The sequence below is a fragment of the Enterobacter cloacae complex sp. P13B genome, from assembly GCF_014895915.1.
GTDB lineage: Bacteria > Pseudomonadota > Gammaproteobacteria > Enterobacterales > Enterobacteriaceae > Enterobacter > Enterobacter bugandensis.
Genome location: NZ_JADBQN010000039.1, coordinates 57672 through 112953, shown reverse-complemented (window position 1 = coordinate 112953; position 55282 = coordinate 57672). Strand labels below are relative to the sequence as shown.

Here is a 55282-nt window from a genome sequence, read left to right as displayed (position 1 = left end):
CGGTCAGCAATGCGATATGTATTTCGCGGTACTCCGCCGGTTCACTGTTCACCGGAATGCCCAGCTCTTTCACCACCTGGCGCAGCTGGGTGTAGATATCCTGCCATTCACGCACGCGCAGGTAGTTAAGGAAATCCACGCGGCACTGGCGGCGGAACTGGTTCGAGGAGAGCGCTTTCTGCTGCTCGCCGAGGTAGTTCCACAGGTTCACAAAGGCGAGGAAATCGGACTCTTTGTCGTGGAAGCGACGGTGCTTTTCGTCCGACGCCTGCTGTTTGTCCATCGGACGCTCGCGCGGGTCCTGAATGGAGAGCGCCGAGGTGATGATCATCGCCTCGCGCACGCAACCGTGCTTTTGCGCTTCCAGCACCATGCGCGCCAGGCGCGGGTCGACCGGCAGCTGGCTGAGCTGGCGGCCCAGCGGCGTCAGCTTATAGATGCTCGCCTGCTCGTCGGTGGTAATCGCTCCGAGCTCTTCCAGCAGACGCACGCCGTCCTGAATGTTGCGCTTGTCCGGCGCTTCCACAAACGGAAACGCCGCGATGTCGCCCAGCCCCAGCGCGGTCATCTGCAGGATAACGGACGCCAGGTTGGTGCGCAGAATTTCCGGGTCGGTAAACTCCGGGCGCGACAGGAAATCGTCTTCGGAATAAAGACGAATACAGATCCCTTCCGACACGCGGCCGCATCGGCCCTTACGCTGGTTAGCAGACGCCTGGGAGACCGGCTCAATCGGCAGGCGCTGAACCTTGGTGCGGTAGCTGTAGCGGCTGATGCGCGCCGTGCCCGGGTCGATCACGTATTTAATCCCCGGTACGGTCAGCGAGGTCTCCGCCACGTTGGTCGCCAGCACGATGCGGCGTCCGCCGTGCGGCTGGAAGACGCGGTTCTGTTCGCTGTTGGACAGGCGGGCATACAGCGGCAGGATCTCGGTGTGGCGCAGGTCGCGCTTGCTGAGCGCATCGGCGGTATCGCGAATTTCGCGCTCGCCGCTCATGAAGATCAGGATGTCACCCGCGCTCTCGTTGCCCAGCTCGTCAACGGCGTCGAAGATGGCCTGCAGCTGATCGCGCTCGGTATCGTCCGCCTCTTCCACAATCGGGCGATAGCGCACTTCCACCGGATAGGTGCGGCCCGACACTTCAATAATCGGCGCATTGTTGAAGTGTTTTGAGAAGCGCTCCGGGTCGATGGTCGCGGAGGTGATGATGATTTTCAGATCAGGGCGACGCGGCAGCAGCTCTTTAAGATAGCCAAGCAGGAAGTCGATGTTCAGGCTGCGCTCGTGCGCTTCGTCAATGATGATGGTGTCGTACTGCATCAGCAGGCGGTCCTGCTGTATTTCCGCCAGCAGGATACCGTCCGTCATCAGCTTGACCATGGTGTTGTCGCTGACGTGGTCGCTGAATCGCACCTTGTAGCCGATGCAGCCGCCCGGCTCCGACTGCAGCTCTTCGGCAATACGATTCGCCACGGTGCGCGCCGCCAGACGACGCGGCTGGGTGTGGCCAATCAGCCCCTTCACCCCGCGGCCCAGCTCCATGCAGATTTTCGGCAACTGGGTGGTTTTGCCTGAACCGGTTTCCCCCGCGACAATCACCACCTGGTGATCGCGGACGGCCTCAAGGATGTCCTGTTTCTTCTGACTGACGGGCAGGTTTTCCGGGTAGGTGATCGCCGGACGCGCGGCTTCGCGCAGCACAACCTTCCCTGCCGCCTGTTCAATCTCTTTGGCCATCTCCTGGTAAATGGCCTGTTGTGCATCAGGATTTTTAACCTTCTTCACGCCGTGCAGCCGGCGGGAAAACCGCTGTTTATCGCGCAGCATCAGGGAATCAAGCTGTTGCAGGAGCATCGGGAAGGTGATTTTGGGTTGTTCTGTCATAGCGTTAACGGGCAGTGCTCTGCCGGATAAAATCTCTTTTTAATGATTGCTATAGAGTACCACATTGACGCTTTTAGCGCCTTATTCAAAAAATTCGAACATAGGCTTCGATATATTGCGCTATCTCTGTGGCAGGATTGTGAATAAAGTGTCAACAAGCAACGGGGCACCCCCCTTCAATCAAATGCAACAACAGGAATCACCCATGAGCAAAGTATTAGTTTTGAAATCCAGTATTCTGGCAGGGTACTCTCAGTCTGGTCAGCTGTCTGATTACTTCGTTGAACAGTGGCGTGAACAGCATTCTGCAGACGAAATCACCGTGCGTGACCTGGCAGCAAACCCAATTCCTGTGCTGGACGGCGAGCTGGTTGGCGCGCTGCGCCCAAGCGATGCGCCACTGTCCCCGCGTCAGCAGGAAGCCCTGGCCCTGTCCGACGAGCTGATTGCTGAGCTGCAGGCGCACGACGTTATCGTCATCAACGCCCCAATGTACAACTTCAACATTCCTACCCAGCTGAAGAACTACTTCGACCTGGTGGCGCGCGCTGGCGTAACCTTCCGCTACACCGAGAACGGCCCGGAAGGTCTGGTAAAAGGCAAGCGTGCGATCGTCCTGACCAGCCGTGGCGGTATCCATAAAGATACCCCAACTGACCTGGTTGCGCCGTACCTGAGCCTGTTCCTGGGCTTCATCGGCATCACTGACGTGAACTTCGTGTTCGCGGAAGGCATCGCTTACGGTCCGGAAGTGGCGACCAAAGCGCAGACCGACGCGAAAGCCGCCATCGACAGCCTGGTAGCCGCGTAAGATTTCCCCCTCTCACCGCCCGGTGGGAGGGTTTTTCTTTTCCCCGCATTTCGCTATCATCCGCTTCCACTCTCCAGCCGGGCGGCCTGATGTCTGCGATTATCGATTCTTTTATTGCTCCACCGTGTCACGGCGACATTGAGATCCTCTGGCAGGATGAACATCTGCTGCTGATTAATAAGCCTTCTGGCCTGCTCAGCCTCTCGGGCAAAAACCCGCAAAACCTCGATTCTGTCCATTATCGTCTGGTCCAGACGTTCCCCGGCTGCACGCTGGTGCATCGTCTGGATTTCGGCACGTCCGGGCTGATGGTGGTAGCGCGCAATAAGGCCATCAACGCGGCGCTTTGCCAGCAGTTCAGCCAGCGCAGCGTGGAGAAAGTCTACAGCGCCCTGCTTTATGGGCATCTGGAAAACGACGAGGGAATAATAGACGCGCCCATTGCCAAAGACCCGGCGCTGTTCCCGCTGATGTCGATCTGCGCCATCAACGGTAAACCCGCCCGTTCCCGCTATCGGGTGGTGGAACGTTTTTTTCGGGGGACAGGAGTGCCGTTAACGCGGGTGGAACTGACGCCGGAAACCGGGCGAACCCACCAGCTGCGCATCCACTGCCAACAGCTCGGGCACCCTATTCTGGGCTGCGATCTGTATGGCGGTCTTGACGCGCCGGGGGCTAAGGAAACGCCCCGGCTGATGCTGCATGCCAGCGAGCTGAATTTTATTCATCCCGTGAGCGGAGAGCCGGTTAACGCCCGCCACGCCGCCCCGTTTTGAACGCGGTTTACCACATCAAATCGTCAGGAATTTTGAAGTCCGCGTACGGATCGTCTTCGTCCTGCTCTTCCTGACTGAGCGCGCTGTTTAACACGATGCTGTCGGCATCGCGCTGGGCAATTTTATCAGCCACCACCGCCGGAATGATCGCGTATTCACAATCGCCGTTTGCATTGAGCACCAGGCGCGCAATGGCCAGACGGCCGTTGATCAGCTGGGTTTGCGTCTGCTTGTCGACCTCAATTTTTTTGATCAGATTACCGTCGGTGAAGTTAAAGGTGATGTTGCCCTTCGCCACGGTGATGCGGTTCATCTCGATCAGCTGCTTCACCTGCGCTTTAAACTCTTTCGCGAGTACGGCCTGCTTCTGCTGCTCGCTCAGCAGCTTGTCACGCTCGATCTGCGCCTTCTTATTCTCTTCTACCGCTTCCCGAGCCTCACGTGCCTGAACGCGTGATTTCTTTGCCGTGCGCTGCACTTTCGCCGCTTTCTTGCTGCTGACCAGGCCCGCTTTCAGCATCTGCTCTTGTAAGGTGAGTTTTGTCATGATCGTTTCTAAACCGGTTGGAAATTTTGGGGATTATAGCGGGAATTGAGGAAAGAGTGCGACATTAGGAGAATCGTAGGGCGTGTAAGCGCAGCGCCACCCGGCAAGAAAGACAGCAACACCGCGAGCATTACACTTCATGAACTTCCCTCATGTTGCATTGAAATTAAGTCACTTCCCCTGCGCCGCGGGCTCAGGCATAAATTATGCATTAGTAACTTCTTAGCAACATGAACTTAGGATGCATAACCACAATGAGCAAAGCTTTCACATATACCCTTAAGCGCAGTTGCTTCGATGAGAATTACAATCCGTCAGAAAATACGCGTACGACCACCAACTTTGCCAACCTGGCGCGTGGGGAAAAACGTCAGGAAAACCTGCGCAATACGCTGGTGATGATCAACAACCGCTTTAACGCCCTGGCGCGCTGGGATAACCCGACCGCCGATCGCTACGCGGTTGAGCTTGAAATCATCTCTGTCGATTTGAACATTGGCGCGGAAAAGCCGTTCCCGGCCATCGAGATTTTGCAGACGTATATTGTCGACAAGAAAAATAACCAGCGTATCGCAGGCATTGTCGGGAATAACTTCTCTTCTTACGTGCGGGATTATGATTTCAGCGTCCTGCTGCTGGAGCACAATAAGAACCAGCAGCACTTCAGTATTCCGGAAAAGTTTGGCGAACTGCACGGCAATATTTTCCGCCATTTTGTGAACTCGCCGGAATACAAAGAGAACTTCAGAAAGGGCCCGGTGATCTGCCTGAGCGTCTCGAGCAAAGACACCTATCGCCGCACCGGTAACCAGCACCCTGTTCTGGGTATTGAGTACGCGCCGGATGGCGAATCGTTAACGGAACTGTACTTCGCCAAAATGGGCCTGAAGGTCCGCTACTTCATGCCTGAGAACAGCGTGGCGCCTTTCGCGTTCTTCTTTACCGGAGACTTGCTGAGCGATTACACCGATCTGGAACTGATCGGCACCATCAGCACGATGGAGACGTTCCAGAAAATCTATCGCCCGGAAATTTATAACGCGAACTCGGCGGCGGGACTGTTTTATCGCCCGGACCTGAACCAGCAGGATCATTCATTAACCAAAATTGTTTATGACCGCGAAGAGCGAAGCCGGCTGGCGATTGAACAGGGTCGATTTACCGAAGAGTATTTCATTAAGCCTTATAAACACATTCTCGAGCAGTGGTCTGATAACTACACGCTTTAATTCATCAAAAAAGGTCTTTTATTATGAAAACATTGCTCCCGACGTCTACGGCTGGCAGCCTGCCTAAGCCGACCTGGCTTGCGCAACCTGAAACGCTCTGGTCTCCTTGGAAACTGCAGGATCAGGAATTACTGGCGGGTAAACAGGATGCACTGCGCCTGTCCCTTGACGAGCAGATCCGTGCGGGAATCGATATCGTCAGCGACGGGGAACAGACCCGTCAGCACTTCGTCACCACCTTTATTGAACACCTGAGCGGCGTCGATTTTGAAAATCGCCAAACCGTGCGCATTCGTAACCGCTACGACGCCAGCGTGCCGACCGTGGTTTCTGCCGTTGCGCGTCAGAAGCCGGTATTCGTGGACGATGCAAAGTACCTGCGCCAGCTCACGGACAGGCCGATCAAATGGGCCCTGCCTGGGCCAATGACCATGATCGACACCCTTTACGACGCGCATTATAAAAGCCGCGAAAAGCTGGCCTGGGAATTCGCCAAAATCCTCAACCAGGAAGCGCGCGAATTAGAAGCCGCGGGCGTGGATATTATCCAGTTCGACGAGCCGGCGTTTAACGTCTTTTTTGATGAGGTCAACGACTGGGGTATCGCCGCGCTCGAGCGCGCCATTGAGGGTCTGAAATGCGAAACCGCGGTACACATCTGCTACGGCTACGGCATCAAGGCCAATACTGACTGGAAAAAGACGCTCGGCTCAGAATGGCGCCAGTATGAAGAGGCCTTCCCTAAGCTGCAAACCTCTAACATCGACATCATCTCCCTGGAGTGCCACAACTCCCGCGTACCGATGGATCTGCTGGAGCTGATTCGCGGTAAAAAGGTGATGGTTGGGGCGATTGACGTGGCAACCAACACCGTCGAAACGCCAGAAGAGGTCGCCGACACCCTGCGTAAAGCGCTGCAGTTCGTCGACGCCGACAAGCTTTACCCCTCAACCAACTGCGGCATGGCTCCCCTCTCCCGTCAGGTGGCTAACGGTAAGCTGAAAGCGCTCAGCGCCGGCGCAGAAATTATCCGCAAGGAGCTCGGCGCGTAATTGCCTTACGTTTGCCAGTACGGCGGCGAGCCGAAAAACGCCACGTAATAATCAATCACCGCCCTGACGTTCAGGGGCGGATGACGTGCGTGAGGATAGATCGCCGCAATATTCAGCGGCTCCGTATTGATAGCGCACGCCATTTCCGGCATAAGAGCGACCAGCTCCCCCCGCTGCAGCCTGTCGCCAATCAGCCAGTCCGGAAACAGGACGATCCCCATTCCACCCAGCGCGGCAATGAGCAGCGACTCCGCATTATTGGACGTCATCAGCGGCGCCACGGGATAGTGCACCCAATTCTCCCCCTTGCGTCGCACAAGCCAGCGATTAGGGCCAGACGAACCGCGATACACCAGGCATTTATGCTGGCTCAGCTCGGCCGGGTCGGCCGGTACGCCGTGTTGACGCAGATACGCGGGCGACGCGGCAAGATGGTAGCGCTGCTGCCCGAAGATGCGGGCGTGGAACGTCGAGTCCGTCAGCGTGCCGATGCGAAAAATGAGGTCGGCGGCATCCCGGTGCGGGTCGATAAAGTCATCGGTCAGCGTCAGCTCTATGGTTAACCGTGGATAACGCTCGGCCAGGCCTGCCAGGCCGGGTGCAACGTGCCTCTGTCCAAAAAATACCGGCCCGTTAATGCGTACCGTGCCCGAGGGTTCGGTCGAACGTTCATCCAGCTCCCGACGCGCCTCTTCGAAGTTATCGACCATCGCCCGGGCATAGCGGATAAAAAGATGCCCGTTTTCCGTGGGGATCACCGCCCGGGTATTGCGATAGAACAGCTGCTGGCCGAGCGCGTCCTCAAGCTGATGAATAATCCGCGACACCTGCGAAGCAGAAATTCCCTCCCGTCGCGCAACGACGGAAAAGTTCTGCGTTTCATAGACGGCAATAAACAGCAGCAGTGAGCGAAGGTTCATGCTTCCGGCATCTGACATTAATGCATTTCCTGCAAAGGTGTTTCCTGCATTATGGCATTTTTCTCACATGTCTACCGACGTAATCTTCTTCGCCTGAAAACGGAGGAAGCATAATGCAGTTTGTATTGATTTTACTGGTGATTGCCGGCGGGATGGGCCTCTCCGTCGAGGCGGGTTTGCTGGGGCCGTTAGGGGGAGAAGTAGGCGATTTATGGGCCACGTTCAGCATTTTCGGGGTCGGCGCCGCGCTGACCTTTCTGCTGATGCTGTTTTTCAGCCCGCGCAACGGTCCGTCGTTTTTCGCACAGCCCGGCTGGCAGCTGCTTGGCGGCGTGCTGGGTCCTGTTTACGTTGTCATTCTGACTATCGCCACCCCCGCTATCGGCATCGCTCTGACGATGATCGGCATTCTGGCAGGTCAGGTTTTTAAAAGCCTGATCATTGACCACTTTGGCCTGCTGGGTACGCCGCACAGGAAGATAAACGCAAGACGCATCGTGGCGCTGGTTTTTATTATTGCCGCACTGGTACTGGTCGCAAAGGGGTAAGCACATGACACTGATGATGATAATTCTGGCCATCTGCGGCGGCGCGACGCTGAGCATACAGGCCGCAATTAACGGACAGCTCGGCAGCAGCGTGGGCGTTTTCAAGAGCGCGTTTCTGACGTTTTCCGTCGGCGCGCTGGTGACCGCCCTGCTCATTTTCTTCTTTGAGCCTAAGCAGACGGTCACGCTGCTGGACGTGCCGAAATGGCAGCTCCTCGGGGCGATGTTCGGCGTGCCCTACATTGTGATCATGGTGCTCGCCGTGCAGCGCATCGGCACCGCCGTCGCCACGGTGGCGGTGATATTCGGCCAGCTCGCCATGAGCATGCTGATAGATAACTTTGGCTGGTTGAACAATCCCGCTATTCCGTTTTCACCGAGCCGTCTGGGCGCGGTGGTGTGCCTGGGGATTGCCCTGTACTTCATCTACTCCAGCAGCAAAACCGGCGATGTTCGCGACTAAGCTTCCGTATTCCGGGTAAAGAACAGCGTCACCGTGGCGACGGTGACGCCAAATTTCTTCATCTCGGTTTTATTGAACAGATGCGTCTCATCCTGCAGGTACATCCAGTCATCAAAGTTCAGCAGCCACGTTTTGCCGTTGGCCTTCACGTTCATTCTGTAATGCCAGTTAAAGGCGTTGCCTGCGGCCTGCCCGGTGGCAACCCCTTCAATATCACCTGCCGTTCCCTCGTAGCGGTCGTTCCCCACGCGGCGAATGTGCCATACCCGCTGCTGCTTCTCGCCGTCGTCGTAAACGAAGCGCTCGTTCAGCGTCAGCGTATCGCCGATGACGTCCCCGGCAATCTCAACGTGAAAGCGGCGGATCTGCTTGCCGCTGCGATCCTGCACCATGCCCCACGCTTCGGTTTTGCCCTGGAAGTAGTGGAAGATATCAAGCCGCGGCGGCTGCTGACGATACTCGGACACCTCCGTACTGCAGCCGGCCAGCAGCATCGTGAATGCCAGCGCCAGCGTCAGAATTCGTTTCATTTTTTGCCTCCGATTAGCTGCTGACGCAGCTCAGGATATTGCGTGCGGGGATCGAGCCAGATGGCCAGAAAGCGGGTGCTGAACGCTTCTGACTGGCGCGGACCGAGCGGAATAAAGGATTTTTGCGCCGACGACGCGCGGTACCAGAACTGCCCCTGCTTATCATTGAGAACAAACGCCAACTGTGAACCCGGCCGGACATCCGGCCACAGGGACTGGAGCATCCTTAGCCAGGCTTCACTTTGCGGTTCCTGCGTCAGGATCCCCTGCGCCTGCCACTGGTCACGGGTCGCCTCAACCAGTTCATCGCGATCTATGTCGCGCGCGTAGGTAATAATCAGCGCCTGATCCTGATCGTCCCGGCTGTAACGGCCATCCGGCGTGCGGAGCTGAGAGGTATAGACCGTGAACGGCCCCCAGGTCAGCGTGGCGTCGCCCACCTTACGCCAGGCCAGCCAGTCGGCGGCCTGAGCACCAGGAACAACCAGCATGAGCCAAAACAGCAGAACCGCAGCCCTCATTTTTGTCTCCCCATTAGCAGGTGGAAAAACAGCATCAGCACCAGCCAGCCCGGCGCCATCCAGCTGACGACGATAAAGGTCGGCTCCAGAAACGTGATGGCGCCCAACCGCTCGCCAATCAGGTAGGCCACCGGGCCTCCCACGGCCGCCAGCAGGGTCAGCAGCCAGCCGGGTAACGTGGTGGTACGCGCAAGCTGCGTCCAGACCACGGCGAACATCAGCCACAATGCCACCATCCATAGCGGCATCAGGGAGTCGCCCGTGAAGGCAATCAGCCCCGTCAGCGCCCAGAGCGCATCCAGCAGGCTGCCCGCCGCGGCCAGCCCAATGGCGTAAAGTCGGTATGCTGACGGCAAAAGCAGGCACGCCAGGATCGCCAGCCCGAGCCAGATAATCAGGCCCTGTTCCCGAAACAGCACTACCAGCGCCCAGTAGAGATCGAACGCGACGGCCAGCAGAAAGACCTGAAGGTAGCGTCTCATACGCGCTCGGCGGTCAGCTGCACCACGCTGATGGTGCGGGCGTTAAACCCGGCTTCGCAGTAGCCGAAGTAGTACAGCCACATGCGGCGGAACCGTTCATCAAAGCCAAGCTTTTCAATCTCCTGCCAGGCGTGGACAAAGCGCTGCCGCCAGTGGGCCAGCGTGCGGGCGTAGTCCGGCCCCATGTCGAAGAGATTGCGCACCACGAAATCGGTGTGGCGCGTCATCAGCTCGTTCATCGCCGTAATGCTCGGCAGGAAGCCGCCGGGGAAAATGTAGCGCTGGATAAAATCGACGCTTTTGCTGTAGTCGCGATAGCGCTGGTCCTGAATGGTGATGGCCTGAATCGCCATCCGTCCACCGGGGCGCAGCCGCGCCTGACAGGTACGGAAGAACATGGGCAGATAGCGTTGCCCGACGGCTTCAATCATCTCTATCGAGACCAGCTTGTCGTACTGCCCGGTGAGGTCGCGATAGTCGCAGAGCAGTACCTCAACCCGATCCTGCAGCCCGGCGCGGGCAATGCGCTCGGTCGCCCAGATATATTGCTCCTGCGACAGCGTGGTAGTGGTCACCCGACAGCCGTAGTGACGGGCGGCGTATTCCGCCATCGCCCCCCAGCCGGTGCCAATTTCCAGCAGGTGATCACCCGGGTTTAGCGCCAGTTGCTCGCACAGGCGCGCCATTTTGGCCTGCTGAGCCGCCGTCAGATCCTGCTCGTCCGCGGTAAACAGTGCGCTGGAGTAAAGCAGTTCCTTATCCAGAAAATGGGCATAGAAAGCGTTGCCCAGATCGTAATGGGCGGCAATATTTTCGCGGGCCTGGGCACGAGAGTTGCGCCGCGTCCAGTGGCGCAGCCGCTCCAGCGGTCGGCCAAGCAGCCGGAACCCGTTCTCCAGACGACCAAGCACCTCGCCGTTGAGGGCCAGGATTTGCAGAAGCGGCGTAAGCTGCGCGGTCTCCCATTCGCCGTCCATCCAGGCTTCTGCGGCGGCAAGGCTACCGCCCGTTAAGACGCGCCAGTAGACGCCGGGCGTGAGGATCTGCACGTCGGCGTGCAGCGCGGAGGATGTCTCGCCAAAATGGAAGGTCTGCGCCCCTTCACGCAGGGTGAGTGAGCCGCCGCGAATGCCGCTTAACAGACGAAACAGCAGCCATCGCGCGATGCGGACGTTGCGCGGGATATCGGGTTCTAGCGCAAAGACGGGATCGGTCATGAGCGTTCACTCCTGCTGACGGGATGGTTATACAGCGGCACGCGCTTGAGCCACAGCCTCAGCGCCTGCCAGTAAATGGCGAAAACGGTTTTCAGAGTCATCAGCGGGATGCGCAGCAGCAGCGCGCGCAGCGCCGGGCGGGTCAGAGGCTCCCGGCGCAGGGACAGCGTGGCGTCAAAGACCTTCGCTTCCTGATGATTTTCAATGTGCATATGCAACGTGTTGTCCGGGTTGTTGAAGCGCCAGTGGTAGACCATGTCCATCGGGTTGAAGGGGGAAACGTGAAACGCTTTTTCCGTGGGCCGGGCATTTTGCCCGTCGACCGCGTAATAATGGCGCTCGTTCCACGGCGTGTTGCGCACCTCCGCCAACACCCAGCGAAGCGTGTTTTCCTGGTCATAGCAATAGTAAAAATTGACCGGATTGAAATGAAACCCGAAGTAGCGCAGCTGCGTCAGAAGCATGACCCGCCCTGCGGGACGTTCCCCGGTCAGGCTCTCCAGCCTGTTCAGCACGTTCTCTTTAAGCGGCGTGCCAAGCGGATAGTCCGCGTCATGGAACGCGGCGGCGGCAAAGCGGTTGCGCCGCACGCCGACGGATGCCAGCAGCGGCAGTTCATCAAGATCCAGCCAGGCCATAAAAACGCCGTAGCTGAATTCATGCGTTTTCGGCTGAAGGCGGCGGTGGCGCAATACGCCGTGATAGAGGCAGCTGTTCATGTCAGTTCCCCTCCCCGGCGGCTATTTCATTGACCACGTCCAGCGCGCTGCGCACGCCGTCTTCATGAAAACCGTTGTACCAGTAAGCGCCGCAGAACCAGCTCCGGTGATGACCGTTGATCTCCCCACGGCGCGCCTGCGCACGCCAGCTTTGCGGGTTAAACAGCGGATGCTCATAGACAAAGCGTTGCATAACGAAGCGTTCATCCACCGGCGCGTCCGGGTTCAGGGTGACGCAGAACAGTGGGCTGCCCGCAGGCAGACCCTGCAGAATGTTCATGTTGTAGGTGACGCAGGCGCTGGCCTGCTCCTGCGCGCTCAGGCGGTAGTTCCAGCTGGCCCAGGCGCGCTGCCGCACCGGCAGCCAGCGCGGATCGCTGTGCAAAACAACCTCGTTGCGCTGCCAGCCGATATCGCCCAGCACTTCGCGCTCTGAGGCGGTTGGGTCGTCAAGCATGGCCAGCGCCTGGGCTGAGTGGCAGGCAAATATCACCTGGTCGAAGGTGTGGCTGCCGTTTTCAAGCTGGAGCGTGACCCCGTGCGCATGGCGGCTCACCCGCAGAACAGGCGTGTTCAGGTGCAGCGTCAGGCGGTCGCCCAGTTTTTGCAGCATGGCGCGGATATACTCCCGCGAGCCGCCCGGCACCACGTACCACTGCGGACGCTGGGTGATATCCAGCAGGCCGTGGTGATGAAAGAAGCGCAGGAAGAGCGGCAGCGGGAAACGCTTCATCTCCTGCAGCGATGACGACCAGATTGCAGCCCCCATCGGCAGAATGTAGTGGCGCGCAAAAAACGGCGTGAAGCCGTGCTGGTCCAGAAACGTCTGCAGCGTGGCGTTCGGATCGACTTCCCCTTCAAGCGCCTGTTTCGCCAGGCGGTTAAAGCGAACGATTTCGCCCAGCAGACGCCAGAATGCCGGATTCACCAGGTTTCGGCGCTGGGCAAACAGCGACGTCAGGGTGTGGCCGTTGTACTCAAGCCCCGTCTCGGGGTTGTGTACTGAAAAGCTCATCTGTGTTTTTTGCCCGCTGATACCGAGCTCGCTGAGCAGGCCCATAAAGCGCGGGTAGGTGCGGTCGTTGTAGACAATAAACCCGGTATCGATCGCGTATGTGCCCTGGGGCGTTGAGACGTCAACCGTCGCGGTATGGCCGCCGGGCGTGGTGCCCGCTTCAAACAGGGTTACCTGATGATGCCCTGCCAGCCGCCAGGCGCAGGTCAGCCCGGCGATGCCGCTGCCGATAATTGCAATGTTCATGAGCGCACCATCCTGCGCAGCAGCGTGCGCTGCAAAAACGCGGGCAGCCCAGAGAGCAGCCGCAAAATAAGGCCAAACCCGGCCGGAAACGCGATATGCATTTTGCCCTTTGCCAGCCCGGTACGGATCGCCTTTACCGCTTCGTCAACGCTCACCCTACCCGGCATGGCAAAATCGTTTTTGCGCGTCAGCGGAGTATCGACAAAGCCCGGAGAGACGACCGTCACGGCAATCCCCTTTGGCTCCCAGTCCAGACGCAAACTGTCGGCAAACCAGCTCAGCGCCGCTTTGGACGCGCCGTAGGCCTCTGCCCGCGGGAAGGGAAGCCAGTGGGCCATCGAGCTCACCAGCACCACGCGGTTACCGGCAACCAGCTGCGGCTGCAGCGCGGCCAGGCAGTTCACTGGCCCGAGAAAATTAGTGGTCATGACCCGCTCCACTAGCGCCGCATCCACCACGCCGCCGTCGAGATATTCGCAGGTACCGGCGCAGAGAATAACCAGATCGGCGTAAACGCCGCTCAGCGCCTGGCGACAGGCGTCCCTGTCTGTCATATCGAACAGGCGAACGGTGAGATTGGGGCAGGTCTGATGCAAAACTTCCAGACGCGCCGGATCGCGCCCGCAGGCAATCACGTGGTAGCCGTCAGCGGCAAAGGACTTCGCCAGCCCCGCGCCGATGCCCGAGCTTGCGCCGGTAATCAGCACCGTCTTCATGATTTGACCCTCCGCTTCACGCCGCGTACCGCCCAGCCCAGCAGAGGGAGGTGTTCGTAGATCATCTCTCCCGCATCGTAGAAGTCCCGCTGACGCGTGATGAGATTGTTTTCGGTGTCCACCACCGAACATCCGGGCAGTTCAAGCGGCTCGCCTCCGGCAATGCGCGGATGCGACCAGTGCATTACCCAGGTGACAACAAACCGGTTCCCGCTGCAGAGCGGCGGATCGATGACAAAACGGCACTTCTCGACGTTTGCCAGCAGATGGGTGAAATAGCGCTGAAGCGCGAAAATACCGTTGTGCTCGCCGAACGGATCGATAAGGGTGGCATTCGAATGGTAAAGCCCGACCAGCGCGGTCGGCGGCTGGCTATCCAGTGCGGCGTAGTACTCAATAAACCGACTCACGACAGAGGGCAAAGTGCTCATGGGTCACATCCTGGCTGTAAACAACGTGGCGTAATCGCATAATTAAAACTTACACAATTAACGTTATTTGTCCAAGTTTGTGCAAGTTTATTTTTTATTACCCATAAATATCAACAATTTGAAAACTCGATCATTTGACGGTTTTGTAGGCCGGGTAAGGTGTAGCCGCCACCCGACTTTCACTTTCAGGTTATCCTTAAGGCAAATTCAGCCGTCATCTTCCAGGCTTATCCTTTTTATTCATAAGAATGCCTGACATGAAACGTTTCTTTCTCTCCCTATTCTCAAGCCCGGAATCCTTACTGCAGGTGATGAGTCAGCAGGAAATTATTGAAGCCGTGGAAGATGGCGACCGCATCATTATCGACCAGGACGGGAACGCCTCGGTGAACTACAAGAGCAACGAGGTGCGGCAGGACTTTCTGCGTCACGTCAACACGCTGAAGAGGGCCTGATATGGGAACGGCGATATTTATGGTGCTGATGGTCTGCGGGTACTGGTACACCAGCCGCGACCTGTCGACCCGCTTTAAAATCAAGCGTTCCTTCGGCTGGGACGTCTATTTTCTCGTCGCGCTTTACGGCTGTATTTTCGTTTTGCAGGGCGTAATCGCCACGGGATTGCTCTGGCTGCTGCTGTTCGCCCTTTCCGCCGCCAACAACGCTTTTCACTTTGCCTCACCGAAATACACCGACTGGCAAATCGACTTTATGAACTGGAGTTTTTTAGGCATTCAGGCGCCGGTGGTCGTGATGCTGGCGTTTGCCATTCTGTTTTGCCTCTACCGCTCTAACTGGGCAGGCAGCGCCAGGCTGGACGGCGAGAGTCGGAAAAAGCTCTACAAACGGCTTGCGCAGGCGAGCGGGATTGAACAACTGCTCTATCAGTGTATGGAGCAAGGCGAGCTGGCGCAGGTCACACTCCGGTCGCGGCGGATTTACGTCGGCATGATCCACACCGCGACGCTGGAATATGAAAAAACGGCCAATATCGTGCTGATCCCAATGTTGAGCGGGTACCGGGATGCGAAGACGATGAATCTGCGTATCGAGAATAATTACAGCAAGTGGTATGCGGAGCATGACATCACGCTCGACTCTGAACCCCGCAGCGCCATGTCATTCCGCAAGGTGATTTTGCTTAATCAGATTGAGAGCATCTCGCTGTTCGATCCCGCCAGCGCCAGCGCGCTGTCGCTGGCACAGCGGGACGAGAGTCAGACGTCCCCATAATTTTGAGTACGCTCTGCTGGGAAGCGTGCACGACGAAAGGCGAATGACACATCATTTACGGTGATGTTAACGGTTGCGCATTTTGATAAAGATCCCAGCGGTTGCCGTAAATATCTTCAAACACCACCACCGTACCGTACTCTTCCTCACGAGGTTCTTCGCAGAAATGAACGCCTTTTGCTTTCATGGCATGGTAATCGCGCCAAAAGTCATCCGTCTGAAGGAACAGGAAAACTCTGCCACCGCTTTGATTACCGATAAAACCTTCCTGCCTTTCGTTAGAGGCACGAGCCAGCAGGATATTGCAGTCGCTTTCCGGGTTGGGTGAGACGACTACCCAGCGTTTCCCCGGCTGGGGCGTATCCTCTACGAGGGTAAAACTCAGCCTTTCGGTGTAGTATTCAATGGCGCGATCGTAGTCATCAACCACGATAGCCACGCATCCCAGGCATCGTTTCTGCGTTCTCATATTTTTCGTTTCCTTTGCATAAATAGCTTACCGATTCGGTGAGTCGATATTCCAGCTACCGTAATACTTGCTCCACGCCGCTTGCGGCAGATTCAGGATTTATTTCTGACCGGTCAACGCCTCTAACCCACTTTTTAACACATTTATTACCGTCTCTGAATCCATGCCCATTTGTGCATGAATAATGGCGCCGTCAATAAGCAGCATGATTTCATTAACGACGCGCTCATCAGCGATCTTCGTCAGCGACGCAATCATATTTTTAGTTTCGATTTTATGATCGCGGCATATCGCTTTTATTTCGCTTTCTATATCCTCGGATTTGGCTTCTGCGCTGGCATTAATAAACGCGCAGCCGTGGAACTCGGGCGAAATAAACCATTCATAAAGGGTTGCAGATATCGCATCAGAAGGTATTTCGCCTTCATCAAGATGTCGACGCAGCGTGGTCTCAAACCAGTTAATCCATATTTCATGTCGATAGTGCAGGTAGGCGAGAATAAGTAAACTTTTACTCGGAAAATGGCGATAAAACGTCACCTTGGTCACCTTCGCCTCTTTAATCAGCGTATCCACCCCCGTCGCCCTAAAGCCATTAGAATAAAACAGATCGTGCGCCGTCAGTAATATTTTATCCCTGACGCTGATTATTGCTTCGTTGCCTGCGTGCTCGGTTTTCACTTTTCGGTAGCCTCAAAACGGATGTTGACAGCGTTATTTTTCAGGCATAGATTAGCGCAAGTAGACAGACCTGTCTACATCATCACACAGAGGTTATCGCTATGAACACTCGTCCTCCATTACCGCCCTTCACTCGCGAAAGCGCCATCGAAAAAGTCAGACTGGCCGAAGATGGCTGGAACAGTCGCGACCCGGCAAAAGTCGCGCTGGCCTACACGCTGGACACCCAGTGGCGCAACCGCGCGGAGTTCGCCACCAACCGCGAGGAAGCCCAGGCGTTTCTGGCGCGGAAATGGAAAAAAGAGCTGGATTACCGCCTGATTAAAGAGCTCTGGGCATTTACGGACAACCGGATCGCGGTGCGCTATGCCTATGAATGGCATGATGATTCCGGCAACTGGTTCCGCTCGTACGGCAATGAAAACTGGGAGTTCGAAGCGGACGGACTGATGAAGCGTCGTTTTGCCTGCGTAAACGACATGCCGATAAAAGAATCTGAACGCCTGTTCCACTGGCCGCTGGGCAGACGCCCTGACGATCACCCTTCGCTGAGCGAGCTGGGCCTGTAGGCGTGGAGAGGTTGCGCAGCGCGCCCTGAGGGACAAAGGATGCCGCTGCGCGCTGAAAGCGTGTAAACTACCATGAGTAGATAACACACCCGAGGCAAGCATGGTTGTTAAGCGCTTAAGAAAAGAGGACCGCCGCGTGCAGCTCCTGGAGGTTGCGCGAGGGATCGTGCGTCAGCAAGGCACGGAGGCGTTGACCCTTGGCTATCTGGCAGAACGGGCTAACGTGACCAAGCCTATCCCCTACGACCACTTTGGCGATCGTGAGGGGCTATTGATGGCACTGTATCAGGACTATAGCGATCGGCAGCTGGCGAAATTCCGCGAGACGCTGGCGGTAGACAGCAAAACGCTGGAGAAGACGATCCGCTTTTTCAGCGCGGCCTATATCGACTGTGCCATTGCCGCCGGGCCTGAAACCGGGCCAATCGCCGCGGCGCTGTCCGGTTCTCGCGCGCTGCAGACGTTTCGGGAAGCATGCGTGGCCGAATGTGCCGACTGCCTGCGTACCGCACTTTCCCCGTTTATCGTCTTAAAAGGCGTTCAGGGGGAAGCGGTACTGACGGCCATTATTGGCGCGGCGGAGGCGCTCAGCACCGCGGCAGGCAACGGCGTGCTCGCCCGAAACGTTGCGGAAGATACGCTCTGCGGCGCCATGACCGGGGTGCTGGAGACCTACGCGAATAGCACAAAATGATCGTCGGGGGCGGATTGACACCTAAGTTACCAATAGTAATATAGGCATCACTTCTCCCCCATCTGGAGGTCGCTATGTCTGCAACCCATGCCATTAAAAACGCGCTGATCGTGACGGCACACCCGATCGACAATTCGTTATCCCATACGCTGGCAGCCCGTATTGCCGGGAAATTACGCGAGGAAGGTACGCAGGTTGAGATCGCCGATCTGCATTCTGAAGGGTTTAATCCGGCGATGACCCGCGCCGATCTCGATTTGTATCACGGCGATCCGAGCGCCCTTCCCGACGATATTCTGCGCGAGCAAAAGCGCGTCGAGCGCGCGGATATGCTGGTATTCGTCTTCCCGGTGTACTGGTGGTCGGTTCCCGCGCTGTTGAAAGGCTGGTTCGATCGCGTGTTAACCCTGAACTGGGCGTATAAGGTGGCCGACGACGGCCGGATTGTGGGCAACTTACGTGATGTTCCCGTCCGCCTGATTGCCACCGGCGGTAGCGATCTTACCGGCTTCGACAAACACGGCTATTCGACGGCGATTCAGACGCAGATAATCGAAGGGGTATTTGGCTTCTGCGGGTTGAAGAACGTTAAGCTCGAAATCCTTTACCAGGCAGACACGGCTACGCCCGAGCAGGTTGAGGAATTCCTGCAAAGACTCGGCGGCATCCAGTAAACCATACGGTTCTGGCGCGCTTTCTGCGCGCCGGGAACACTACAGGAAAATTACAGGGTAAAACGCCTATCACCCACCTGCGCCTGGGCGTACCATTTCATCAACTCTACAGTACCTGGCGCGTTCTCAGCAGGCGACCACGGGGCGGTATCGTGCTCAGGCACGGGCTGATACGCCCCGTGTTTTACCTCAAAAATGACGCCGCCTTTATCCAGCGACAGCACGGCATGCCAGGTTCCGGCATCCATCTCCAGGACTTTACACTCTTCGCCTAACACCACGCGCCGGGTCACGTTTCCGCTGTCGTCAAAATTCAGCACCAGAAAGCGACCGCTCAGCGCCGTCAGCAGTTCAAACGTGTGCGGATGGCGATGGGGGCGGACATAGGTACCGGGTTCCATTGCAATGGCCAGGCGCTGCACCGGGTCGCTCAGGTCAGGGTGTAAATTACGGTGTGCGCGTAAGCGAGGAGAATGTGCGGCCTGCTCGCTTTGCTGCTGCAGGTCACTAAAAGTAATTTGTTTCATATAAGCCTTTGAGAATGTGGCGATTAACGGCAAGCCGATTGCTGCACGACGTTATACCATCCTGAAAAGCCGATAAGCTAAGGCATTTGTGAAACAAAACGCTGCCGTGAGAGGATCTGCAATGTTGGAGCCCAGAGCGCCACATTGAGTAAAACTCACATTAATGCCAACTATTTATCGTTTTTCAAACATAACCGCACTGAAATACCATCCATTTACCCCTGGTATACCGCTGTCAAAAACAGATAGCGACGTAAAAACAATAAATAATAATGTGCGGATATGGAGCACCTATGACACTCGATGTTTTATTCCATTTAATGAAAACCCTCTCACCAGAAAAAAGCACCGCTGATGAAAAAATACCTGCGCTAATCACCTTACTTTCCTCAGAAAGTCATCGTTCAGAAGCGCTTTCGCCATTTATACATCGACTGCACCTGCTCTCATTTGCTCAGAACGCTCCCGGCAATGCCGAGGAGCTACTCTCAGCACATATTACAAAAGACGACGGACTCTTCCCCCAGCCTGACTTCGCGGACTGGCCACGGGTGCGTTACGCCGAGTCCGGTGAAGTACAGACGCCGGAATCAGAAGAGTATTTTCGTAAAATGACCTCGGCTGCCAATGTGCTACGTTCTTCGCTGATCGACGAAGAGCGCGCAAAGGGAACGCCAGCGCTTTATATTCTGGATAAATTACTTAACCTGAATAGCGCACTGCCGGAAAGATATAAGAAGATGGCGAATATACCCTACGCGTAAACTTATTAAACAGGATAGTCCGTAAGGAATATCCTGTTTAATTTAAGACAGCCGCTTTTCATTATACTCAAGACAGACGATATCCAGCGAAGGAACGACCGGCGAATTAAGGTTAAGCCAGGCCAGCAACCGTTCAATACTCTGTCCTCTGAGCGAATTTTTCGGCCAGACAAGATAGTATCCGTCCCCTGTTGCTATAGCTTCCCGGAAGGGCAGCGCGAGCAGGCCGCTTTTCAGCGCGTCGAGCGTGAGCCGGAGATCGGCCATCGCCACGCCGTGTCCGTGCATGGCCGCAAGGCTTCCCTGCTCCAGGGTGTCGAACACGATCCCACCGCTCATGTCGAGGCCGGGGAATAAGCCCGTCCTTTTCAGCCAGCGCTTCCAGTCCCGTCGGTCCGGTGACGGATGAATAAGATCGCACTCAGGAAGCTGATGCCGGGCAGGCTCCAGCAAAGACGGCGTACAAACCGGAATAAGCCACTCGCTGAACAGCAGCCTGCTCTCCGTTGATTCGCCGAAATAGCCGTTACCGAGGAGGATCGCACAATCGTAGGGCTCGCGGCTGAAGTCAACCGTGTCGAAGTCCATCCAGACGCTGGCGATTTCGATTTTCGGCTTCGCATGATTCTCCCGAAAGGATTTAAGCACATTGAGAAGCCATCGCATCGTCAGGGTGCTGGGGGCTTTGAGGCGCAGAAGATGGTTTTCACTTTTGAATGCGCGACAGGCCCACTCAATATTCGAGAAACTTTCGCTAAGCTGCCCGGCCAGAATACGCCCGGCGTCGCTGACCTCCACTCTCGGTCCCTGCCGTTTAAACAGCTCGCAGTCGAACCACATCTCAAGCGTGCGGACATGCCTGCTGACCGCCCCCGGCGTGATATTCAGGACTTCAGCCGCTTTGCTGAACGAGTTCAGCCGTGCGGCAACTTCGAACGCGCGCAGCGCATACAGTGGCGGTAAAGACATACATTCCCTTTTTGGAAGGTGTAATCATACAGTTTTTGTATTATCGGCACACGGCGACGTCAGCCAACATTTTTTATCGCCGAGGCTCCAGTTGAGGCATGCCGATGATCCTGGCCTGGGTGGTGATGAAGATAGCTACTTTGAGATAATCTCTGTTCAGACTGACGGAAAAGAGGATATTTAAAGTGCTGGCTTATATCACGATTGGGACAAATGACTTTCAGCGCGCCGTGAACTTTTATGACACTATTTTTAACGTGCTGGGCTATACACGTCTGCCCGCCTGGACTGATAGCTGGGCAATGTGGGGAAACGAAAATCATCCGGATGACGAATTTAGCTTCTGCATTTGTCCTCCATTTGACCAGCAACCCGCGACGGCGGGAAACGGGACAATGTTCGCTTTCAGAGCAGATAACGCGGACAATGTCAGACGCTTCCATGCAGCGGGCCTCCGTGCGGGTGGGAAAAATGAAGGCGTGCCCGGTACACGAACCGCCTACGGCCCCGACTTTTATGTTGCCTATCTGCGCGATCCTGACGGACATAAACTGGCGTGCGTTTGCCAGCATTATTCTCCTGATGCAGATAAGCTATCAGGCGAAGAAGAGTCACTTCAATAATATAATTTTGCGGTAAGGACCGGTAGACACCCAGTCCTGCGGAGATCACTTCAGCTCCAGCGTGCTTATCACATGGGCAATATCCGCGATGTCGCCAGCTGACAACGGTTGCAGAGGGCGAGGCAGGCAATCCATGTCGGTAAGCCCAAGCACGCCAGACGCAGCGGCAATAACGCGAATACTTCCGCCATGTTTACGGAACAGCGACCACAATGGCTCAAGGCGGGTAGTCAGGGCTGTAACGCGTTGACGATCGTTTGCCGCCGCGGCTTCAGTGATTTGTTTCGCCATCTCAGGGAACAGACCGCCACACACGGAATACCACACTTCACAACCGGCGTTTAATCCCAGTCCCGCATAAGCGTCGCCACTGATACCGATTGTTACGCCACGGCGCAGATGTTGACGCAACGCCTTCACCCGCTCAGTTGCTGCAGCGGGGCTATTCGGGACGCCAGGGATCTTGACCGAGCGAACACCCTCAAGTGATGAGAGACGACCGTGGAGTTCATCCGTAAAGGTAAAATGCGTCGTGCCCGGATTATCATAGATACACACCGGTACAGACACGTGCCGGGTAACGGTCTCAAAGAGTGAGAAGACTTCTTCGTCACGGAGTGGCTGGTAGCTGACCGCCGGGAGTAACAGCGCATTCGCACCAGCTGCCTGTGCATCATCTGCCAGATGCAGAATGGCATCGGTACTGACCGCTCCCACACACACCATCACGGGGATGTTCCCTGCATGCTGTTTGGCCAGCGTTGCTACGCGCTTGCGCTGCTCCCGGGTCAGATAGGCGTAGCTTCCGGTTGACCCCAGGATGCCCATAGAATCAACCCGAGCGTCTGTAAGACGGGAAAGGATATGGCTGAAACCCTTTTCATCCACGCCGCTGGCGGTGACTGGGGTTAATGGAAATGCCGACAAGCCGGTAAACATACATGTTTCTCCTGAAGGATATTACTGCTGTGGTTCTTCGATGAGAGCAACGTCAAACCACAGACCGGGCATCATTTTTTCCAGGCCGTCGGTCAGCATTTTTCCGGCTTCGTGAAGGATCTCCAGCGGCATCTGCGGGAGACTCTCCAGAATGAACCACATTTGCTGCGCTTCCACGCCTAAGCGGGTTCTGATCCCCTGTCGCCAGTTCCAGCGACGGCAGGTCACGCCGATATCATCACACCAGATAACCTCGCCTTGTGAAGGATACTCAACGGTGGTCTCTCCCTCTTTGACCGTATCAAAAGGTTCTGTTCCTTTTGCCACAGTCAGACGCGGCGCCCCCTGATAGGCAGAGAGATCCTCTCCACCAACCGGAACGGCATAGCGGAGACTGACGGCATTATAAAGATCAACGACAGGATCGAGCGCTGGCATCGTTCCGTCACGTAAGACGCGCTTGCGTAACGCATCCGCTGAGCAAGGGGTGCGTTTAGGTTTAGCCCCAAATTTTTGAAAAACGTCGGCCCATGCCGCCAGATGAGATTCCGCCCAGGCAGGCTCACCGGCCAGAACCGCCTCACAGGCTTCTCGCAGCGCCGTTTCTCCAGTGCCGGGATTAAGCACTGGTGCAGCTTTTACGCAGATACTGAGCGCCCGAAAACCGGGAGCAATACGATAAATTTCAGGAGAAATTGACGGAGATACTGTTAACACGTGATAATCCTGTAATGACCAATTTATTCCATGATAATGACCAATGACCAAAAAAGTCAATTTAATGACCGATGCAAATTCGATCGCCAGCTCCGTGAATGAAGCCGTATCGCAGCGAATTAAACTGTATCGTAAGCAAAAGAAAATCTCCCTTGATGAACTCTCGCGTCAGGCGGGTGTAAGTAAGGGAGCGTTGGTTGAGATAGAGGGATGCCGGGCGAATCCCAGCATTGCCCTGTTATGTCGCCTGGCTGCCGCGATGGGGGTTTCGGTGGCTGATTTTGTGGATGTCAGTGCCAAACCGACCGTGCATCTCATTGCTGAAGATGAGATCCCAGAATTGTGGCAAGGTGAAACAGGCGGGAGAGCAAGATTGCTCGCAGGATCGGGTGGCCCTGATATGACCGAGCTCTGGATGTGGGAAATGCAGCCCGGGGAAAAGTTTGCGTCACCCGGCCACGCGGAAGGAACGCTAGAACTGTTTTATGTTCAGTCGGGCACGCTCACACTCGGCGTACAGGATCACGTGTATCAGGTAAAAACTGGCTGTTCGGCAACTGCCAGAACGGACGTTCCTCATTTCTATGAAAACCGGGAGAAGGACCCATTGGTATTCATCATGACAGTGCATGAGAAAGCGTCCTGAGTTGTAGCCCGGTATGCCAGCAGGGCTTTTCTCATTAAAGCAATTTACAATTTATTCACATAACTGCCTTTGTCTAATTGATTGGCGCAAAGTAAGGGGGTAACATCCACTCTTTCGGATAAAGAAAATGTCTGTTACTGATTCTCTCCTTGCCTTCTCTCTCGCGGCACTACTGCTCACCCTCACTCCGGGCCTGGATACGGCACTCATTCTACGAACGGCATGTGCTGAAGGTGGAAAGAAGGCTTTTCAGGCAGCTCTTGGAATTGATGCTGGCTGTTTTATCTGGGGCGCACTCGTTGCGCTGGGACTGGGAGCGCTGCTGGCGGTGTCAGAACTCGCTTATACCATGCTGAAAATTTGTGGTGCGACTTACCTTTGCTGGCTGGGTTTGCAACTGATGAGGCGGCCACGTTCATCTTTCAATCACGGCGATGGCGTTAATCCTTCAGCGGGGAACTGGTTTATAAAAGGAATGCTGGGAAATGTACTCAATCCTAAAATGGGTATTTTCTATGTCTCTTTTTTACCTCAATTCATACCTGCCGGACATTCCCCCTTTGTATGGACTTTTATACTTGTCAGCATTCATGTCGCAATAGGGACAATGTGGTCAGTCACGCTCATTTTATCCACTCACTTTGCATCAGCCATACTGAAGAAAAGCAGTGTTGTCAGGGGAATGGACAGAGCTACAGGAGGATTGTTTTTGTGCTTTGCGGCTAAACTTGCACTCAGCACAAGATAACCTGATTAACGCTAACACAGCTCAGAACGTCCGCTGTGGTCACATAACTGATGTTATGAACGGTGCCCTGTGAAGCTTTTGAAATCAAGCCGATAATACGAAGGCGGCTGTCCCGTGACACGGCGGAACATCGTGGCGAAAGATGATGCATTGTCGTATCCGAGAGTGAGTGCCACTTCATTCACCGGTTTACCTGTTATCAGCAACGTCAGCGCACTGACGACACAGGCTCGCTGTCGCCATGCAGAAAATGACATGCCGGTTTGCCGTAAGAAAAGTCGACGAAAGGTACTGGCGCTCATAAACAGCGTACTGGCCCAGCGCTCAGCAGGATCATGGATTGAGGGGTTGAGTAAAAACGCCTGACAAAGAGCCAACAGAGCCGGATGTTGTGGCAGCGGAATATCGAATTCGCGAACCGGCATTTCCGCCAGTTCCAGTAACAGCAGATTTACCAGCGCACGGTCGCGTGCGCTGTCATACATCAGCGGCAAATCCACGGCATCAAGCAACAACTGACGTAACAATGGCGATACGCTGATCACCTTACAGTGTCGATACTTAATCGATCCCGTCACGCATGTTGGTTCAATATATAAGCTACGCGTGGTCACACCTACAAACCGGACAGCGTGAGGGGTTTCGGGTGGGATCCATACTGCATGTTGTGGGGGAACAACCCACTCTCCGTTACAGGTTGAGACGTACATGAGACCCGTTGCACCATACAGCAGCTGCGCGCGGCGATGTTGGTGTTGTGGCAGTATAAATCCCTGCGCATAGTCATTGCCTAACGCCACAACTTCACGATCGAGCTTATCGACATCTTCAATTTTTACGTTGCGCACACCGGTCTCCATCTGAACGATTTACAAAGGTAATTGAGCGCTGCGCAAATGGGAAGCAGGATGCTACCGGTATAAGCTGCTCGCTCATTTTCAGGTCGGGGATATTCTCTTGAACGATATCGCAATTATTGCACTGGCAGGCTTTACTACCGGTATCACCACGGTGCTCTTTGGTTTTGGGGGCGGTTTTGTCGTGGTGCCATTTGTTTATCAACTGATGCTGCGGCAGTCTGAGCTGGCAGGAAACGCCATGCATATCGCGGTTGCTACCTCAACGGCGGTGATGATTTTTAACGCGGGCTGGGTCAGCTACCGAAACTGGCGCGCCGGCAAACTTTCAGCGCAGACATTGTTCCCATTATTATGGTTTATCGCCATCGGGGCTGTCGTGGGTTCCTGTCTGGCGGGAGTCTTCAGCGAGAATATTGTTCGCGCACTGTTCATTCTTTATATGCTGGTAACCATTGGCGATTGTTTGTTGCGCAAAGGTTTTTTTAGCTGCAGTTCCCCGCGTCGCTTGTCACTTTCTGTGGTAACGGGCGGCGGAGTGATCATCGGCATGATAGCCGCATTGCTGGGCGTGGGTGGCAGCGTGATGACAGTGCCATTATTACGGCGACACGGCTATGCGATGGGTGAATGTATTAGCGCTTCTAACCCGCTTTCTCTGCCTGTCGCGCTGTGTGGTGCCGTGACGTATGCGGTCATTGGTTGGCAAAATATTCCGGTGAGCGGATTTCTCGGTTTTATCAGCCTGAAAATTTTAGGCCTGTTGGTACTGACGGGCTGGGCTGGAATAGTTTTTAGCCGTCGGGTTATACCTGCTTTACCTGACATATGGCACGCACGAATCTATGTAATACTGCTGTGCCTGGTGCTACTGGCGATGCTGCTCCAGTAAACCCATCCATCGCGGCGACTACTGGGCTACCTGTACCAACGTCCGCTCCTGGCACAGAGCGGACATAATGAATTTCGGCTATACCCGGCAAATGGATGGCTCTGGCGACAAAAACACTCACCTTCCCAGTGCCGCAACAATTGCCCCCTCCATTTTCTCTGGCGTCGTCATCGGTGCAAAACGCTTGAGCGGCTTTCCGTCGCGTCCGACCAGGAACTTGGTAAAGTTCCACTTGATCCGCCCACCCAGCACGCCGGGCAATTCGCTTTTCAGATAACGAAACATCGGATGTGCTTCAGCGCCATTGACCTCAACTTTCCCGAACATGGGAAAACTGACGCCGTAGTTAATGTAACAGGTCTTTGAGATTTCATCGGCGTCGCCGGGTTCCTGCTTACCGAACTGGTTGCAGGGGAAGCCCAGCACCACTAACCCTTGTTCGGCGTATTTCTTGTATAGCGCTTCGAGACCCGCATACTGAGGCGTAAAGCCGCACTGGCTGGCGGTATTGACGACCAAAACCACCTTCCCCGCATAGTCGGCCATTGAGATAAGACTGCCATCCAGGCGGGTGGCGGTAAGCTGATGAAAGCGTGTCATGCTGAAATCCTCAAAGCAGGCCGAAAAGCTGCTATGACCACCCACGCGGCGGCCTCCGTACAGAAAGTTTACATTCAAACAGGCTATTTGTGATACATTCCCGCCGCGCCAATGACCACCACACTCGCTATCAGGTATGCAGAACATCACAAAAAAAATTCGCTGGCTTCTGCTTGCTATCCCATTCCTCAGCGGTTGTGGCACGCTCTCGCAAATGTCCTCCCCGGAAGGTACCCAGGAACTCCTCACCCATGAATCGCTGGATGGCGACGTTGACAGCGTGGTGCGTCACTACATGGCGCAAAAGTCCGTTCCAGGAATGACGGTCGCGGTAATCCATAATCACGGCTCACCTCAGTTTTACACCTGGGGCGTTACCGATGCGGTCAACCGCTACCCGGTCAGGCCCGATACCCTGTTTGCGCTCGGCTCGCTCAGCAAAGGGATCACGGCGGAAGTGGTGGCCTGTCTGGTGAGTGAGGGGCAACTGAACTGGAACGACAGCCTGGCGACATTGCTACCGCCGGGAACGCCGCTAAGTAAGGATGCACAAAAAATCACCCTGCTGGAGCTGGTAACCCACACCTCCGGCCTTCCGCGCCAGAATATGGATGTTCCGATGCTCGGAAAATTCATCCGCTACTTAGGCACGGGTGATAATTTCTACGGTGAACTGGACAGCGATAATGTGCTGCGTTATCTGGCGAACTGGCGCGCGCCGAGAGATAAAACGCCGCAATACTCCAATACCGGCTACGCCCTGATTGGCTATATCCTGAAGCACAAAACCGGCGAAGATATACAAAGTTTAGCGTCACGCTATATTTTCCGTCCGCTGCACATGGTTAACAGCAGCTTTACGCCCCAGAAGCTCAAAGGATACCCCCAGCGGGCGCTCGGCCACGCGGGCGATCAGCCAAAATTCATCCCGCGCGGGCAACTGACGCCAGACTGGCATTTTTCCAACAACATGGTGGCGGCGGCAAGCCTGTACAGTAACGCCGAAGATCTGGCGGCCTATGCCCGCTATCACGTCTCTACGACCCACAATCCCTTGCTGGACAGCGTCTTTGACGAAGTCAGAAATACCGATATTCAACGCCCCGACGGGGTGCAGGGCATTGCCTGGACCACCGACTTTATCGGTCTGGAAAAAATCACCTATCAGGTCGGCTATATCGGCGGCTACTCCAGCTTCATCGGCTATGACAAAGAGAAAGGCAATGCGGTGGTGGTGCTGCAAAATATCTTTAACTGGAGCAACTATATTGGCATCGCGCTACTGATGGATATGGCGAAAAAAGACGGCCTTACCGCTACATCGCCGACTTCGGCCTTAAGTTCTCGTCAAACGCCAGCCGTTTCCGGTCAGGCTCAGCCTCGCGCAGCGGCTCAACCTGGTGCATAGTTAGCTTGCAGCGCTCCACCAGCACCTGATACTCCCGCGTGCCCTGCCGCTTCCACGCCATCTCCTGCTCGCTCAGCTCGCGAATCGCTTTCGCCGGGCTGCCAATAATCAAGTGGTTGGCAGGCATCTCCGCTTTCGCCTTCACGAACGCCGCCGCGCCGACGATGCTGTTTTCACCAATCACTGCCCCGTCCATCACCACCGCGTTCATACCCACCAGCGCGTTGCGGCGGATGATGCAGCCGTGCAGGATGGCGCTGTGGCCGATATGCCCCTCTTCCTCCACCACCGTGTCCTGCTCCGGGAAACCGTGCATCACGCAATTATCCTGAATGTTCGCGCCATCTTTCACCACGATACGGCCAAAATCACCGCGCAGGCTGGCATTAGGGCCAACATAAACGCCTTTACCCAGAATTACGTCGCCAATCAGCACCGCCGTTGGGTGAACATAGCTCTCGTCAGGTACCACCGGCGTCAGACCGTCAATTTGATAAACTGGCATCTTCACTCCTTATGCGCTTGTAAGACCACCAAAGCGTTGATAGTAGAGCGTGCCGGGCACGGGCAGTTCGCCCACGGAGGTTTCGCCCTTCTCGCTGACAAACGCCAGCGCCCCCGGCGCGACACGCTGATAGATATTAATGCAGAGCTGTCGGGCGCTTTGCCCCGCCCAGTGCGCGGGCAGTAACTCCTCCGGCAACAGTGGGTCTTTCAGCACCACGCGGCGATAAAAGTGAATCAGCAGCAGCTGGATCTGGAAGCAGCGCTCCGGCGTCAGTTCCTCCGGCGCGGCCTCCTTCAGCAACGGCAGCAGCGGGCGGAACGAGTTAATAAACGACTCGTACATCGCGTTTTGCTCGGTTAACTGCCAGCACTCTTCCACCCGCGAACGCAGCGCGGCGCGGGAGAGCGCCAGCGGCGAGTGGGCTTCAAAGAAGATCACGTTTTCCGCCACGCCGGCATCGTGAAGCAGGGACTGCACGTCCGCCAGATGCTGGGACGGCGAGGCCATCAGGCTCGGTGCCAGCGTGCCAAATCCTTGCCAGATGAGCTGTTTTTTCACATCCGCGAGCGTAGTTTTATCCAGCCCTTCGGAAAGCAGCAGCAGCCATTTGCCGTCCCAGGCGGGCAGCTCTGCGCGATAAATCTTATTCTCCGCGCGACGCGTCAGCCGTAGCCCCTTATCGCTCAGGCGGTAAAAGCTGCGCCGCCCGATGCGGGAGACGTCCAGCCAGCCCTCTTTGTTGAGGCGAAACAGCGCGGTGCGCACGAAGCGCTCGCCAAATCCCATGCCTTCCAGTAAGGCGGCCAGGCTGCCGAGCCAAATCTCGCCGCCGCGGTGGGAAAGCGCGTCACCGTATAACGAGGAGATAAGCGACGTTCCGCTGACGGGAACCGAGCTGACCGCGTGCTGGATAAAGGCATCGAGTTTATTCATGTGATTCATTCTGTTGTTATTTTTGTCCTGGATGAATCATAGCATAAGTCCCTCACCCTGGCCCTCTCCCCAAAGGGGAGATGGCCAGGTGTTTTAACCGTTAGCCGCAACTTTACGCAGATCAAACACCCGGCAGGCTTTCCCCTCCGAGCGCGGGATGCTGCCGCAGTTCACAATCATCACGTCGGTGGAAATCCCGACCATCGACTTTATGCGGTGGCGCAGCTGGTGGCACACCTGGCAACGCTGCTCGTGCGTCAGCGTTAAGCTGCTCTCTTTCAGCTCCACCTTCACGGAAAGTGAATCAAGATGCCCACGACGGTTCACCTCCAGCTGATAGTGCGGAGAAAGGTGTTCGAACTTCACGATCTCCTCTTCCAGCTGCGACGGGAAAACGTTGACGCCGCGGATGATCAGCATATCGTCGCTGCGGCCGCTGATCCGGTCCATACGGCGCATACTGCGCGCGGTTGCCGGCAGCAGACGCGTCAGGTCGCGGGTTCGGTAGCGGATCACCGGCAGCGCCTCTTTGGTCAGCGTGGTGAACAGCAGTTCGCCCTGCTGGCCGTCATCCAGCGGCGTGCCGTCGTTCGGGTTGACGATCTCCGGGTAGAAATGATCTTCCCAGATGGTTGGCCCGTCGGCGGTTTCGATACACTCCATCGCCACGCCCGGCCCCATCACCTCGGAGAGGCCATAAATATCCAGCGCCGTAATGCCTAAGCGTTTTTCGATTTCGCGACGCATGGCCTGCGTCCACGGCTCCGCGCCGAAAACGCCAACGCGCAGTGAGCAGGTGCTGGCGTCGCCGCCCATCTGGCGCTCCAGCTCCTCAATCAGGTTGAGGCAGTAGGACGGTGTCACCATGATCATGTCCGGCTGGAAATCACGGATCAGCTGCGCCTGTTTCTCTGTCTGGCCGCCGGACATCGGGATCACCGTCGCCCCCAAACGCTCGGCGCCGTAGTGCGCGCCCAGCCCGCCGGTAAACAGGCCATAGCCATAGGCCACGTGAATTTTGTCCTTCGCGCTGCCGCCCGCAGCGCGCAGGGAGCGGGCCACCAGGTTGGCCCAGTTGTCGATGTCACCCTGCGTGTAGCCGACAACGGTCGGTTTGCCGGTGGTGCCGGATGACGCGTGAATGCGCACCACCTGCTCCATCGGCACGGCAAAGGTATCAAACGGGTAGTTATCCCGCAGGTCCTGCTTGGTGGTGCACGGGAACTTACGGATATCCGCCAGCTCGCTGAAATCGTCAGGGTGAACGCCCGCAGCGTCAAACTTGCGTTTGTACATCGGCACGTTGTTATAGGCATGGTGCAGCGTCCATTTCAGACGCGCGGTCTGCAGCGCCTGCAGTTCGTCAAGGGAGGCCGTTTCAATCGGATCAAGCTTTGTTGTATTTGTCATTGTAGGGTACTCACATTGTTTTTATGCTCAAACACGCTCAAGGATCATGGCAATGCCCTGACCCACACCGATGCACATCGTACACAGCGCGTAGCGCCCGCCGCGTCGGTGCAGTTCGTTACTCGCGGCCAGCGCCAGTCTGGCGCCGCTCATCCCCAGCGGGTGGCCAATCGCTATCGCGCCACCGTTCGGGTTCACGTGCGCGGCATCATCCGGCAATCCCAACTGACGCAGCACGCCCAGCGCCTGCGCGGCGAAAGCTTCGTTAAGCTCGATCACGTCCATCTCGTTAATGCTGAGTCCGGCGCGCTCCAGCACCTTGCGCGTGGCCGGTACCGGGCCGAGTCCCATCAGACGTGGCTCCACGCCTGCCGTCGCCATCGCCACGATCCGCGTGCGCGGGACCAGCCCCTGCGCCAGCGCCATCTGCTCGCTGGCGACGATCAGCGCCGCTGCGCCGTCGTTGACGCCGGAGGCATTTCCCGCCGTGACCACCCCGTTCCTTCGGAACGGCGTTTTTAGCCCGGCAAGCTGCTCAAGCGTGGTGTCCGCGCGGGGATGTTCATCCTCGCTGAACTCGTGGACCGCCCCTTTTTTCCCCGGCACCTGCACCGACACAATCTCCTGCGCCAGAATGCCATTCTGCTGCGCCTGCGCGGTACGCTGCTGGCTGCGCAGCGCGAACGCGTCCTGATCGGCACGGCTGATATTTAACAATTCCGCTACATTCTCTGCCGTTTCCGGCATGCTGTCAGTTCCGAATTGCTGATGCATGAGCGGATTCACAAATCGCCAGCCGATGGTGGTATCAAAGATCTCCGCCTGTCGCTGGAACGCGGCGGTGGCTTTGCCCATCACAAACGGCGCGCGGGACATGGACTCTACGCCGCCCGCAATCAGCAGGTCCCCGTCGCCCGCCTTAATGGCGCGTGCGGCAAAACCAATCGCGTCCAGCCCCGACCCGCACAGGCGGTTAATGGTGGTTCCGGACACCGTCTGCGGCAGCCCGGCCAGCAGCGACGACATACGCGCCACGTTGCGGTTATCTTCACCCGCCTGGTTCGCGCAGCCGAAGATCACGTCGTCAATCCGCTCCAGATCAAGCTGCGGATAGCGTGCCAGCAACGCGCGCAGCGGCACGGCGCCGAGATCGTCAGTCCGAACGGCGGAAAGCGCCCCGCCGTAGCGCCCCACCGGGGTTCGAACGCCATCACAAATAAATGCGTCACGCATCAGGCCTCTCCTGTCACATTGCCGCCGATGCGGTGAGATTTTCCGCGAAAAAGGGCGACGGTTTTCTGTTGCTGGTTCTGAATTTCAATGTCGTACACGCCGGTCAGCCTGCCCTGATGCTTCACCCGCGCGGTGGCGGTGAGCGTGTCCCCGGCAAAGCCCGGACGCAGAAAGTCAATCGAACAGCCGGAGGCCACCGCCGCCAGCCCCTGACTGTTGCAGGCGTAGGCAAAGGCGGTGTCTGCCAGCGAAAACAGCTGTCCGCCGTGGCAGGTTTGGTGGCCGTTGAGCATCTGCGGGGTGATGGTCATGGACACCACCGCGTAGCCGTCGTCCATATCGACAATGTCCATCCCCATCGCCTGCGCGCAGGCGTCCCGTTCATACATGGCGCGGGCGTTGTGCCAGGCGTTATGACTCATAGCTACTCTCCAGAAGCGCGCGCTGGCGCAGCAGGGAACAGGGGCGATAGCGTTCTTCGCCGTAATGACGCTGCAGGTTCTCCAGCAGCGTCAGCAGGCGCTGCCAGCCCAGACGCTCGCCCCAGGCGATCGGCCCGCTCGGGTAGTTGACGCCCAGGCGCATGGCGGTATCAATGTCCTTCTCGCTGGCGACCCCTTTTTGCAGAGCATCCAGCGCTTCGTTGGCAATCATCGCCACCGTGCGCCAGACCAGCAGGCCGGGATAATCGGCAATCTGCACCACCCGAAGCCCCTGCTGCTGCAGGAAGCGGATGGCCTTTTGCGTCGCCGTATGCGGGTTGCTGGCGGCTGCGGCGATGACCGCGACATCGCGCTCGATGCGGTCCACCACCACCACCGGGCCGTTAAGCCGCAGCGCCAGGGCCTGCGCGGTTTCGCCCTGCGTTTCAATCAGGTACACATCATCAATTTCCGTGACACCGCCACGTCTTTTTTCCACGCGCATCGGGCTGTAGCTGTCGTTCACGGTATCAGCCCAGCGCACCCCGGGCCTGTCGCCCTGCCAGTCATAAACGCCCTTCCCGCTTTTTTTGCCCAGCCTGCCTGCCAGCACCAGCTCCTGCTGCACCAGCGAGGGCAGAAAACGACGCTCCTGCCAGAAGGCGTTAAATACCGAGCAGGTCACCGCGAAGTTCACGTCCTGACCAATCATGTCGGTCAGCTCCAGCGGGCCCATCGGGAAGCCGCCGCCTTCGCGCAGGGCGGCGTCAATCACCTCCGGCGCGGCCACCTGCTCTTCCAGCGCGCGCCAGGCCTCGGAATAGAACGGACGCGCGACGCGGTTGACGATGAACCCCGGCGTCGACTGGCAGCGCACGGGCTGCTTGCCCCAGTTCAGCGCCAGCTCGCACAGCGCGTCGGCCACTTCCGGGGAGGTTGCCAGCCCGCTCACCACCTCCACCAGCTTCATGACCGGCGCCGGGTTGAAGAAGTGCAGCCCGGCGACGCGCTCAGGATGGTGGATGTCCGCAGCAATCGCCGTGACGGAGATCGAAGAGGTATTGCTGGTCAGCACCGTCTGCGGCGGGCAGATTTCCGCCAGCTGCGAAAAGAGCGCCTTTTTCACCTCCAGCCGTTCCGAGGCCGCTTCAATCACCAGTTCGGCGACGGAGAGCGCGGTGATATCCGTGACGGGAAGCAGCCGGGCGAGGATCTGGCTCCCGGCATCGGCGGAGAGTTTTCCGCGCGTCACCCGGGAGGCCAGACGCTGGCGGATCCCCTCGATAGCACGGGATATCGCATCGCTGGAAATATCGTAGAGCAGCACCTGATGCCCGTGACTGGCCGCCACTTCTGCAATCCCCGCGCCCATCGTGCCGCTGCCAATCACGGCGACAGTCCGTATGTTGAGCATCTTATTTCCCCGTAAAGTTAGGCGCGCGCTTCGCGAGGAAAGCGCTGACGCCCTCGCGGTAGTCGTCGCTGCGACCGGCCAGACGCTGATAGTCGCGCTCCAGGTCAAGCTGCGCGTCGAGGCTGTTGGTTTCCGCAGCATTGATCGCCAGCTTGATCAGGCCCAGGCCGAAGGTCGGCTGCGAGGCAAAGTGCAGCGCCATCTGCTGCGCCGTGGCGGAGAGCTGGTCGTCGTCCACCACCTGCCAGATCATCCCCCACGCCTGCGCCTGCTCGGCGCTGAGTTTGTCCCCGAGCAGCGCCAGCCCCATGGCGCGGGCGCGTCCGGCCACGCGCGGCAGCAGCCACGTGCCGCCGCAGTCCGGCACCAGGCCGAGCTTGCTGAAGGCCATCACGAAGTTGGCCGACCGGGCGGCAATCACCATGTCACAGCCGAGCGCCAGCGTAGCTCCCGCGCCAGCCGCCACCCCGTTAACCGCGCAGATGACCGGCTTCGGCAGCTTTGCCAGGCGGCGCACCAGCGGGTTGTAGAAGGTTTCCACGGACATCCCCAGATCCGGCGCCGGGCCGTTGGGGTCGACGTTACGGTCGTTCAGATCCTGACCGGCGCAGAACCCGCGTCCTGCCCCGGTGATCAGCAGGCAGCGGATGGCGTCATCGCGTTCGGCCTGCTTCAGGCAATCGGCAAGCTGCTGGTGCATCACGTCGTTAAAGCTGTTCAGACGCTCCGGACGGTTCAGCGTAATGGTCATTACGCCCTGTTCTACGTGACTGAGAATAAATTCCACAATTAGCGTCCTTTAAAGTCGGGGGTGCGTTTTTGTAAGAAGGCGTAGATACCTTCCCGGCGGTCTTCGGTGGCGGAAAGCAGCGTAAACAGCTGGCGCTCCTGGGCGAGCCCGGCCTGCAGCGGCACCTCCTGCGACTGGCGCAGCGCCTGCTTCGCCGCCTGCAGCGCAAGCGGAGAGTGGCGCGCCATCAGCGCCGCCTGCTTCAGGGCGTACTCCAGTGTCAGAGACGCCGGGAAGAGATCGCTCACCAGCCCGGCGCTCAGCGCCTGCTCTGCGGTAATGCTCTCGCCGGTCAGCACCATTTTGCTGGCCAGGGATTTACCGACGCTGCGGATAAGACGCTGGGTGCCGCCCGCGCCGGGCATGATGCCCAGCGTGATTTCCGGCAGGCCGAAACGGGCGTTATCGCCAGCAATGATCACGTCGCACAGCAGCGCCAGCTCGCAGCCTGCGCCCAGCGCGAAGCCGTTCACGGCAGCAATCAGCGGTTTGTTAAACGCGTTAATGCGCGCCCATAGCTGCGGGCGGATATCATTCAGGGTGGCGGGCAGGTCCTTCTCCGCCATTTCGTTGAGATCGGCCCCGGCGGCAAAGCAGCGCTCGCTGCCGTAAATCACGCAGACGGCGATGTCGGCATCCACGGCGGCAGCCTCAAGCTGTTCCGCAAGCTGCGCCAGCAGCGCATTGTTAAGGGCGTTGCGCGCCGCCGGACGGTTCAGCGTCAGCTGCAGCACGCGGCCATGACGGGTAACAATCAGTTCGCTCATGCCATCCCCTTCGCGTCAAAGTCGACAATCACGTCGGCGGTTAACGGCAGCGACTGACAGCTCAGTACGTACCCGGCGGCCAGCTCGTCCGGCTCCAGGCTGTAGTTGGTTGCCATGTCCACCTTGCCGCGCAGCACTTTGCATTTGCAGGTGGCGCACACGCCGCCCTTGCAGGCATACGGAAGATCCGCCCCCTGCCGCAGGGCGGCATCAAGAATGCTTTCGTCGTCCGCCGTCAGGGTGATTTCACGGTCGCGCCCGTCCTGGCGCACGGTCACTTTCTGCCCTTCCGCCTGCACGTGCGCCGCGCGCTTAACGGTGATTCCGGAGGTGTTAAAGCGCTCAAGGTGAATGGATTTTTCCGGCATCCCCAGCGCTTTCAGCGTCGCTTCGGCGTCGTCCATCATCGCCGACGGACCGCAGATGAAGGCCTCGTCATACTGGCAGAAGTTGATCAGGGTTTTCGCCAGCGCCTGCAGCTTTTCCCCGTCGATGCGTCCAAAGAGCAGGTCGCTGTCCAGCCGCTCCTGGCTGAAGATGGAGACCAGCTGCAGCCGCTGCGGGTATTTGTCCTTCAGGTCCGCCAGCGCCTGGCGGAACATCATGCTCTGGCTGCTGCGGTTGCCGTAGATCAGGGTGAAATGGCTGTTGGATTCGATCGAAAGCGTGGCGGAGATAATCGCCAGCATCGGGGTGATCCCGGAGCCTGCGGCAATTGCCAGGTAGTGGCCTTCACGTTCAGGCTGCGGCTGGTAGCCAAACTGCCCTTGAGGAACCATCACCTCCAGCGCCATGCCCGCTTTGATCTCATCCCGGGCATAGCGGGAAAAGCGCCCACCGTCGATGGCTTTGACCGCCACGCTGATCTCACCCGGCGCGGTGCTGCGGCAGATGGAGTAGCAGCGGCGCAGCTCATCTTCGCCCAGCGTCGTTTTCAGGGTCAGGTGCTGGCCGGGGCGGAAGCGGTAGGCCTCGTGCAACGCCTCCGGCACCGCGAAGGTGATGGTTACCGCGTCGCGGGTTTCAGGTTCCACTTTTGCCACTGTTAATGAATGAAACGTTGTCATGGCAGCCTCAAATACATTTGAAATAGTCGAAGGGCTCGCGGCAGGTATTGCAGCGGTAGAGCGCTTTGCAGGCCGTCGAGCCAAATTCACTGATAAGGGAGGTGTCGGTGCTGGCACAGCGCGGGCAGCTCACCTCTGCCGGGGCGTGCGCGTGGCAGCTATGCCCCACGGGTGGGCTGATGCCGTACGCCCGCAGGCGCTCGCGCGCGTCGGCGGTCATCCAGTCGGTGGTCCAGGCGGGTTCAAGCTGGAGCACGATGTGCACGGGAGTGAAGCCATGCGCGGTCATCGCCTCGCGGATCGCCCCCAGCAGGTGTTCCGTTGCCGGGCAGCCCGAGTAGGTTGGCGTGAAGCCAATCACCCAGCCTTCCCCCTGCGCCTTCACGCTGCGCACCATGCCTAAATCGGTGATGGTTAACACCGGTACTTCCGGATCGGGGATCTGGCTTAACAGCGACCAGATCTGCGGAATTTGCGCAGGCGCGATGTCGACGAGGCGTTGCATAGCGTTCTCCTTTACCACTGCTGACCGGGATACGCGCGCTGGAGATACTGCATTTCCGCCAGCATCGGGCCCAGATGTTCGGTATGAAGCCCCTTCTTGCCCCCGGTGCGGTACGCCACCTCTGCGGGAACCTGCAGACAGGCTTCTTTCAGACCAGCAAACACTTCGCTTTCCCACGGCTGGCGCAGGGTTCGCGGATCCACCGCCACGCCGGCGTCAATCAGCTCAAGCTCGACCTCATCGGCGTCAAACAGCTCCGCCGTAAAACGCCACAGGCTGTCGATGGCCTGCTGCATTTTTTGCGCGGAGGTTTCGGTCCCGTCGCCCAGCCGCACCAGCCAGCCGCGGCTGAAGCGCAGGTGGTAGCGCGCCTCTTTGATCGCTTTGGCGGCGATGGCAGCAAGCTGGCCGTCGCTGCTCTGTGTCAGGCGTTCGTACAGCGCCACGTTCCAGGCGTCCATCAGGTACTGGCGGGCAATCGTGTCGGCGAAGCTGCCGTTCGGCTGCTCCACCAGCAGGACGTTGCGGAACTGGCGCTCGTCGCGGCCAAACGCCAGCGTGTCTTCATCGCACTGGCCTTCTAATTCCGCGGCATAGGTCAGGAAATTGCGCGCCTGCCCCAGCAGGTCGAGGCCGATATTGGCGAGCGCGAGGTCGATTTCCAGTTCAGGCGCGTGGCCGCACCAGGCGCCGAGACGCTGGGAGAGCACCAGACCGTTGTCGCCCAGACGCAGGGCATAGGCAGTCACTGAGTTCATTCTTTGCCTCACATATGCTCGATGCCGTCAGGGATGGTGTAGAACGTCGGATGGCGGTAAACCTTGCTTTCCGCCGGGTCGAAGAACTCGCCGCTCTCTTCTGGCTGGGAGGCCACAATTTCACTCGCCTTCACCACCCAGATAGAACACCCTTCGCTGCGGCGGGTGTAGGCATCACGGGCATTTTCCAGCGCCATGCGATCGTCGGCGGCATGCAGGCTGCCCACATGACGGTGGGATAACCCTTGTTTGCTGCGTACGAACACTTCGTACAGCGGCCAGTAGACATTGCTCATGGTTATTTCCTCTTATGCGGCCTGACGGGTACGTTGTTTTTCGGCGTGCGCCAGCGCGGCTTCCCGCACCCACGCCCCGTCGTCCCAGGCTTTGCGTTTCGCGGCCAGACGTTCGTGGTTACAGATGCCGCGCCCGTTAATGACCTCGTCAAACTCCTGCCAGTCGATCTCGCCGAAGCGGTAGTGGCCGCTCTCTTCATCGAAACGCAGGTCCGGATCCGGCACCGTCATGCCGAGCATCTCCACCTGCGGCACCGTGTTGTCGACAAAGCGCTGGCGCAGCTCGTCGTTACCGAAACGTTTGATTTTCCAGGCCAGGCTGCGGGCGCTGTTAGGCGAGTTGTCGTCGTTCGGCCCGAACATCATCAGCGCCGGCCACCAGAAGCGGTTGATGGCGTCCTGCAGCATCTGACGCTGGGCCTCACTGCCCTGCGCCAGCGCCATGCAGGCCTCAAAGCCCTGACGCTGGTGGAAGCTCTCTTCTTTACAGATTTTCACCATCGCCCGGGCATACGGGCCGTAGGAGGTACGGCACAGCGCCACCTGGTTCACAATGGCCGCCCCGTCCACCAGCCAGCCGATCACGCCGATATCGGCCCAGCTCAGGGTCGGATAGTTGAAGATGGAGGAGTATTTCATCTTGCCGTCGAGCATCTTCTGGTAGATGTCTTCCCGCGCGCAGCCCAGCGTTTCCGCCGCGCTGTAGAGGTAAAGCCCGTGTCCGGCTTCGTCCTGCACTTTCGCCAGCAGGATCGCTTTTCGGCGCAGCGTCGGCGCGCGGGCTATCCAGTTCCCTTCCGGGAGCATGCCGACAATTTCGGAGTGCGCGTGCTGACCAATCTGGCGGATCAGCGTTTTACGGTAGGCTTCCGGCATCCAGTCCTGAGGCTCAATCGCCGTCTCCTGCGCTATGCGCTGCTCAAACCGTTGTTCTTGCGTCACGTCATCACCTTTATGATTCGTTAGTTTGCAAATTAAAGCGAAATGTTGAATCACTTTGTTTTTTTAAAAGTTACACAAAGGTTAAATATAACCCCAAGAATTGTTTCCCGGTTTTGTGATGCTGCTCGCAAGGCTTTTACGCCAGGCCTTTTGCAAAGCGCCTTTACGCGACGCGATTCGTCCAGCCAGATCACAACGTTAACAATTCATTAAAAACACAGCTTGATTTTTATGATTCGCGATCAAACTATTAATAGTGAAATCACGAAACATTTGGAGATAAGCGATGCAGCAGTTAGCCAGCTTCTTGTCCGGTACCTGGCAGTCTGGCCGGGGCCGCGAACGCGCGATTCATCACGCCATCAGCGGCGAAGCACTCTGGGAAGTGACCAGCGAAGGGCTGGACATGGCGGCCGCCCGTCGCTATGCCATTGAGCATGGGGGCGAGGCATTGCGCGCCATGACCTTTATTGAACGTGCCGCCATGCTGAAAGCGGTGGCGAAACACCTGCTCGGCGAAAAAGAGGCGTTTTATGCCCTGTCCGCCCAGACGGGCGCGACGAAGGCGGACAGCTGGGTCGATATTGAAGGCGGCATCGGCACCCTCTTCACTTACGCCAGCCTGGGCAGCCGCGAGCTGCCGGACGACACGCTGTGGCCGGAAGATGAGCTAATCCCCCTGTCGAAAGAAGGCGGCTTTGCGGCGCGCCACGTTCTGACCTCGAAATCCGGCGTGGCGGTACACATCAACGCCTTCAACTTCCCCTGCTGGGGAATGCTGGAAAAACTCGCGCCGACCTGGCTTGCCGGGATGCCCGCCATCATCAAGCCCGCCACCGCTACCGCGCAGGTGACGCAGGCGATGGTCAAATCCATCGTGGACAGCGGACTGGTGCCGGACGGCGCCATCAGCCTGATTTGCGGCGGCGCGGGCGATCTGCTCGACCAGCTCGACAGCCAGGACGTGGTGACCTTTACCGGCTCCGCCAGCACCGGGCAAAGCCTGCGCGTGCACCCGAATATTGTGGCGAATTCGATTCCGTTCACCATGGAAGCCGACTCCCTGAACTGCTGCGTGTTGGGTGAAGACGTCACGCCGGAGCAGCCGGAATTTGCCCTGTTCATTCGGGAGGTGGTCCGCGAAATGACCGCCAAGGCCGGGCAGAAATGTACCGCCATTCGCCGGATTATCGTCCCGCAAAGCCAGGTTAATGCCGTCAGCCAGGCGCTGATTGCCCGTCTGGAAAAGGTGGTGATGGGCGACCCGGCGCAGGAAGGGGTGAAGATGGGGGCGCTGGTCAACGCTGAACAGCGCGCAGACGTGCAGGAGAAAGTGGATCGGCTGGTCGCCGCAGGCTGCCAGATCCGTCTGGGCGGCAAAGCGGATTTGCAGGCCGCGGGGGCGTTCTTCCCGCCGACCCTGCTGTTCTGCCCGCAGCCGGATGAAACTCCGGCGGTGCACGATACCGAAGCCTTCGGCCCGGTCGCCACGCTGATGCCGTATCGCAGTGCAGAGCACGCCCTGCAGCTTGCCCGCGCGGGCGGCGGCAGCCTGGCGGGGACGCTTGTCACCGCAGACCTGAACATTGCCCGCCAGTTTATTGCCGGCGCGGCGCGCGCCCACGGGCGTATTCAGATCCTTAACGAAGAATCATCAAAAGAGTCTACCGGCCACGGCTCCCCGCTTCCTCAGCTAATGCACGGCGGCCCTGGCCGCGCGGGCGGCGGCGAAGAGCTGGGCGGCCTGCGCGCGGTGAAGCACTACCTGCAGCGCACCGCAATTCAGGGCAGCCCGACGATGCTGGCCGCCATCGGCAAACAGTGGGTGCGTGGCGCAGCGGTGCAGGAAGATCGCGTCCATCCGTTCCGTAAATACTTTGAGGAACTGCAGCCGGGCGACAGCCTGCTGACGCCGCGCCGCACGCTGACGGAGGCGGATATCGTGAACTTTGCCTGCCTGAGCGGGGATCACTTTTATGCACATATGGACAAGGTCGGGGCGGCAGAGTCGATCTTTGGCGAGCGCGTGGTTCACGGCTACTTCCTGATCTCCGCCGCGGCGGGACTGTTCGTTGATGCAGGCGTCGGGCCGGTGATTGCCAACTACGGCATGGAAAACCTGCGCTTTATCGAGCCGGTCAAGCCGGGCGACACCATCCAGGTGCGTCTGACCTGCAAGTGCAAAACGCTGAAGAAACAGCGTACCGCCGAGGAAAAACCGACCGGCGTGGTGGAATGGGCGGTAGAGATTTTCAACCAGCACCAGCAGGCCGTGGCGCTCTACTCCATTCTGACGCTGGTGGCGCGCCAGCGGGGTGATTTCAGCTAACGTTCTCCCTCATCCTGACCCTCTCCCCAACGGGGAGAGGAGATTGCTCTGCACGACCCTGTGATTTATCTCAGCGCCTTTTTTAACCTGGCAAGACCAACAAATAACCTGGCAGATGCAGGCAAACGCTTTTCTCAGGCGCCTGTCAGGATAAGGCTGTCACAACACAATAAACCCTAAAAACACAACAAGATGAGGTCTACGATGGGAAGCAATTCTTCTTTTTCTGCCCGTAGAACGGCACTGGCCATGGCCGTTGCGCTGTGTTGCGCCTGGCAATCCCCTGCATTCGCCCACGGCAGCGAGGCGCATATGGTCCCGATGGACAAAACACTGCAGGATTTTGGCGCGGACGTTCAGTGGGATGATTACGCACAGATGTTCACCATTGCGAAAGACGGCGCCTTCGTGAAGGTCAAACCGGGCGCAAAGACGGCCATCGTCAACGGTCACCCCCTCAAGCTTGAGGTGCCGGTAGTGATGAAGGACAAAAAAGCCTTTATCTCAGAGACCTTCATCAACGATGTTTTCCAGTCTGGTCTTGACCAGACCTTCCAGGTTGAAAAACGTCCTCACCCGCTAAACGCGCTCACGGCGGACGAAATTAAGCAGGCTGTCGAGGTTGTGAAAGCCTCTGCGGATTTTAAACCCAATACCCGCTTTACCCAGATCGCCCTTGCGGAACCAGAGAAAGCCAAAGTGTGGGACTTTGTGCTCAACGGTACGGCAGTGGACGCCCCTCGCCAGGCGAAGATCGTCATGCTCGACGGCAAGCACGTTATCGAAAGCGTAGTGGACCTGAAGGATAAAAAAATCCTGCGCTGGGAGCCGGTGAAGGACGCGCACGGCATGGTGCTGCTGGATGATTTCACCGCGGTTCAGCAGATCATTAACGAGAGCTCGGAGTTTGCCGAGGTGCTTAAAAAACACGGCATCACCGACCCGAAAAAAGTGATCACCACGCCGCTTACCGTCGGCTACTTCGACGGTAAAGACGGCCTGAAGCAGGAAGACCGCCTGCTTAAGGTGGTGAGCTATCTGGACGTCGGCGACGGCAACTACTGGGCGCACCCGATCGAGAACCTCGTGGCCGTGGTCGATCTTGAGCAGAAAAAAATTCAGAAGATTGAAGAAGGTGCCGTTGTGCCGGTTCCGATGACTCCGCGCCCCTATGACGGCCGCGACCGTGTCGAGACGCCGAAAAAGCCGCTCGACATCATTGAGCCGGAAGGCAAGAACTACACCATTACCGGCGACATGGTGCACTGGCAGAACTGGGATTTCCACCTGAGCCTGGATTCCCGCGTCGGCCCGATGATTTCGACTGTCACGTATAACGACAACGGGAAAAAGCGTCAGGTGATGTATCAGGGATCGCTCGGCGGCATGATTGTCCCGTACGGCGATCCGGACGTGGGCTGGTACTTCAAGGCCTATCTCGACTCCGGCGACTACGGCATGGGCACCCTGACCTCGCCGCTGGTGCGCGGTAAAGACGTGCCGTCCAACGCCGTGATGCTCAACGAAACCATCCCGGACTACACCGGCACGCCGATGGAAATCCCGCGCGCGATCGCCATTTTCGAACGCTACGCGGGGCCAGAATATAAACATCAGGAGATGGGCAAGCCGAACGTCAGCGCCGAACGCCGCGAGCTGGTGGTGCGCTGGGTGAGTACCGTGGGCAACTACGATTACATCTTCGACTGGGTGTTCCACGAAAACGGCACCATCGGCATTGATGCCGGTGCAACGGGTATCGAGGCGGTGAAAGGCGTGCAGGCGAAAACCATGCATGATGCCACCGCCAAAGACGACACAAAGTACGGCACGCTGATCGATCATAATATCGTGGGTACCACGCACCAGCACATCTATAACTTCCGTCTTGATATGGACGTGGACGGCATCAACAACAAGCTGGTGGCGATGGACCCGGAAGTGAAGCCGAATACCGCCGGCGGCCCGCGCACCAGCACCATGCAGGTCAATCAGTACGATATTGATACCGAACAGCAGGCGGCACAGAAGTTTGACCCGGGCACCATCCGACTGCTGAGCAACACCAGCAAGGAGAACCGCATGGGCAACCCGGTCTCGTACCAGATTATCCCTTACGCGGGCGGTACCCATCCGGTGGCGACCGGCGCGAAATTTGCCCCGGACGAGTGGATCTACCATCGTCTGAGCTTTATGGATAAACAGCTGTGGGTGACGCGTTACCACCCGGACGAGCTGTATCCGGAAGGGAAATTCCCTAACCGCTCCATCCACGATACGGGTCTGGGCCAGTACAGCAAGGATAACGAGTCGCTGAACAACCAGGATGACGTGGTGTGGATGACCACCGGTACCACCCACGTGGCGCGCGCGGAAGAGTGGCCGATCATGCCGACGGAATGGGTGCATACCCTGCTTAAACCGTGGAACTTCTTCGACGAGACGCCAACGCTCGGGAAGAAAAAAGACGAACAGAAATAAATAACGTACCGGGCACAATGCCCGGTTTTATCCATTTACTTGCTGAATACCTCTCCCCGATTATAGTTACTTCTACTTCATTTTTTTATTTCATTTCGAATCACTTTCAGCCAGGACGCGAATTTTCCACAAGCGACGTAATACATCATTGAGAGGTTTTAGGATGAAATTCAATTTGATCGTCAGGAGTCTTGCTCTTGCTGGACTTGTTATTTCCGTCAGTTCCGCTGCCGCAGAAGCCCCGAAGGACGCCACTGCAGCGACACAGCAAGTCAATAACGCCCTGTTTAATCAGCTTCCCTTCTCCGATAACACCGATTTTACGAATGCCCATAAAGGCTTTATTGCGCCTCTTCCTCAGGACATTATCAAAGGGGAGCAAGGAAATGTTATCTGGAATCCACAACAATATTCATTTATTAAAGAGGGAGATAAAGCTCCTGAGACTGTTAACCCCAGTTTATGGCGTCAATCTCAGCTGATTAATATTAGCGGCCTGTTTGAAGTAACCGACGGCGTTTATCAGATTCGAAATCTCGACCTGTCGAATATGACCATCATCGAAGGGAAAGAAGGTGTTACCGTGGTTGACCCGCTGGTTTCGGCAGAAACGGCGAAAGTCGGGATGGAGCTCTATTTTAAAAATCGCGGCAAAAAACCTGTCGTCGCCATAATTTATACCCACAGCCACGTTGATCACTATGGCGGTGTGCGCGGCGTGGTGGAAGAAGCTGACGTGAAGTCCGGCAAGGTAAAAATCTACGCCCCGGCCGGTTTTATGGAAGCGGCCGTTGCCGAGAACATCATGGCGGGTAACGTGATGAGCCGCCGCGCCAGCTATATGTATGGCAACCTGCTGAAACCCGATGCTAAAGGCCAGGTGGGTGCCGGTCTCGGGACCACCACCTCCGCCGGGACAGTGACGCTGATTGCCCCGACAAACATCATTGAAAAAGACGGCCAGAAAGAGGTCATAGACGGCCTGACCTATGACTTTATGCTCGCACCGGGATCCGAAGCACCGTCAGAAATGCTCTGGTATATCGAAGAGAAAAAACTGATTGAATCCGCTGAGGATGTGACCCACACCCTGCATAACACCTACTCGCTGCGCGGGGCCAAAATCCGCGAGCCGCTACCGTGGTCGAAATACATCAACCAGGCGATTGTACGCTGGGGTGATAAAGCCGAAATCATCATGGCACAGCACCACTGGCCGACCTGGGGCAACGAAAACGTGGTCAACCTGCTGAAAAGTCAGCGTGACCTCTATCGTTACATTAACGACCAGACCCTGCGTATGGCGAATGAAGGGCTAACGCGTGACGAAATCGCTGCTAACTTCAAGCTCCCGGATTCGCTGGCGCATACCTGGGCTAACCGCGGCTATTACGGTTCGGTGAGCCACGACGTGAAAGCCACCTACGTGCTTTACCTGGGCTGGTTTGACGGCAACCCGGCGACGCTTGACGAACTGCCGCCGGAAGAAGCCGCGAAGAAATTCGTGGAGTATATGGGTGGCGCGGATGCCATACTGAGCAAAGCGAAAACCGACTTCGATCAAGGAAACTACCGCTGGGTAGCGCAGGTGGTGAGCAAAGTGGTCTTTGCCGATCCGAACAACCAGGCTGCACGCAACCTGGAAGCGGATGCGCTTGAGCAGCTTGGCTATCAGGCAGAATCCGGCCCGTGGCGTAACTTCTATCTGACCGGAGCGCAGGAGTTGCGTAATGGCGTGGTGAAAGGTCCAACCCCGAATACCGCCAGCCCGGATACCGTACGGGCAATGACCCCGGAGATGTTCTTCGATTATCTTGCCGTACACATCAACGGACAAAAAGCGGGCGATGCCAAATCGGTGTTTAATATTGATCTGGGTAATGATGGCGGGAAATATAAGCTGGAACTGGAAAATGGCGTGCTGAACCATACGGCGAACGCCGAGGCAAAAGATGCTGATGCTACCATCACTCTTAGCCGCGATACGCTGAACAAAATTATCCTCAAAGAGATGACGCTCAAACAGGCGCAAGACAACGGTGATGTGAAAATCGCTGGCGACGGTGCAAAACTCGACACCATGTTCGGTTATATGGATAAATTTGATTTCTGGTTTAACATTGTGACGCCGTAACGATGCATACGTAAGGGCGGCCTGTCCGCCCTTTTCTGCTTAACTTATTCCCTGGACGGGGTAAACAGCGTCAATGGAAAAAAGAAAAAAACCGACACTTGAGCGAGCAACCTGGCCGACGCGCCACGCCATGGTTATGCACGGGCTGGCCATGAACCTGCCCTGGCTGGCTTTCGTCAACATCAGCTTCGCCGTGATGATTCTGCTGCGCCATGTTCTGCTTAACGCCAGCGATCCCCTTTATCCCCACTTGCCGCATATGATGAAAATGGTCGACGCTTCGATGCTCGGCATTATTATCCTCTCGGCTGCACTGATCCTCATGGGCTGGCGGCGCATCGCCGGTATCAGCGTAGTGCTGTGTATCTGTAGTGCTATCTGGTCGATATCGTGCTTCTGGTTCATCACCGATTTACTGCTGCCCCACGTCTGGCCGCTGTGCGTTATTTTATTACTCGCTGGGTTAACGGCCCTCTACTTTTACCCTGTGGGGTTGCTCGCCTTCGTGCTCCCGCTCTGGATAACCCTGCCGATTGCAAGCTGGGCACTGAATGATGGCCTTAATCTTCACTTCGTTATCATCTGGAGCGTCTTTTCGCTGATCCTGATCTGCGGGCGATTCATCCTCTTAAGCTGGTTTGACGAGGCCTGGCGACGTAACCAGCAAAACCAGCTGCTGATCTCACGACTGGATGCGCTGGCGCATCAGGATCCGTTAACCACAACCGCCAACCGCCGGAAGATGGAGGTGGTGCTGGAGAACGCGGTTGAGCAGAAGAAACCGTTCTCGCTGATTATGCTGGATATTGACTATTTCAAACGCTACAACGACACCTACGGTCACCAGGCGGGTGACGAATGTCTGACGCGGGTGGCGCGGGTGCTGAAGCAGTCGGTGCGCACACCTGAGGATGTGGTGTCACGCTACGGTGGCGAAGAGTTTCTGGTGATTCTGTTTAATTGCCCTGAAGCCATCGCGGAAAAGGTCGCCCTGCGTATTAAGGACGGCCTACGCGCGGAGTCCATACCGCACAGCGCGTCATCTGTCAGCGATCGTGTCACCGTGAGCATGGGGATTGCGGGTATGGTCGAGGGGCTTGCGGGTACCGAGATTATTGCCCGCGCCGATGCGGCGCTGTACCGGGCGAAAGAGGCCGGGCGGGATCGGTGGTCGCTTTGAATAACGCCGGGTGGCGGCTACGCCTTACCCGGCTTGTTTTTTAATACCGCACGCAAACCGACTTGGTTTCGCACCAGCCGTCCAGCCAGTCCGGGCCAAAATCACGTCCGGTGCCGGACTGCTTCATGCCACCGAACGGCAGGTTGGCGTCAATCAGCGTGTGGCTGTTCACCCACACGGTACCCGCCTGCAGCCGATCGGTGTACTCCAGCGCCTTGCTGATATTCTGCGTCCAGACGCTGGCCGTCAGGCCATATTCGGTGTCGTTTGCCAGCTGGAGCGCCTCTTCTCCGTCGGATACTCGCACCAGGTTGACCACCGGACCAAACACCTCTTCTATGGTTAACCGCAGCGCGGCATCCGGGTTCACCACCAGTGTAGGCGACACGTAATAGCCTTTGCCCTCCGGGCCGCGATTACCGACGATCAGCTCCGCATTGCGCGACGTCGCCTCGTCGAGGAAGGTCTGCACCTTATCGCAGTGGGCGCGCGACACCAGCGGGTTGATAAACGCCTCCGGCGACATGCCCGGCCCGACGCTCAGGGATTTCACCGCCTGTTCGAACCCGCTCACCAGCGTGTCAAACAGCGGCGCTTCAATGTAGATGCGCGAGCTCGCCGCGCACACCTGCCCCTGGTTCAGGAAGCTGCCGGTCATTAATCCTTCTATCACCCACGCGGGGTCCGCATCCTTGAGTACAATTGCCGGATTTTTCCCGCCCAGCTCAAGGGTCACCCCGGTTAGCGTGTCCGCCGCCGCGCGGGCAATTTGCTTACCCGTTGCCGTTGAGCCGGTAAAGCTCACCTTCGCAATATGCGGGTGCGAGGTCAGCGCTGCGCCACACACCGCGCCGCTGCCGGTTACCACGTTGAACACCCCGTCCGGGATGCCCGCTTCGCTGGCCAGCTCCGCCACGCGCAGCATGGTCAGCGGCGTGGTTTCAGACGGCTTAATGACGATAGAGCAGCCCGCGGCCAGCGCTGGCATCACTTTCCACATCCCGATCATCAGCGGGAAGTTCCAGGGCACAATCCCGGCCACCACGCCAACCGGCTCCTTACGCGTCCACGCCTGGTAGCGCGCCCCCTGCGGCAGCGGGATGGAAAGATCGAGGGTTTTGCCCGCAATTTTGGTGGTCAGCCCGGCGGTATAGCGCATCCAGTTGAGGGTGCAGCCCACTTCAAAAGCCCGGGAGATGTTAATTGATTTGCCCTGCTCCAGCGTTTCAAGCTGGGCCAGCTCCTCGCCGTGCTGTTCGACCAGCTCGGCAAAATGGAGTAGGATCCGCTCGCGCTCCGCCGGTAATTTTCCGGCCCAGCTGCGGGCCACAAAGGCGCGCCAGCCGGACATAACGGCCCGGTCAACGTCATCGACGCTGGCATCGGCGGTCGAGGCAATCACCTCGCCCGTGGCCGGGTTGTAGACGTTCAGCCGCTTTTCACTGTCCGACGCGGCCTGACGCCCTTCAATCCACAGGCCATGCTGTCGGTCTAAAAATTGCTGCACGGCAGGCTGAATAGCCACCAGTGATTCAGACATAGGATACTCCTTCGTTATTCTTCGTAGGGTGTTCATCCAGTCTAAGAGGGGTTTTGCATTCTCGCTTTTGTCTCTGTGACATTCGCTTTGCCACCTGTGACAGGCTCCGCAAATCGCGATAATCGCCGCTTATATCGCTGTTACCGGTGAGTGTTCTTTCCTATAGTCAGCCTCATAGCTCTGACAAAATGCAACACAAATGCAACAATGCGAAAACGTTGACGGTGCAGCGAGAGAAACGATGGCGTGTGCAAGCGAGCAGGAACAGTATCAGCAGTGGCTGGCGCAGATTAACCAGGTTTGCGGGCGTTTTAACGCGCAGCCCACCGAGGGAAAGTTCTACGGCGAGCTGGAGACCAGCTATGCGCGCAGCCTGAAGCTCAGTACCGTCACCGCAGGCGGCGTTAACCTGTTCCGCTCCCGTCATGAGATTAAGCAGAGTAACGATGCCTGGTTCTATACCGTGTTTCAGCTCGAAGGGAGTGCGGAAATTGAGCAGGACGAGCGTCGCGCGGTGCTCAGAACCGGGGATATCACGCTGATTGACGCCTCTCGTCCCTGCTCGATCGACTGGCAGGAAAAGTCCCGCCAGATTTCGCTGCTGGTTCCCCGTCAGATTATCGAGCAGCAGTGCCGCTTTCAGGAGATAAGCTGCGCGCTCGCCCTTTCCCGCACCTTACCCACGGTACAGCTGAGCCATCGCCTGCTGATGGAGAGTATGAACAACCGCGACCTGAGTGACCGGGAGAGTGAAGCGGCGCTTGAGGCGATGGTCTGCCTGCTGCGCCCCGCGTTCCAGCAGCGCGACGTAATTCAGCCGCGCAAGGAGCGCCAGTTTCAGCACGTTGTGGCGCTGATTGATGACCATATTCAGTCTGAATCGCTGCGTCCGGAATGGATTGCCGCCGAGAGCGGAATGTCCGTACGCAGCCTCTACCGCATGTTTGCCGAGAAGGGGCTGGTGGTGGCGCAGTACATTAAAAACCGTCGTCTGGATCTCTGCGCGCAGGAATTGCAGTCAACCGGCGACGATGAAAAGCTGGCGGGCATTGGCTACAGCTGGGGATTCACCGACCATAGCCACTTTTCAACGGCCTTTAAGCAGCGTTTTGGCGTCTCGCCGGGTGAATACCGCAAGCGCTACCGCTAGCTATTTTTTTCAGCCACTTACCGTTAATGCCCTTCACGTACTCGCCCGGCTGCGCGCGGGCCACCAGCTTTTGCCCCGCCATTTTCGCCACTTCATCAACCGGCAAATTATTGCTGTCGGCCAGCTTCTGATAGCTCTCCGTGCGCGCTGCGTTAATGCGATTCACCAGCTCCAGCGTTTCGGCATCCTGTTGGATCGGAGCAAGATAGCCGCTCAGGGTTTCCCCCACGCGCCCCTGCGCGCGGGCATCGTTTAAGGTCAGCGCAGCCGCCTGCACGTTTATACTCAGGGCCAGTAAAATCAACGCTAATCGTTTCATGGCATCCTCAGAACAGATCGCTGCGCGATTTCAGCAGGGCTTCAACGTCTTTATCGACCTTGATGTGGATCTCGTGTTCAATTTTGACATTCATATTGATGGTAATCGGCTCCTTTGGCGCAGCGACTTCAATGCGCGGCGTACAGCCGGTCAGTAGCGCGGCAACGGTGAGCGCACCAGCCATCTTTTTCATTGTTGTTCCTCACTTTCCTTGCCAGTCGAACTGCGGAGACCGGGAATCGCCGCGTGTTGCTCAAACCAGGTTTGCAGGTTGTCGGCAAAACGCAGGCTGCGCCACAGGGTAAAGACATTCTCGTCATGGGTATAGTTCAGATTGACGGAGCTGCTTTTGCCGTCCAAGCGGCTGGTCCCCTTGATGGTCGCCTGCATGGTTAATTCACCCAGGTTATCTAAATTGATTCTCGTCCACGACTGCGAAATTTCCATGTAGCGGAGCCAGTTAATCGCTGCGCCCGCGACCATATTATCCTTCACGATGGCGTCTGCCGTATCTTTGTCGATGCGCAGCGTCATTGGCCCCGGGTTGGTCAGCCAGCCATCTTTAATGATCCATTTTTCATTGTCCAGCCAGAACGGCAGCGCCCCGCTCACCGGGCCCGACAGGGTAAACTGCTTCGGGTTGACGGCGCTGATAAGCTCGCTTGAGGAGATATTGTCCACGCGCAGCAGGGCCGGATCGTGCTGCGGCATCCGCAGCTGCTGCATGGTGATCTTCCCGCCGAGCGTTTCTACCTTAACGTTGGTGAGCAGCAGCGGGTTGTCCTCCGTCCAGGGGTAATTCCCCTGCAGGTCCGCGGTAATGTTGCGCGCGGTCACCAGGTTTTCCACTTCGCCAATGCGCAACGTGACCGGGCCGCGCGTGCCCAGGGACCAGGTGCCCTCGCTGAAGCGGAACGGCAGCACAAAATCGACGCCGTTGATCTGGTTGTCCGGCATCCAGGCGCTGCCGGATTTCAGCACGCCGTGTCCCCCCGCCTCAAAGCCCTGATCGGGGGCCGCCGAGAAGGCAACCTGCGCATAGAGTTCTCCGTCACGCAGCGTCATTTTCCAGTCCGGCGGGACCAGCGGCTGGAAGACGGTGAGCGACTGTTTCGGCCACCAGGCCTGCCCGCGAAGGCGCACGCCATCCCAGCGTCCATTCACCTGTACCGGGCCGATGTTGTCCGCATGGAGGTCGCCCTTAAACTGAAAAACAGTCGGGTCGGTACCGTCGACGCTGAAGGTCAGGACCGAGGGCGGCAATACGCTGCCGCCGGAGAACCGGGTTTGCCCGGCATTCAGCGACAGCGCGCCGCTGAATGCGGGTTTTTCGGCATCGCGCAGCCAGCGTACAGGCCGATCCAGCACCAGACGCGGCTTGCTGACCTCCATGGTGCCGTACTGGAGCTTGTCAAAACCGGTGGAGAGCGCCGTCAGTTCAATAAGGTTGTCGCGCCACTCGCCTTTCCCGGCGACATCCCAGCGGGCATGCATCGGCGTAAAGCCGCCTTTTCCCCAGTAGCGCCACTGCCACAGGCCGTTATCAGGTAAAAAGTCGTTGGCCTGACCGTCCAGGTGGAGTTCAAAACCGCCCATCTCGTTTTCATGGGCACGCAGAATAGCCTGCAGACGCCCGTCCACGCCCTTCTGGGTGAGCTTCACGCCCGCCAGCGGCCAGCGGATTTCATCGATATCGAGTGAGTCAATAATGCGCCCGCGCGAGCGGAGCAGCGCGCCGGGCTCAAAAGCAAGCTGCGGTTCATACAGGCTGCCGGTCAGTGTGGCGGGCAATTTGGCGTAAAGAATGAGATCGTTTTGCTTCGCCTCGCCGCTCAAATGCAGCGGCATGTTGCTGTTTTCCATGCTGAGCCTGCCGGGCCCAATGTTCAGTACCGCGTTACCTTTACCCGCATCGCCTTGCGTCAACACGTTCAGTCGTCCGCTCAGGGTGGCTCTCTCCAGCCCCTGCTGCCAGTTGTCGGCGCGAAGGGACACCCGCCCGCTCAGCGGCATACCCGAAAGATCCCAGTTCCAGCGCCCGTCGCTGATGTTCAGCTGTTCCGCCGTGATCTGCCACGGCAGGTCGAGAAGCGGATCGGGGTTATCCCGCGCCATCACCACCAGCTGTCCCTGATTGTCTTCCCAGTCGAGATCGGCATCGACCAGAGACGTTAACTGTGGCACGTTAAAGGTCGCGACCGCATGGCCTTTCACCGGCACGCCGTCCGGCACCAGCGGCAAAGTGAACTCGCCCACCAGCTTAATCGGCTGCGCCTGGTCAGGGAGCTGAACATCGAACTGGCTGACCGAGAGAGTCTGGCCGCGAAGCGTGCCTTTGATGCTGACCTGTTCGCCTCGGTAAGCGATCTCCTGGCTGGAGGGCGTCAGTGACGCATTGAGCTCGCCCTGCCACTGCTGCCAGGGCGAGAGCGTCAGACGGTGAATGGTGAGCCAGGTATTGGGCAACACAGCCTGCCACTGGGCCAGCGTTTTGGGGGCGACCGTTGAGGGTGCAGACTGGGGAATTTTGCTCAGGCAGACGGTGTTAAGATCCAGCGCGCCGATGTCCAGTTTCCAGCGGCTCGGATGTGACAGCGTCACGTTATCGATGCGGGCAATTTCGCAGTCTTCCACCAGATAGCGAAGATCGGGGATCACCAGCGCGTGGCGAGTCAGTTTTGGGCTTTCTTCGAAAGCAATGCGCGTCCCGACGGGGAGCCAGATCCCGGCGAGCGTCGGCACCCACTGGGCGAGCGTCATCAGCAGCGTCAGCGGCACCAAAATCAACAGCAGTAAAACCGCAATGGCGGCTTTGTATTTACCCTTCATGGGCAGTTAATGTCCTGATTTTTCGAAAGAATTAAGCCGGCAATGCCGAATATTGTCGCATGTTTGGCGGTTGAGTTGAAGTTAACCACAAGATAAAGGATAGATGCTGTAAAGAGTATGAGAAAACTTTTTGCTATGCGTAACCTAAAGAACACATTTTAGATTCAGTGGGTTACGCATTATCTCAGACATAAAAACGGGAAAACACTGCGTAACTAATACCTGTTCCTGGGCATTGCCAATAGGTAGAGCATGGCGAATATCAACGACCCCCAATACACTGAATCGTACCGCCATGGATCAAAATCGATATGTAAAAAACCGCGAACAAACTCATAGCCGTTGGCAAAAACATTAATCTGGATGGCTGCAATCGCTATCACAAACAGCGTATAGGCAATGAACAATGGATATTTACGGAGCCTATTGACCTTGAGTTTTCCAATCAACAGTAAGAAGAAAACCGCAATAGATGCTATAAAATAGTACAAAACAGGCAACATCGGCGCAGATAAGGATAACTCCACTTGTTGCGACATGCATCATTCTCCCTCTTTTCAGAAACTCACCCGGTTCCTAATATCGTCCCATCACATCCGGAAGGATTGCAGTTTTCATACCCTATTGCCATTCTTTCAAGTAATACCGATATGCGTTTTTCGCACCCGTTACCCACTCCGTTTTGCCCAACCTGATTTGAACCGAGTCGCGCCGAAGATTTCTCGTACTAAGAATATCATGGAGTTAGGGTGTATATATGCTCTAGAATAATTGATAGAACTTATTGAATTCAATAATATTTTAGAAATTGTAAGATAATTTTAATCATGCTAACGTGAATGCAAAATCACTGGAGAAAGTCTTATGAAACTCGCGGTATATAGCACAAAGCAGTACGACAAAAAGTATCTGCAACATGTTAACGAAGCTTACGGGTTTGAGCTTGAATTTTTCGACTTTCTGCTGTCCGAAAAAACCGCCAAAACGGCGCACGGCTGTGAAGGCGTCTGCATTTTTGTTAACGATGACGGCAGTCGTCCGGTGCTGGAAGAGTTGAAAAAGCAGGGAGTGAAGTATATCGCCCTGCGCTGCGCCGGCTTCAACAACGTGGATCTCGACGCGGCAAAAGAGCTGGGTCTGAAGGTGGTTCGCGTCCCGGCGTACTCCCCGGAAGCGGTAGCAGAACATGCGATTGGCATGATGATGTCGCTCAACCGTCGAATTCACCGCGCTTATCAGCGTACGCGTGACGCCAACTTCTCGCTGGAAGGGCTGACCGGCTTTACCATGTACGGCAAAACCGCGGGCGTGATCGGCACCGGTAAAATTGGCGTAGCTACCCTGCGCATTCTGAAAGGCTTCGGCATGCGTCTGCTGGCATTCGATCCGTACCCGAGCGCCGCAGCGCTGGATCTGGGCGTGGAGTACGTCGACCTGCCGACGCTGTTCTCGCAGTCCGACGTGATCTCCCTTCACTGCCCGCTGACGCCGGAAAACTACCACCTGCTTAACCAGGCGGCGTTTGACCAGATGAAAGACGGCGTGATGATCATCAACACCAGCCGCGGCGGTTTGGTTGACTCTCAGGCTGCTATCGAAGCGCTGAAAACCCAGAAAATTGGCGCGCTGGGGATGGACGTGTATGAGAACGAGCGCGATCTGTTCTTTGAAGACAAGTCCAACGATGTGATCCAGGACGACGTGTTCCGCCGTCTGTCTGCTTGCCATAACGTCCTGTTTACCGGCCACCAGGCGTTTCTGACTGCCGAAGCGCTGATCAGCATTTCAGAAACCACTCTGGGGAATCTTCAGCAGTTAGAAAAGGGTGAACCGTGCCCTAACGAACTGGCTTAAATGCTACGCCGGGTGGGGCTAAGCTTCATCCGGCGCGTTTGTTTCCCAGCTTCGGTGAGCAACGCGCCACCAGAGCAGGACGGCGGCCAGCGCAATCGCGCTCAGGACACTGAATGCCGTCGCAAACGAGTAACGACCGGCGATCGTCCCGGTTAACGCCGGGCTCATGGCTGCCCCCACTCCCTGCATCAGCATCACCACACTCTGCCCGGCATTTACGTGCCCGCTTCCGCGCAGCAGCACCACAATAAACGACGGTACGACGACACCCAGGATCCCGGCGGCGAGACCGTCGAGAATTTG

General features: G+C 57.3%; 61 protein-coding genes (2 of these 61 only partly in view). 23 read left to right on the top strand and 38 right to left on the bottom strand.

All coding sequences use genetic code 11. The features are described from left to right. Positions 1 to 1885, bottom strand: partial view of an ATP-dependent RNA helicase HrpA gene (gene hrpA / locus IM273_RS16945; protein ID WP_193050044.1) — the beginning only. 2018 nt of this gene lie to the left of the window's left edge; the window shows 1885 of its 3903 coding nt (coding positions 1-1885); the start codon lies at positions 1883 to 1885; the stop codon falls past the left edge of the window. 205 nt (positions 1886 to 2090) lie between these two features. Between hrpA and azoR the strand changes: the two genes are divergently transcribed. Together azoR and IM273_RS16935 are read left to right on the top strand one after the other, a co-directional pair. Next, positions 2091 to 2696 (top strand): FMN-dependent NADH-azoreductase, encoded by a 606-nt coding sequence (azoR, locus tag IM273_RS16940; protein ID WP_008502313.1) that lies wholly within the window; start codon positions 2091 to 2093, stop codon positions 2694 to 2696. Between the two features lie 89 nt (positions 2697 to 2785). After that, positions 2786 to 3472 (top strand): RluA family pseudouridine synthase, encoded by a 687-nt coding sequence (locus tag IM273_RS16935; protein WP_193050046.1) that lies wholly within the window; start codon positions 2786 to 2788, stop codon positions 3470 to 3472. 7 nt (positions 3473 to 3479) lie between these two features. On the opposite strand, the gene IM273_RS16930 is transcribed toward IM273_RS16935, so the two are convergent. Next, the gene (locus tag IM273_RS16930) at positions 3480 to 4019 is read right to left on the bottom strand and encodes a DUF2058 domain-containing protein (protein ID WP_028013071.1); all 540 of its coding nucleotides are present in this window, start codon (positions 4017 to 4019) and stop codon (positions 3480 to 3482) included. Between the two features lie 254 nt (positions 4020 to 4273). Between IM273_RS16930 and IM273_RS16925 the strand changes: the two genes are divergently transcribed. Together IM273_RS16925 and IM273_RS16920 are read left to right on the top strand one after the other, a co-directional pair. After that, on the top strand, positions 4274 to 5248 hold the full coding sequence (locus tag IM273_RS16925; RefSeq protein ID WP_048956426.1) for a DUF1852 domain-containing protein: 975 nt from the start codon (positions 4274 to 4276) through the stop codon (positions 5246 to 5248). A gap of 23 nt (positions 5249 to 5271) precedes the next feature. Continuing rightward, positions 5272 to 6300, top strand: coding sequence for a methionine synthase (locus tag IM273_RS16920; RefSeq protein ID WP_028013067.1), 1029 nt, complete (start codon positions 5272 to 5274; stop codon positions 6298 to 6300). 5 nt (positions 6301 to 6305) lie between these two features. Here the strand turns inward: IM273_RS16920 and IM273_RS16915 are convergent, their stop codons facing one another. Then, on the bottom strand, positions 6306 to 7238 hold the full coding sequence (locus IM273_RS16915) for a LysR family transcriptional regulator (protein WP_047365246.1): 933 nt from the start codon (positions 7236 to 7238) through the stop codon (positions 6306 to 6308). A 95-nt stretch (positions 7239 to 7333) separates the two neighbouring features. On the opposite strand from IM273_RS16915, the gene IM273_RS16910 reads away from it, so the two are divergent. Both IM273_RS16910 and IM273_RS16905 read left to right on the top strand, forming a co-directional pair. After that, positions 7334 to 7768 carry a DMT family transporter gene (locus IM273_RS16910; protein ID WP_028013065.1) on the top strand — a complete coding sequence of 145 codons (435 nt, stop codon included), beginning with the start codon at positions 7334 to 7336 and terminating at the stop codon, positions 7766 to 7768. Positions 7769 to 7772: 4 nt separating this feature from the next. Continuing rightward, a complete protein-coding gene (locus IM273_RS16905) occupies positions 7773 to 8231 on the top strand; it encodes a DMT family transporter (protein ID WP_028013064.1) in 459 nt (152 codons plus the stop codon). Here IM273_RS16905 and IM273_RS16900 read toward each other — a convergent pair. Genes IM273_RS16900 through IM273_RS16865 form a run of 8 tightly spaced genes read right to left on the bottom strand, consistent with a single transcriptional unit; the run spans position 8228 to position 14108 of the window. Next, entirely contained in the window at positions 8228 to 8761 is a 534-nt protein-coding gene (locus IM273_RS16900; protein WP_193050048.1) for a DUF3833 domain-containing protein, read from the bottom strand. The two genes, IM273_RS16905 and IM273_RS16900, sit on opposite strands and share 4 nt — an antisense overlap. Further along, complete coding sequence (locus IM273_RS16895) at positions 8758 to 9282, bottom strand: hypothetical protein (RefSeq protein ID WP_063942507.1); 525 nt, start codon at positions 9280 to 9282, stop codon at positions 8758 to 8760. The genes IM273_RS16900 and IM273_RS16895 overlap by 4 nt, the downstream gene beginning before the upstream one ends. Beyond that, positions 9279 to 9764, bottom strand: a complete 486-nt coding sequence (locus IM273_RS16890; protein WP_028013061.1) for a DUF2878 domain-containing protein — start codon at positions 9762 to 9764, stop codon at positions 9279 to 9281. The genes IM273_RS16895 and IM273_RS16890 overlap by 4 nt, the downstream gene beginning before the upstream one ends. After that, positions 9761 to 10981, bottom strand: coding sequence for a cyclopropane-fatty-acyl-phospholipid synthase family protein (locus IM273_RS16885; RefSeq protein ID WP_063942508.1), 1221 nt, complete (start codon positions 10979 to 10981; stop codon positions 9761 to 9763). The genes IM273_RS16890 and IM273_RS16885 overlap by 4 nt, the downstream gene beginning before the upstream one ends. After that, positions 10978 to 11700: a DUF1365 domain-containing protein gene (locus IM273_RS16880; protein ID WP_045261402.1), complete on the bottom strand. Its 723-nt coding sequence runs from the start codon at positions 11698 to 11700 to the stop codon at positions 10978 to 10980. The genes IM273_RS16885 and IM273_RS16880 overlap by 4 nt, the downstream gene beginning before the upstream one ends. Before the next feature lies 1 nt (position 11701). After that, positions 11702 to 12961 carry an NAD(P)/FAD-dependent oxidoreductase gene (locus IM273_RS16875; protein WP_193050049.1) on the bottom strand — a complete coding sequence of 420 codons (1260 nt, stop codon included), beginning with the start codon at positions 12959 to 12961 and terminating at the stop codon, positions 11702 to 11704. Next, a complete protein-coding gene (locus IM273_RS16870; RefSeq protein WP_193050051.1) occupies positions 12958 to 13677 on the bottom strand; it encodes an SDR family NAD(P)-dependent oxidoreductase in 720 nt (239 codons plus the stop codon). Before IM273_RS16870 ends, IM273_RS16875 begins: the two co-directional genes overlap by 4 nt. Further along, the gene (locus IM273_RS16865; protein ID WP_041910128.1) at positions 13674 to 14108 is read right to left on the bottom strand and encodes a nuclear transport factor 2 family protein; all 435 of its coding nucleotides are present in this window, start codon (positions 14106 to 14108) and stop codon (positions 13674 to 13676) included. Before IM273_RS16865 ends, IM273_RS16870 begins: the two co-directional genes overlap by 4 nt. Before the next feature lie 257 nt (positions 14109 to 14365). On the opposite strand from IM273_RS16865, the gene IM273_RS16860 reads away from it, so the two are divergent. Both IM273_RS16860 and IM273_RS16855 read left to right on the top strand, forming a co-directional pair. Further along, the gene (locus IM273_RS16860; protein ID WP_024908361.1) at positions 14366 to 14563 is read left to right on the top strand and encodes a hypothetical protein; all 198 of its coding nucleotides are present in this window, start codon (positions 14366 to 14368) and stop codon (positions 14561 to 14563) included. A 1-nt stretch (position 14564) separates the two neighbouring features. Further along, positions 14565 to 15341, top strand: coding sequence for a hypothetical protein (locus IM273_RS16855; RefSeq protein WP_028013055.1), 777 nt, complete (start codon positions 14565 to 14567; stop codon positions 15339 to 15341). A gap of 55 nt (positions 15342 to 15396) precedes the next feature. Here IM273_RS16855 and IM273_RS16850 read toward each other — a convergent pair whose 3' ends face one another. Next, entirely contained in the window at positions 15397 to 15810 is a 414-nt protein-coding gene (locus tag IM273_RS16850) for a VOC family protein (RefSeq protein WP_193050053.1), read from the bottom strand. A gap of 99 nt (positions 15811 to 15909) precedes the next feature. Continuing rightward, positions 15910 to 16491, bottom strand: a complete 582-nt coding sequence (locus tag IM273_RS16845) for a TetR/AcrR family transcriptional regulator (protein ID WP_192971029.1) — start codon at positions 16489 to 16491, stop codon at positions 15910 to 15912. Positions 16492 to 16592: 101 nt separating this feature from the next. Between IM273_RS16845 and IM273_RS16840 the strand changes: the two genes are divergently transcribed. The 3 genes from IM273_RS16840 to IM273_RS16830 all read left to right on the top strand — a co-directional run bounded on the left by IM273_RS16840 (position 16593) and on the right by IM273_RS16830 (position 18428). Next, a complete protein-coding gene (locus IM273_RS16840; protein ID WP_193050056.1) occupies positions 16593 to 17060 on the top strand; it encodes a nuclear transport factor 2 family protein in 468 nt (155 codons plus the stop codon). A gap of 100 nt (positions 17061 to 17160) precedes the next feature. After that, positions 17161 to 17754, top strand: a complete 594-nt coding sequence (locus IM273_RS16835) for a TetR/AcrR family transcriptional regulator (RefSeq protein WP_193050057.1) — start codon at positions 17161 to 17163, stop codon at positions 17752 to 17754. A 74-nt stretch (positions 17755 to 17828) separates the two neighbouring features. Next, positions 17829 to 18428 carry an NAD(P)H-dependent oxidoreductase gene (locus tag IM273_RS16830; RefSeq protein ID WP_193050060.1) on the top strand — a complete coding sequence of 200 codons (600 nt, stop codon included), beginning with the start codon at positions 17829 to 17831 and terminating at the stop codon, positions 18426 to 18428. 50 nt (positions 18429 to 18478) lie between these two features. On the opposite strand, the gene IM273_RS16825 is transcribed toward IM273_RS16830, so the two are convergent. After that, positions 18479 to 18955, bottom strand: a complete 477-nt coding sequence (locus IM273_RS16825) for a WbuC family cupin fold metalloprotein (RefSeq protein ID WP_028013049.1) — start codon at positions 18953 to 18955, stop codon at positions 18479 to 18481. 293 nt (positions 18956 to 19248) lie between these two features. Between IM273_RS16825 and IM273_RS16820 the strand changes: the two genes are divergently transcribed. Next, on the top strand, positions 19249 to 19719 hold the full coding sequence (locus tag IM273_RS16820; protein WP_193050062.1) for a hypothetical protein: 471 nt from the start codon (positions 19249 to 19251) through the stop codon (positions 19717 to 19719). A 42-nt stretch (positions 19720 to 19761) separates the two neighbouring features. On the opposite strand, the gene IM273_RS16815 is transcribed toward IM273_RS16820, so the two are convergent. Then, positions 19762 to 20688 (bottom strand): LysR substrate-binding domain-containing protein, encoded by a 927-nt coding sequence (locus tag IM273_RS16815; protein ID WP_045261411.1) that lies wholly within the window; start codon positions 20686 to 20688, stop codon positions 19762 to 19764. Between the two features lie 185 nt (positions 20689 to 20873). Here IM273_RS16815 and IM273_RS16810 point away from each other — a divergent pair, with 185 nt between their 5' ends. Further along, on the top strand, positions 20874 to 21311 hold the full coding sequence (locus IM273_RS16810) for a VOC family protein (protein ID WP_193050063.1): 438 nt from the start codon (positions 20874 to 20876) through the stop codon (positions 21309 to 21311). 45 nt (positions 21312 to 21356) lie between these two features. Here the strand turns inward: IM273_RS16810 and IM273_RS16805 are convergent, their stop codons facing one another. Next, positions 21357 to 22250, bottom strand: coding sequence for a dihydrodipicolinate synthase family protein (locus tag IM273_RS16805; protein WP_126326048.1), 894 nt, complete (start codon positions 22248 to 22250; stop codon positions 21357 to 21359). A gap of 21 nt (positions 22251 to 22271) precedes the next feature. After that, positions 22272 to 22967, bottom strand: a complete 696-nt coding sequence (locus IM273_RS16800) for a B3/4 domain-containing protein (protein WP_193050064.1) — start codon at positions 22965 to 22967, stop codon at positions 22272 to 22274. A gap of 43 nt (positions 22968 to 23010) precedes the next feature. Here IM273_RS16800 and IM273_RS16795 point away from each other — a divergent pair, with 43 nt between their 5' ends. Next, positions 23011 to 23613, top strand: coding sequence for a helix-turn-helix domain-containing protein (locus tag IM273_RS16795; protein WP_048998449.1), 603 nt, complete (start codon positions 23011 to 23013; stop codon positions 23611 to 23613). A gap of 127 nt (positions 23614 to 23740) precedes the next feature. Further along, complete coding sequence (locus tag IM273_RS16790) at positions 23741 to 24361, top strand: LysE family translocator (RefSeq protein ID WP_193050065.1); 621 nt, start codon at positions 23741 to 23743, stop codon at positions 24359 to 24361. Positions 24362 to 24414: 53 nt separating this feature from the next. Here the strand turns inward: IM273_RS16790 and IM273_RS16785 are convergent, their stop codons facing one another. After that, a complete protein-coding gene (locus IM273_RS16785; protein ID WP_028013041.1) occupies positions 24415 to 25209 on the bottom strand; it encodes a helix-turn-helix domain-containing protein in 795 nt (264 codons plus the stop codon). 109 nt (positions 25210 to 25318) lie between these two features. On the opposite strand from IM273_RS16785, the gene IM273_RS16780 reads away from it, so the two are divergent. After that, a complete protein-coding gene (locus tag IM273_RS16780) occupies positions 25319 to 26110 on the top strand; it encodes a sulfite exporter TauE/SafE family protein (protein WP_032674705.1) in 792 nt (263 codons plus the stop codon). Between the two features lie 117 nt (positions 26111 to 26227). Here IM273_RS16780 and IM273_RS16775 read toward each other — a convergent pair whose 3' ends face one another. Beyond that, positions 26228 to 26710: a glutathione peroxidase gene (locus IM273_RS16775; protein ID WP_028013039.1), complete on the bottom strand. Its 483-nt coding sequence runs from the start codon at positions 26708 to 26710 to the stop codon at positions 26228 to 26230. Between the two features lie 136 nt (positions 26711 to 26846). On the opposite strand from IM273_RS16775, the gene IM273_RS16770 reads away from it, so the two are divergent. After that, positions 26847 to 28118 carry a serine hydrolase gene (locus IM273_RS16770; protein ID WP_193050066.1) on the top strand — a complete coding sequence of 424 codons (1272 nt, stop codon included), beginning with the start codon at positions 26847 to 26849 and terminating at the stop codon, positions 28116 to 28118. Here the strand turns inward: IM273_RS16770 and paaY are convergent. The 13 genes from paaY to paaA all read right to left on the bottom strand — a co-directional run bounded on the left by paaY (position 28027) and on the right by paaA (position 39163). Further along, entirely contained in the window at positions 28027 to 28623 is a 597-nt protein-coding gene (gene paaY, locus IM273_RS16765; RefSeq protein WP_028013037.1) for a phenylacetic acid degradation protein PaaY, read from the bottom strand. The genes IM273_RS16770 and paaY overlap by 92 nt on opposite strands. Before the next feature lie 9 nt (positions 28624 to 28632). After that, the gene (paaX, locus tag IM273_RS16760) at positions 28633 to 29568 is read right to left on the bottom strand and encodes a phenylacetic acid degradation operon negative regulatory protein PaaX (RefSeq protein WP_021241337.1); all 936 of its coding nucleotides are present in this window, start codon (positions 29566 to 29568) and stop codon (positions 28633 to 28635) included. 84 nt (positions 29569 to 29652) lie between these two features. Next, the gene (gene paaK, locus IM273_RS16755) at positions 29653 to 30969 is read right to left on the bottom strand and encodes a phenylacetate--CoA ligase PaaK (RefSeq protein WP_193050067.1); all 1317 of its coding nucleotides are present in this window, start codon (positions 30967 to 30969) and stop codon (positions 29653 to 29655) included. A 27-nt stretch (positions 30970 to 30996) separates the two neighbouring features. Then, positions 30997 to 32202, bottom strand: a complete 1206-nt coding sequence (gene pcaF / locus IM273_RS16750; protein WP_193050068.1) for a 3-oxoadipyl-CoA thiolase — start codon at positions 32200 to 32202, stop codon at positions 30997 to 30999. Continuing rightward, positions 32202 to 32624, bottom strand: coding sequence for a hydroxyphenylacetyl-CoA thioesterase PaaI (gene paaI / locus IM273_RS16745; RefSeq protein WP_028013034.1), 423 nt, complete (start codon positions 32622 to 32624; stop codon positions 32202 to 32204). The genes pcaF and paaI overlap by 1 nt, the downstream gene beginning before the upstream one ends. Beyond that, positions 32614 to 34038, bottom strand: coding sequence for a 3-hydroxyacyl-CoA dehydrogenase PaaH (gene paaH, locus IM273_RS16740; RefSeq protein WP_193050069.1), 1425 nt, complete (start codon positions 34036 to 34038; stop codon positions 32614 to 32616). Before paaH ends, paaI begins: the two co-directional genes overlap by 11 nt. A 1-nt stretch (position 34039) precedes the next feature. Continuing rightward, the gene (gene paaG, locus IM273_RS16735) at positions 34040 to 34828 is read right to left on the bottom strand and encodes a 2-(1,2-epoxy-1,2-dihydrophenyl)acetyl-CoA isomerase PaaG (protein ID WP_193050173.1); all 789 of its coding nucleotides are present in this window, start codon (positions 34826 to 34828) and stop codon (positions 34040 to 34042) included. Further along, entirely contained in the window at positions 34828 to 35595 is a 768-nt protein-coding gene (gene paaF / locus IM273_RS16730; RefSeq protein ID WP_028013031.1) for a 2,3-dehydroadipyl-CoA hydratase PaaF, read from the bottom strand. Before paaF ends, paaG begins: the two co-directional genes overlap by 1 nt. After that, positions 35592 to 36662 (bottom strand): 1,2-phenylacetyl-CoA epoxidase subunit PaaE, encoded by a 1071-nt coding sequence (paaE, locus tag IM273_RS16725; RefSeq protein WP_193050070.1) that lies wholly within the window; start codon positions 36660 to 36662, stop codon positions 35592 to 35594. Before paaE ends, paaF begins: the two co-directional genes overlap by 4 nt. Positions 36663 to 36669: 7 nt before the next feature. Further along, entirely contained in the window at positions 36670 to 37167 is a 498-nt protein-coding gene (paaD, locus tag IM273_RS16720; RefSeq protein WP_028013029.1) for a 1,2-phenylacetyl-CoA epoxidase subunit PaaD, read from the bottom strand. Between the two features lie 11 nt (positions 37168 to 37178). After that, complete coding sequence (gene paaC, locus IM273_RS16715; RefSeq protein WP_193050072.1) at positions 37179 to 37925, bottom strand: 1,2-phenylacetyl-CoA epoxidase subunit PaaC; 747 nt, start codon at positions 37923 to 37925, stop codon at positions 37179 to 37181. 8 nt (positions 37926 to 37933) lie between these two features. After that, positions 37934 to 38221, bottom strand: a complete 288-nt coding sequence (paaB, locus tag IM273_RS16710; RefSeq protein WP_003857353.1) for a 1,2-phenylacetyl-CoA epoxidase subunit PaaB — start codon at positions 38219 to 38221, stop codon at positions 37934 to 37936. A gap of 12 nt (positions 38222 to 38233) precedes the next feature. Next, positions 38234 to 39163 (bottom strand): 1,2-phenylacetyl-CoA epoxidase subunit PaaA, encoded by a 930-nt coding sequence (gene paaA / locus IM273_RS16705; RefSeq protein ID WP_028013027.1) that lies wholly within the window; start codon positions 39161 to 39163, stop codon positions 38234 to 38236. Positions 39164 to 39449: 286 nt separating this feature from the next. Between paaA and paaZ the strand changes: the two genes are divergently transcribed. From paaZ to IM273_RS16685, 4 genes are all read left to right on the top strand, one after another. Continuing rightward, on the top strand, positions 39450 to 41492 hold the full coding sequence (gene paaZ / locus IM273_RS16700; protein ID WP_193050073.1) for a phenylacetic acid degradation bifunctional protein PaaZ: 2043 nt from the start codon (positions 39450 to 39452) through the stop codon (positions 41490 to 41492). Between the two features lie 204 nt (positions 41493 to 41696). Then, the gene (gene tynA, locus IM273_RS16695) at positions 41697 to 43973 is read left to right on the top strand and encodes a primary-amine oxidase (RefSeq protein ID WP_193050074.1); all 2277 of its coding nucleotides are present in this window, start codon (positions 41697 to 41699) and stop codon (positions 43971 to 43973) included. A 163-nt stretch (positions 43974 to 44136) separates the two neighbouring features. Then, positions 44137 to 46107 carry an alkyl/aryl-sulfatase gene (locus tag IM273_RS16690; RefSeq protein WP_193050075.1) on the top strand — a complete coding sequence of 657 codons (1971 nt, stop codon included), beginning with the start codon at positions 44137 to 44139 and terminating at the stop codon, positions 46105 to 46107. Positions 46108 to 46180: 73 nt separating this feature from the next. Continuing rightward, positions 46181 to 47287, top strand: coding sequence for a GGDEF domain-containing protein (locus IM273_RS16685; protein WP_193050076.1), 1107 nt, complete (start codon positions 46181 to 46183; stop codon positions 47285 to 47287). Positions 47288 to 47327: 40 nt separating this feature from the next. Here IM273_RS16685 and IM273_RS16680 read toward each other — a convergent pair whose 3' ends face one another. Continuing rightward, entirely contained in the window at positions 47328 to 48827 is a 1500-nt protein-coding gene (locus tag IM273_RS16680) for an aldehyde dehydrogenase family protein (protein WP_193050077.1), read from the bottom strand. A 241-nt stretch (positions 48828 to 49068) separates the two neighbouring features. Here IM273_RS16680 and feaR point away from each other — a divergent pair, with 241 nt between their 5' ends. Continuing rightward, positions 49069 to 49977, top strand: coding sequence for a transcriptional regulator FeaR (gene feaR, locus IM273_RS16675; protein WP_193050175.1), 909 nt, complete (start codon positions 49069 to 49071; stop codon positions 49975 to 49977). Here the strand turns inward: feaR and IM273_RS16670 are convergent. From IM273_RS16670 to IM273_RS16655, 4 genes are all read right to left on the bottom strand, one after another. After that, positions 49925 to 50296 carry a YdbL family protein gene (locus tag IM273_RS16670; RefSeq protein ID WP_193050078.1) on the bottom strand — a complete coding sequence of 124 codons (372 nt, stop codon included), beginning with the start codon at positions 50294 to 50296 and terminating at the stop codon, positions 49925 to 49927. The two genes, feaR and IM273_RS16670, sit on opposite strands and share 53 nt — an antisense overlap. Positions 50297 to 50303: 7 nt before the next feature. Beyond that, positions 50304 to 50489: a YnbE family lipoprotein gene (locus IM273_RS16665; protein ID WP_028013019.1), complete on the bottom strand. Its 186-nt coding sequence runs from the start codon at positions 50487 to 50489 to the stop codon at positions 50304 to 50306. Next, the gene (locus IM273_RS16660; RefSeq protein ID WP_193050080.1) at positions 50486 to 53125 is read right to left on the bottom strand and encodes a YdbH family protein; all 2640 of its coding nucleotides are present in this window, start codon (positions 53123 to 53125) and stop codon (positions 50486 to 50488) included. The genes IM273_RS16665 and IM273_RS16660 overlap by 4 nt, the downstream gene beginning before the upstream one ends. Positions 53126 to 53340: 215 nt before the next feature. Further along, positions 53341 to 53664: a hypothetical protein gene (locus IM273_RS16655; RefSeq protein WP_047365301.1), complete on the bottom strand. Its 324-nt coding sequence runs from the start codon at positions 53662 to 53664 to the stop codon at positions 53341 to 53343. A gap of 325 nt (positions 53665 to 53989) precedes the next feature. Here IM273_RS16655 and IM273_RS16650 point away from each other — a divergent pair, with 325 nt between their 5' ends. Next, positions 53990 to 54979 carry a 2-hydroxyacid dehydrogenase gene (locus tag IM273_RS16650; protein WP_024909491.1) on the top strand — a complete coding sequence of 330 codons (990 nt, stop codon included), beginning with the start codon at positions 53990 to 53992 and terminating at the stop codon, positions 54977 to 54979. Between the two features lie 18 nt (positions 54980 to 54997). Here IM273_RS16650 and IM273_RS16645 read toward each other — a convergent pair whose 3' ends face one another. Then, a protein-coding gene (locus IM273_RS16645; protein ID WP_193050082.1) for an MFS transporter crosses the window boundary here: on the bottom strand, positions 54998 to 55282 show its 3' portion. The gene runs 921 nt beyond the window's last position; only the last 285 of its 1206 coding nucleotides appear in the window; its start codon lies off the right edge, out of view; the stop codon is at positions 54998 to 55000.

Bases quoted from the DNA above. Each gene is read 5' to 3' on its own strand.
- IM273_RS16770 (WP_193050066.1), top strand. From the start codon at position 26,847: ATGCAGAACATCACAAAAAAAATTCGCTGGCTTCTGCTTGCTATCCCA.
- paaE (WP_193050070.1), bottom strand. From the start codon at position 36,662: ATGACAACGTTTCATTCATTAACAGTGGCAAAAGTGGAACCTGAAACC.
- IM273_RS16880 (WP_045261402.1), bottom strand. From the start codon at position 11,700: ATGAACAGCTGCCTCTATCACGGCGTATTGCGCCACCGCCGCCTTCAG.
- IM273_RS16790 (WP_193050065.1), top strand. From the start codon at position 23,741: ATGTCTGTTACTGATTCTCTCCTTGCCTTCTCTCTCGCGGCACTACTG.
- paaX (WP_021241337.1), bottom strand. From the start codon at position 29,568: ATGAATCACATGAATAAACTCGATGCCTTTATCCAGCACGCGGTCAGC.
- IM273_RS16820 (WP_193050062.1), top strand. From the start codon at position 19,249: ATGACACTCGATGTTTTATTCCATTTAATGAAAACCCTCTCACCAGAA.
- IM273_RS16775 (WP_028013039.1), bottom strand. From the start codon at position 26,710: ATGACACGCTTTCATCAGCTTACCGCCACCCGCCTGGATGGCAGTCTT.
- IM273_RS16860 (WP_024908361.1), top strand. From the start codon at position 14,366: ATGAAACGTTTCTTTCTCTCCCTATTCTCAAGCCCGGAATCCTTACTG.
- IM273_RS16665 (WP_028013019.1), bottom strand. From the start codon at position 50,489: ATGAAAAAGATGGCTGGTGCGCTCACCGTTGCCGCGCTACTGACCGGC.
- IM273_RS16900 (WP_193050048.1), bottom strand. From the start codon at position 8,761: ATGAAACGAATTCTGACGCTGGCGCTGGCATTCACGATGCTGCTGGCC.
- IM273_RS16895 (WP_063942507.1), bottom strand. From the start codon at position 9,282: ATGAGGGCTGCGGTTCTGCTGTTTTGGCTCATGCTGGTTGTTCCTGGT.
- paaY (WP_028013037.1), bottom strand. From the start codon at position 28,623: ATGCCAGTTTATCAAATTGACGGTCTGACGCCGGTGGTACCTGACGAG.
- IM273_RS16650 (WP_024909491.1), top strand. From the start codon at position 53,990: ATGAAACTCGCGGTATATAGCACAAAGCAGTACGACAAAAAGTATCTG.
- IM273_RS16685 (WP_193050076.1), top strand. From the start codon at position 46,181: ATGGAAAAAAGAAAAAAACCGACACTTGAGCGAGCAACCTGGCCGACG.
- IM273_RS16870 (WP_193050051.1), bottom strand. From the start codon at position 13,677: ATGAAGACGGTGCTGATTACCGGCGCAAGCTCGGGCATCGGCGCGGGG.
- IM273_RS16865 (WP_041910128.1), bottom strand. From the start codon at position 14,108: ATGAGCACTTTGCCCTCTGTCGTGAGTCGGTTTATTGAGTACTACGCC.
- IM273_RS16660 (WP_193050080.1), bottom strand. From the start codon at position 53,125: ATGAAGGGTAAATACAAAGCCGCCATTGCGGTTTTACTGCTGTTGATT.
- paaC (WP_193050072.1), bottom strand. From the start codon at position 37,925: ATGAACTCAGTGACTGCCTATGCCCTGCGTCTGGGCGACAACGGTCTG.
- paaB (WP_003857353.1), bottom strand. From the start codon at position 38,221: ATGAGCAATGTCTACTGGCCGCTGTACGAAGTGTTCGTACGCAGCAAA.
- azoR (WP_008502313.1), top strand. From the start codon at position 2,091: ATGAGCAAAGTATTAGTTTTGAAATCCAGTATTCTGGCAGGGTACTCT.
- IM273_RS16690 (WP_193050075.1), top strand. From the start codon at position 44,137: ATGAAATTCAATTTGATCGTCAGGAGTCTTGCTCTTGCTGGACTTGTT.
- IM273_RS16905 (WP_028013064.1), top strand. From the start codon at position 7,773: ATGACACTGATGATGATAATTCTGGCCATCTGCGGCGGCGCGACGCTG.
- IM273_RS16840 (WP_193050056.1), top strand. From the start codon at position 16,593: ATGAACACTCGTCCTCCATTACCGCCCTTCACTCGCGAAAGCGCCATC.
- pcaF (WP_193050068.1), bottom strand. From the start codon at position 32,202: ATGCGTGACGCATTTATTTGTGATGGCGTTCGAACCCCGGTGGGGCGC.
- IM273_RS16890 (WP_028013061.1), bottom strand. From the start codon at position 9,764: ATGAGACGCTACCTTCAGGTCTTTCTGCTGGCCGTCGCGTTCGATCTC.
- IM273_RS16930 (WP_028013071.1), bottom strand. From the start codon at position 4,019: ATGACAAAACTCACCTTACAAGAGCAGATGCTGAAAGCGGGCCTGGTC.
- IM273_RS16835 (WP_193050057.1), top strand. From the start codon at position 17,161: ATGGTTGTTAAGCGCTTAAGAAAAGAGGACCGCCGCGTGCAGCTCCTG.
- IM273_RS16805 (WP_126326048.1), bottom strand. From the start codon at position 22,250: ATGTTTACCGGCTTGTCGGCATTTCCATTAACCCCAGTCACCGCCAGC.
- paaZ (WP_193050073.1), top strand. From the start codon at position 39,450: ATGCAGCAGTTAGCCAGCTTCTTGTCCGGTACCTGGCAGTCTGGCCGG.
- IM273_RS16850 (WP_193050053.1), bottom strand. From the start codon at position 15,810: ATGAGAACGCAGAAACGATGCCTGGGATGCGTGGCTATCGTGGTTGAT.
- IM273_RS16920 (WP_028013067.1), top strand. From the start codon at position 5,272: ATGAAAACATTGCTCCCGACGTCTACGGCTGGCAGCCTGCCTAAGCCG.
- IM273_RS16855 (WP_028013055.1), top strand. From the start codon at position 14,565: ATGGGAACGGCGATATTTATGGTGCTGATGGTCTGCGGGTACTGGTAC.
- feaR (WP_193050175.1), top strand. From the start codon at position 49,069: ATGGCGTGTGCAAGCGAGCAGGAACAGTATCAGCAGTGGCTGGCGCAG.
- paaH (WP_193050069.1), bottom strand. From the start codon at position 34,038: ATGCTCAACATACGGACTGTCGCCGTGATTGGCAGCGGCACGATGGGC.
- paaF (WP_028013031.1), bottom strand. From the start codon at position 35,595: ATGAGCGAACTGATTGTTACCCGTCATGGCCGCGTGCTGCAGCTGACG.
- tynA (WP_193050074.1), top strand. From the start codon at position 41,697: ATGGGAAGCAATTCTTCTTTTTCTGCCCGTAGAACGGCACTGGCCATG.
- IM273_RS16935 (WP_193050046.1), top strand. From the start codon at position 2,786: ATGTCTGCGATTATCGATTCTTTTATTGCTCCACCGTGTCACGGCGAC.
- IM273_RS16815 (WP_045261411.1), bottom strand. From the start codon at position 20,688: ATGTCTTTACCGCCACTGTATGCGCTGCGCGCGTTCGAAGTTGCCGCA.
- IM273_RS16670 (WP_193050078.1), bottom strand. From the start codon at position 50,296: ATGAAACGATTAGCGTTGATTTTACTGGCCCTGAGTATAAACGTGCAG.
- IM273_RS16915 (WP_047365246.1), bottom strand. From the start codon at position 7,238: ATGTCAGATGCCGGAAGCATGAACCTTCGCTCACTGCTGCTGTTTATT.
- IM273_RS16885 (WP_063942508.1), bottom strand. From the start codon at position 10,981: ATGACCGATCCCGTCTTTGCGCTAGAACCCGATATCCCGCGCAACGTC.
- paaD (WP_028013029.1), bottom strand. From the start codon at position 37,167: ATGCAACGCCTCGTCGACATCGCGCCTGCGCAAATTCCGCAGATCTGG.
- IM273_RS16925 (WP_048956426.1), top strand. From the start codon at position 4,274: ATGAGCAAAGCTTTCACATATACCCTTAAGCGCAGTTGCTTCGATGAG.
- IM273_RS16795 (WP_048998449.1), top strand. From the start codon at position 23,011: ATGACCAAAAAAGTCAATTTAATGACCGATGCAAATTCGATCGCCAGC.
- paaI (WP_028013034.1), bottom strand. From the start codon at position 32,624: ATGAGTCATAACGCCTGGCACAACGCCCGCGCCATGTATGAACGGGAC.
- IM273_RS16680 (WP_193050077.1), bottom strand. From the start codon at position 48,827: ATGTCTGAATCACTGGTGGCTATTCAGCCTGCCGTGCAGCAATTTTTA.
- IM273_RS16910 (WP_028013065.1), top strand. From the start codon at position 7,334: ATGCAGTTTGTATTGATTTTACTGGTGATTGCCGGCGGGATGGGCCTC.
- IM273_RS16830 (WP_193050060.1), top strand. From the start codon at position 17,829: ATGTCTGCAACCCATGCCATTAAAAACGCGCTGATCGTGACGGCACAC.
- IM273_RS16825 (WP_028013049.1), bottom strand. From the start codon at position 18,955: ATGAAACAAATTACTTTTAGTGACCTGCAGCAGCAAAGCGAGCAGGCC.
- paaK (WP_193050067.1), bottom strand. From the start codon at position 30,969: ATGACAAATACAACAAAGCTTGATCCGATTGAAACGGCCTCCCTTGAC.
- IM273_RS16655 (WP_047365301.1), bottom strand. From the start codon at position 53,664: ATGTCGCAACAAGTGGAGTTATCCTTATCTGCGCCGATGTTGCCTGTT.
- IM273_RS16875 (WP_193050049.1), bottom strand. From the start codon at position 12,961: ATGAACATTGCAATTATCGGCAGCGGCATCGCCGGGCTGACCTGCGCC.